Here is a 46,621-nt window from a genome sequence, read left to right on the forward strand (position 1 = left end):
ATTGTAGACTATATTGATTACTACAACAATAAACGAATTAAGGTAAAACTAAAAGGACTCAGTCCTGTGCAATACAGAACTAAATCCTTCGGATAAATTGATTGTCTAACTTTTTGGGGTCAGTACACCTTCAATTTTTTGCCATTGACCAACTGCCAGCCTTATCTGAAAAACGCATTACCAAGGAGCAAATAGAGCTTCTTTGGCAGGTTTATCAAGGTCAGAGGGAGCAATATCTTGACTAAGAAGATGATTATCGTATTTCTAAATTCATTTTTCTTAAGTAGCATGGTATAATAAAATGCAGGAAAATTTTGAATCATGAGGAAGACTAGATGAATTTATGGGATATTTTCTTTACGACCCAAGCAACAGAGCCACCCAAGTTTGATCTTTTTTGGTATATCAGTATATTTACACTCTTGGGTTTGACCTTTTATACAGCCTATCGCTATCGTGAAAAGAAGGCTTACCAACGATTTTTCCAAATCTTGCAGGCTGTTCAGTTGATCCTACTTTATGGTTGGTATGGGGTCAACCATATGCCACTGTCAGAAAGTTTACCTTTCTACCATTGCCGTATGGCTATGTTTGTGGTGCTCTTACTTCCTGGTCAGTCTAAATATAGGCAGTATTTTGCATTACTAGGAACATTTGGGACATTAGCTGCCTTTGTTTATCCAGTGCCAGATCCCTATCCTTTCCCACATATTGCCATTTTGTCCTTTATCTTTGGGCACTTAGCTCTCTTGGGGAACTCACTGGTTTATCTCTTGAGACAGTACGATGCGAGAATGCTAGATGTGAAAAGAATTTTTCTCATGACCTTTGCATTAAATGCCTTGATTTTTGTGGTCAATTTGGTAACAGGTGGAGATTACGGATTCTTGACCAAACCTCCATTGGTTGGAGATCACGGCTTAGTGGCTAATTATTTAATCGTTTCTCTGGCCTTGTCGGGAGCGATTACCTTGACAAAGAAAATTTTGGAACTATTTTTAGAACAAGAAGCAGAAAAAATGATTGCAAAGAAAGCTTAGAAATGAGCTTTCTTTTTTGTACAATAGACAGATTGTTGACAAAGTTTACAGTGAATGAATTTCTGAACAGAAAAACAAAAAAATTGGCTAGTAAATTTAGGAAAAAACTGAGCACGATGAGATTTTTTGTGTTATAATATTCTGTGAATAGCTATGCCCACGTTTAGCTATTGAATATTACGAAGTTAGAAACTTGGAAGATAGAGAGGATGCGATGTAATGGCTAGAGAAGGCTTTTTTACAGGTCTAGATATTGGAACAAGCTCTGTCAAGGTGCTTGTAGCCGAGCAGAGAAATGGTGAATTAAATGTAATTGGTGTGAGTAATGCCAAAAGTAAAGGTGTAAAGGATGGAATTATTGTTGATATTGATGCAGCAGCAACTGCTATCAAATCAGCAATTTCCCAAGCGGAAGAAAAAGCAGGCATTTCAATTAAATCAGTGAATGTTGGTTTACCAGCTAATCTCTTACAGGTAGAACCAACTCAAGGAATGATTCCAGTCACATCTGATACCAAGGAAATTATGGATCAAGATGTCGAAAATGTTGTCAAATCAGCTTTGACAAAGAGTATGACGCCTGATCGTGAGGTTATCACATTCATTCCTGAGGAATTTATTGTGGATGGTTTTCAAGGAATTCGTGACCCACGTGGCATGATGGGGGTTCGCCTTGAAATGCGTGGTTTACTTTATACAGGTCCTCGCACTATTTTACATAACCTACGTAAGACAGTTGAACGTGCAGGTGTTCAGGTTGAAAATATTATTATTTCACCACTAGCAATGGTTCAATCGATTTTGAATGAAGGTGAACGTGAATTTGGTGCTACAGTGATTGATATGGGAGCAGGACAGACAACTGTTGCTACAATCCGTAACCAAGAACTCCAGTTCACCAATATTCTCCAAGAAGGCGGAGATTACGTAACTAAGGATATCTCTAAAGTCTTGAAGACATCACAGAAACTAGCCGAAGGTTTGAAATTAAACTATGGAGAGGCTTATCCTCCTCTCGCAAGTAAAGAAACATTCCAAGTCGAAGTGATTGGGGAAGTAGAACCTGTTGAAGTAACAGAAAATTACTTGTCAGAGATTATTTCTGCACGAATTAAGCATATTTTTGAACAAATCAAACAAGACTTAGACAGAAGACATTTATTGGATCTTCCTGGTGGCATTGTTTTGATTGGTGGAACGGCTATTTTACCGGGTATTGTGGAGCTTGCTCAAGAAGTTTTTGGTGTTCGTGTGAAACTCTATGTTCCAAACCAAGTTGGAATTCGTAATCCTGCCTTTGCGCATGTGATTAGTCTATCAGAATTTGCGGGACAATTGACAGAAGTACATCTCTTGGCTCAACGAGCAGTCAAGGGTGATGAAGGATTATTCCAACAACCGCTCAGTTTCGGGGGAATGATTCAGAAAACAGCTCAGTTTGTTCAATCAACTACTGTTCAACCAGCTCCTACTCCAGAAGTAGAACCTGTAGCTCCTGCAGAACAAGTTGCAGAATTTCAACAGACTTCACAAAATAAACCGAAATTAGCAGATCGTTTCCGTGGCTTGATCGGAAGCATGTTTGACGAATAAAGAGGAAAAAATAAATTATGACATTTTCATTTGATACAGCTGCTGCCCAAGGTGCAGTGATTAAAGTAATTGGTGTCGGTGGAGGTGGTGGCAATGCCATCAACCGTATGGTCGACGAAGGTGTTACAGGCGTAGAATTTATCGCAGCAAATACAGATGTGCAAGCCTTGAGCAGTACAAAAGCTGAGACTGTTATTCAGTTAGGACCTAAATTGACTCGTGGTTTGGGTGCAGGAGGTCAACCTGAGGTTGGTCGTAAGGCTGCTGAAGAAAGCGAAGAAACACTGACGGAAGCTATCAGTGGCGCGGATATGGTCTTCATCACTGCTGGTATGGGAGGAGGCTCTGGAACTGGAGCTGCCCCTGTTATTGCTCGTATTGCAAAAGATTTGGGTGCTCTTACAGTTGGTGTTGTAACACGTCCGTTTGGTTTTGAAGGAAGCAAGCGTGGACAATTTGCTGTAGAAGGAATCAATCAACTTCGTGAGCATGTAGATACTCTATTGATTATCTCAAACAATAACTTGCTTGAAATTGTTGATAAGAAGACACCGCTTCTTGAAGCTCTTAGCGAAGCAGATAACGTTCTCCGTCAAGGTGTTCAAGGAATTACCGATTTGATTACCAATCCAGGATTGATTAACCTTGATTTTGCCGATGTGAAAACGGTAATGGCAAATAAAGGGAATGCTCTTATGGGTATTGGTATCGGTAGTGGAGAAGAACGTGTTGTTGAAGCAGCACGTAAGGCAATTTACTCTCCACTTCTTGAAACAACAATTGATGGAGCAGAAGATGTGATTGTCAACGTAACTGGTGGTCTTGACTTAACCTTGATTGAGGCAGAAGAGACTTCACAAATTGTGAACCAAGCAGCAGGACAAGGAGTAAACATCTGGCTCGGTACTTCAATTGATGAAAGTATGCGTGATGAGATTCGTGTAACAGTTGTTGCAACGGGTGTTCGTCAAGACCGCGTAGAAAAGGTTGTGACTCCACAAGCTAGACCGACTACTAACTACCGTGAAACAGTGAAACCATCTCATTCACATGGATTTGATCGTCATTTTGATATGGCAGAAACAGTTGAATTGCCAAAACAAAATCAACGTCGTTCGGATCAAACTCAAACATCTGCTTTTGGTGATTGGGATTTACGTCGTGAGACACTCGTTCGTCCGACGGATTCAGTAGTGTCGCCGGTAGAACGCTTTGAAATTCCAAATTCGCAAGATGAAGATGAGTTGGATACACCTCCATTTTTCAAAAATCGTTAAGTAAATGAATGTAAAAGAAAATACAGAACGTGTTTTTCTAGAAATTGCAGAAGCTAGTCTGAGTGCTCATCGCAAGAGTGGCTCAGTCTCTGTCATTGCAGTTACCAAGTATGTAGATGTACCGACAGCGGAAGCCTTGCTTCCGCTAGGGGTTCATCATATCGGTGAAAATCGTGTAGATAAGTTTCTAGAGAAATATCAAGCTTTAAAAGATCGAGATGTGACTTGGCATTTGATTGGTACCTTGCAAAGACGTAAGGTGAAAGATGTCATTCAATATGTTGATTATTTTCATGCCTTGGATTCAGTAAAGCTAGCAGAGGAAATTCAAAAAAGAAGTGACCGAGTCATCAAGTGTTTCCTGCAAGTAAATATTTCTAAAGAAGAAAGTAAACACGGCTTTTCGAGAGAAGAATTATTGGAAGTCTTGCCAGAGTTAGCCAAACTAGATAAGATTGAATATGTTGGTTTGATGACAATGGCGCCATTTGAGGCTAGCAGTGAACAGTTGAAAGAGATTTTCAAGGCGACTCAAGATTTACAAAGAGAAATCCAAGAAAAACAAATTCCAAATATGCCTATGACCGAGTTAAGTATGGGAATGAGTCGTGATTATAAAGAAGCGATTCAATTCGGTTCCACCTTTGTTCGCATAGGTACAGCATTTTTTAAGTAGGAGAGAACCATGTCTTTAAAAGATAGATTCGATAGATTTATAGATTATTTTACGGAGGATGAGGATTTAAGTCTCCCTAATGAAAAACGAGATGAGCCCATTTTAACTCCAGTAAATTCTACACAGGAAAAGGCTCTCTCAACGAATCCAACACCACGCACAAGCACAAGTAGTACAAAAGAAACTAATATTACTAGACTGCATGCACGTCAACAAGAGTTAGCCAAGCAAAATCAACATTCTACTGAAAAAGTAACAATCGATGTTCGTTACCCTAGAAAATATGAAGATGCGATAGAAATTGTTGATTTATTAGCAGGAAACGAAAGTATTTTGATTGATTTTCAATATATGACTGAGGTGCAAGCTCGTCGTTGTTTAGATTATCTGGATGGTGCTTGCCATGTTCTAGCTGGAAATTTGAAAAAGGTAGCATCTACCATGTACCTGTTGACACCAGTGAATGTTATTGTAAATGTTGAAGATATCCGTTTACCAGATGAAGATCAACAAGGTGAGTTTGATTTTGATATGAGACGAAATAGAGTACGATAATGATTTTTTTAATTCGTATGATTTATAATGCAGTGGATATTTACTCCCTGATTTTGGTAGCCTTTGCTGTCATGTCTTGGTTTCCAGGTGCCTACGAATCAAGTTTAGGTCGTTGGATTGTAGCATTGGTAAAACCAGTGCTTGCTCCTTTGCAACGTCTGCCTTTACAGATAGCAGGTCTAGATTTATCTGTTTGGGTTGCGATTGTTTTGGTTCGGTTTTTAGGGGAAAACTTAGTGCGTTTTCTGGCGATGATGGGATGAATAAAGGGATTTACCAGCATTTCTCTATAGAAGATCGCCCCTTTCTTGATAAGGGAATGGAATGGATAAAGAAGGTAGAAGATAGCTATGCTCCTTTTTTAACTCCTTTTATCAATCCTCATCAGGAGAAGCTATTAAAAATTTTAGCCAAAACCTATGATCTTGCTTGTAGCAGTAGTGGGGAATTCGTCTCAAGTGAGTATGTTCGAGTTTTATTATACCCAGATTATTTCCAGCCAGAGTTTTCAGATTTTGAAATGTCTCTCCAGGAAATTGTATATTCCAATAAATTTGAACACTTAACGCATGCTAAGATTTTAGGGACAGTCATCAATCAATTAGGGATTGAACGGAAACTTTTTGGAGATATCCTAGTAGATGAAGAACGGGCGCAGATTATGATTAATCAACAGTTTCTTCTTCTCTTTCAAGATGGATTAAAGAAAATTGGCCGTATACCCGTTTCGCTGGAGGAACGTCCTTTCACCGAGAAAATAGATAAGCTAGAACAGTATAGAGAGCTGGATTTATGCGTGTCTAGTTTTAGATTAGATGTTCTTTTATCAAATGTTTTAAAACTATCTAGAAATCAAGCAAACCAGTTGATTGACAAGAAACTTGTCCAAGTAAATTATCATATGGTAGACAAATCAGATTATACTGTTCAAGTTGGAGACTTGATTAGTGTGAGAAAATTTGGGCGTTTGAGGTTACTTCAAGATAAGGGACAAACTAAAAAAGAGAAGAAAAAAATAACAGTCCAGTTGTTATTAAGTAAGTGAGGAAAAATATGCCAATTACATCGTTAGAAATCAAAGATAAAACCTTTAGCACACGCTTTAGAGGTTTTGATCCAGAAGAAGTAGATGAATTTTTAGATATTGTAGTCCGTGATTATGAAGATTTAGTCCGCTCTAATCATGATAAGGATTTACATATTAAGAGTTTAGAAGATCGTTTGTCTTACTTTGATGAGATGAAAGATTCATTGAGCCAGTCTGTATTGATTGCTCAAGATACAGCTGAACGAGTAAAACAAGCTGCATCTGAACGTTCAAACAATATTATCCATCAAGCAGAGCAAGATGCACAACGTTTATTGGAAGAAGCTAAGTACAAGGCAAATGAAATTCTTCGTCACGCAACTGATAATGCTAAGAAAGTTGCTGTTGAAACAGAAGAATTGAAGAACAAGAGTCGTGTCTTCCACCAGCGTCTTAAATCTACAATTGAGAGTCAGTTGGCTATCGTTGAATCTTCAGATTGGGAAGATATTCTTCGTCCAACAGCTACTTATCTTCAAACCAGTGATGAAGCCTTTAAAGAAGTGGTTAGCGAAGTGCTTGGAGAACCGATTCCAGCTCCAATTGAGGAAGAACCAATTGATATGACACGTCAATTCTCTCAGGCAGAAATGGCAGAGTTACAAGCTCGTATTGAGGCAGCCAATAAAGAATTGGCTGAATTTGAAGCTCAGGCTAAACAGGAAGTGGAAAATCCAACTCCTGTAGTGAGTCCTCAAATTGAAGAAGAGCCTGCTCATCCAGTTGGTCCAATGTATGAAGAGCCAGAAGTAGTCCCAAGCCATTACTCAGGCCCAACACCAGCTACTGAAGCTGTAAGCTCAGAACCAGGATTTGAGGCACCGCAAGAATCTGTTACAATTTTATAAGAAACGATGTGAGAACAATATCTTATCCTTATATTTCCAGCGAGCAGGAGATGGTGTGAGTCCTGCATTCCCTAATGATAAGATTATCCTCTCAAAAACTCAAGTCTGAAGCTAGTAAGATTTGACGTTCCCCACGTTACGGGAAAAGAGGGAGAAAGACTAGATCTTTTTCCGAACAAAGGTGGTACCACGATTTTCGTCCTTTTTGGCAGTCGTGGTTTTTAATTTGTTATTATTTATAAAGGAGATACCATGAAACTTAAAGATACCCTTAACCTTGGGAAAACAGCTTTCCCAATGCGTGCAGGCCTTCCTACCAAAGAGCCAGTTTGGCAAAAGGAATGGGAAGATGCAAAACTTTACCAACGTCGTCAAGAATTGAACCAAGGAAAACCTCATTTCACCTTGCATGATGGCCCTCCATACGCGAACGGAAATATCCACGTTGGACATGCTATGAACAAGATTTCAAAAGATATCATTGTTCGCTCAAAATCTATGTCAGGTTTTTACGCACCATTTATCCCTGGTTGGGACACTCATGGTCTGCCAATCGAGCAAGTTTTGGCAAAACAAGGTGTTAAACGCAAAGAAATGGACTTGGTTGAGTACTTGAAACTTTGCCGTGAATACGCTCTTTCTCAAGTAGATAAACAACGTGAAGACTTTAAACGTTTGGGTGTTTCTGGTGACTGGGAAAATCCATATGTGACTTTGACTCCTGATTATGAAGCAGCGCAAATCCGTGTCTTCGGTGAGATGGCTAATAAAGGTTATATCTACCGTGGTGCAAAACCAGTTTACTGGTCTTGGTCATCTGAGTCAGCCCTTGCTGAAGCAGAGATTGAATACCATGACTTGGTTTCAACTTCTCTTTATTATGCAAATAAAGTAAAAGATGGCAAAGGTGTTCTAGATACAGATACTTACATCGCTGTCTGGACAACTACTCCATTTACCATTACAGCTTCTCGTGGTTTGACTGTTGGAGCGGATATTGATTACGTTTTGGTTCAACCTGCTGGTGAAACTCGTAAGTTTGTGGTTGCTGCAGAATTGTTAACTAGCTTGTCTGAGAAATTTGGCTGGGCTGATGTTCAAGTTTTGGCAACTTACCGTGGTCAAGAACTCAACCACATCGTAACAGAACACCCATGGGATACAGCTGTAGATGAATTGGTTATCCTTGGTGATCACGTTACCACTGACTCTGGTACTGGTATTGTCCATACAGCCCCTGGTTTTGGTGAAGACGACTACAATGTCGGTATTGCTAATGGTCTTGAAGTTGCGGTCACTGTTGATGAACGCGGTATCATGATGGCTAATGCTGGTGCTGAGTTTGAAGGTCAATTCTATGAAAAGGTAGTTCCAACTGTTATCGAGAAACTTGGTAACCTCCTTCTTGCCCAAGAAGAAATCTCTCACTCATATCCATTTGACTGGCGTACTAAGAAACCAATCATCTGGCGTGCAGTACCACAATGGTTTGCCTCAGTTTCTAAATTCCGCCAAGAAATCTTGGATGAAATTGAAAAGGTGAAATTCCACTCAGAATGGGGTAAAGTCCGTCTTTACAATATGATCCGTGACCGTGGCGACTGGGTTATCTCTCGTCAACGTGCTTGGGGTGTTCCGCTTCCTATCTTCTACGCTGAAGATGGTACAGCTATCATGACTGCTGAAACTATTGAACATGTAGCTCAACTCTTTGAAGTACATGGTTCAAGCATTTGGTGGGAACGCGATGCCAAGGACCTCTTGCCAGAAGGATATACTCACCCAGGTTCACCAAATGGTGAATTCAAGAAAGAAACAGATATCATGGACGTTTGGTTTGACTCAGGTTCATCATGGAATGGGGTTGTAGTAAACCGTCCAGAATTAACTTACCCAGCAGACCTTTATCTTGAAGGTTCTGACCAATACCGTGGTTGGTTCAACTCTTCACTTATCACATCTGTTGCCAACCATGGCGTAGCACCATACAAACAAATCTTGTCACAAGGTTTTGCCCTTGATGGTAAAGGTGAGAAGATGTCTAAATCTCTTGGAAATACCATTGCTCCAAGTGATGTTGAAAAACAATTTGGTGCTGAAATTTTGCGTCTCTGGGTAACAAGTGTAGACTCAAGCAACGACGTGCGTATTTCTATGGATATCTTGAGCCAAGTCTCTGAAACTTACCGTAAAATCCGTAACACCCTTCGTTTCTTGATTGCCAATACATCTGACTTTAACCCAGCTCAAGATACAGTAGTTTACGATGAGCTTCGCTCAGTTGATAAGTACATGACGATTCGCTTTAACCAGCTTGTGAAAACGATTCGTGATGCCTATGCTAACTTTGAATTCTTGACAATCTACAAGGCCTTGGTGAACTTTATCAACGTTGACTTGTCAGCCTTCTACCTTGATTTTGCTAAGGACGTTGTTTACATCGAAGGTGCCAAATCACTGGAACGCCGTCAAATGCAGACTGTCTTCTATGACATTCTTGTTAAAATCACCAAACTCTTGACACCAATCCTCCCTCACACTGCAGAGGAAATCTGGTCATACCTTGAGTTTGAAGCCGAAGACTTCGTTCAATTGTCAGAATTGCCAGAAGCAGAAACTTTTGCTAACCAAGAGGAAATCTTGGATACATGGGCTGCATTCATGGATTTCCGTGGACAAGCTCAAAAAGCCTTGGAAGAAGCTCGTAATGCCAAAGTTATCGGTAAATCACTCGAAGCACACTTGACAGTTTATCCGAACGAAGTTGTGAAAACTCTACTCGAAGCAGTAAACAGTAATGTAGCTCAACTTTTGATCGTGTCTGAATTGACTATCGCAGAAGGACCAGCTCCAGAAACTGCTGTTAGCTTCGAAGATGTAGCCTTCACAGTAGAACGCGCTGCAGGTGAAGTATGTGACCGTTGCCGTCGTATCGACCCAACAACAGCAGAACGCAGTTACCACGCAGTCATTTGTGACCACTGTGCAAGCATCGTAGAAGAAAATTTCGCGGACGCAGTCGCAGAAGGATTTGAAGCGAAATAAGGTTGAAAAATCTAGAGAAAACTCAATTTGAGAAGGAAAGACAACTAATTTTATAATCTATAAAACGCATTGTATCACGTTTTTGAATACCTGATATGATGCGTTTTTATCATGTTAGAAGTTTATTGTCGTTTTCTTGTTTCAATTAATACTTTTCGAAAATCTCTTCAAACTACGTCAATGTTGCCTCACTGTACTTCAGCACAGCTTGCGACTAGCTTCCTAGTTTGCTTTTTGATTTTCATTGAGTATAACTTTACATCGTTATCTATTGTTGAATTTCAAAAAGCTCATGATTCATCTGAAAAGTAGATTTCATGAGCTTTTATCTGTTGGCGTTCTAAATGGATTCATCAACCAAATGTTTAAGATTTGATAGGAGATGCTCCAAAGTTAGGACTGTTTTCTGATGGTGATCTAGTTGGTAGAGATTTTGAAAGTAGTCTTGAATATCGTTTTCAAAATTTTGAGGTAGATGAGAGCAATTGTTTTTTGCGAACTGGAGCATGCGTTTTTCTCCTGGATGGAGCTGCTCATTGAAGGCGAAGAGCAAATCAAAATAAGAGGCGAAAAACTCACTAGTGCGGTGATTGATGCTGAGTAAGTCTTGGCGTTTGAGAGCTTTTTTGATTTGTCTTGAAAAAGCTGGCATAGCTTGGTCGAGAAGCAGGAATTGCTTGTTGATGATATTCTTTTTCAGCTCAGCTGGATAAGGAAGATTGTACTTTTTCTGGAGGGCAGCATAGTGACCATCTTGATTGTAGATAATCTTACTATTGAGAAGATTGTACCACATACAAGTAGTGTAAGAATTCTGGGCTTGATGCTCTAAAACTACGGCTTGTAAATCTTTGTCAAATTCGTCTAAAGAGCGGTAAATCAGCTCGATTTCGATACCATTATTGAGAACACAATCATCTTCCAATTCCCAAAATTGATTACCGATTTCCATATAGGAGCAATGTTTACTGAGGATTTCTTTTCGTATGTCTGGCGAGAGAGGAGAACTGAGGTAGACATATACATCATAATCAGAGTCTTTGTCAAAATCTTGTCCAGCCCGTGAGCCTCCTAGAGCTAGAGCCTCTACTTGCTCTAGTTGAGCCAATTCTTTAAAGAGATGTTGTGGCATAATGTTAACCTTCTTTATTTTTTGACATCATTCTAACAAAAAGTAAGGAGACTAGCAAGAGTGAAATGGAAATTTCTTCTCATATATTTGCTGATCTTGTTCAAAGCAATCCAACTGCCAAACAGTCGGTTCCTTTTTGGTTTTGACTAGCTTTTTTGTGAAAAATTGTGTAAAATAGAATAGATAAACGAGGGGAAACCTCGGAAAATTTAAAGGAGAATCCATCTAATGGTAAAATTGGTTTTTGCTCGCCACGGTGAGTCTGAATGGAACAAAGCTAACCTTTTCACTGGTTGGGCTGATGTTGATTTGTCTGAAAAAGGTACACAACAAGCGATTGACGCTGGTAAATTGATCAAAGAAGCTGGTATCGAATTTGACCAAGCTTATACTTCAGTATTGAAACGTGCGATCAAAACAACTAACTTGGCTCTTGAAGCTTCTGACCAATTGTGGGTTCCAGTTGAAAAATCATGGCGCTTGAATGAACGTCACTACGGTGGTTTGACTGGTAAAAACAAAGCTGAAGCTGCTGAACAATTTGGTGATGAACAAGTTCACATCTGGCGTCGTTCATACGATGTATTGCCTCCAAACATGGACCGTGATGATGAGCACTCAGCTCACACTGACCGTCGTTACGCTTCACTTGACGACTCAGTCATTCCAGATGCTGAAAACTTGAAAGTAACTTTGGAACGTGCCCTTCCATTCTGGGAAGATAAAATCGCTCCAGCTCTTAAAGATGGTAAAAACGTATTTGTAGGAGCTCACGGTAACTCAATCCGTGCCCTTGTAAAACACATCAAAGGTTTGTCAGATGACGAAATCATGGATGTGGAAATCCCTAACTTCCCACCATTAGTATTCGAATTCGACGAAAAATTGAACGTAGTTTCTGAATACTACCTTGGAAAATAAAAAATTGTAAGTCTAGAATTGATTTCTAGGCTTTTTATGTTAGTATGGTAGTATGATAAGGAATAAAAAACAAGATTATGTACTGACCTACAAGCAACCAGCTTCAACTACTTACAAGGGTTGGGAAGAAGAGGCCTTACCGCTAGGCAATGGTTGTTTAGGAGCTAAAGTCTTTGGGCTTATAGGGGCTGAGCGGATTCAATTCAATGAAAAAAGTCTCTGGTCTGGTGGTCCACTTCCTGATAGTTCCGATTATCAGGGTGGAAATCTTCAGGATCAGTATGGTTTTTTAGCTGATATTCGGCAGGCTTTGGAAAAGAGAGATTACAATCGGGCTAAGGAACTGGCGGAGCAGCATCTAGTCGGGCCCCAAACGAGTCAATATGGGACCTATCTGTCCTTTGGGGATATTCACATTGAGTTCAGCCAGCAAGGTACGACTTTGTCTCAGGTGACGGACTATCAGAGACAGCTGAATATTAGTAAGGCACTTGCGATGACTTCTTATGCCTATAAGGGAACGCGATTTGAACGTGAAGCTTTTGCCAGTTTTCCAGATGATCTCTTGGTTCAGCGTTTTACTAAGGAAGGGGCGGAAACTCTAGATTTTACTATAGAACTGTCGCTAAGTCGTGATTTGGCTTCTGATGGAAAGTATGAGCAGGAAAAATCTGATTACAAGGAATGCAAGTTGGATGTCTTTGATTCTCATATCTTGATGAAGGGGAGGGTCAAGGACAATGACCTGCGGTTTGCTGGCTGTCTAGCTTGGGAAACGGATGGAGACATTAGAGTCTGGTCAGATAAGATTCAGATATCAGGAGCCAGTTATGCCAATCTCTTCTTGGCTGCTAAGACGGATTTTTCCCAAAATCCTGCTAGCAATTATCGCAAGAAAATAGATTTAGAGCAACAGGTAAAAGACTTGGTGAAGATAGCTAAAGAAAAGGGCTATACCCAATTGAAATCAAGGCATATTCAGGATTACCAAGCCTTATTCCAGCGTGTTCAATTGGATTTGGGAGCTGATTTTGAATCATCCCCTACAGATGATTTGCTAAAAAATTATAAGCCACAAGCGGGGCAGGCTTTGGAGGAATTGTTCTTCCAGTATGGGCGGTATTTATTGATTAGTTCTTCTAGAGACTGCCCAGATGCTCTACCAGCTAACCTACAGGGAGTCTGGAATGGGGTCGATAATCCTCCTTGGAATTCGGACTATCACCTGAATATCAACCTGCAGATGAATTATTGGCCAGCCTATGTTACCAATCTCCTAGAGACGGCTTTTCCAGTCATCAACTATATCGATGATTTGCGAGTCTATGGTCGTCTAGCGGCTGCAAGGTATGCAGGAATTGTCTCTCAGGAAGGGGAGGAGAATGGTTGGTTGGTTCATACTCAAGCGACTCCTTTTGGCTGGACGGCACCTGGTTGGGATTACTATTGGGGTTGGTCACCAGCTGCCAATGCGTGGATGATGCAAACTGTTTATGAAGCCTATTCATTTTACAGGGACCAAGACTATCTCAGGGAGAAAATTTATCCCATGTTGAAGGAAACGGTTCGTTTTTGGAATGATTTTTTACATGAGGATCAGCAGGCTCAACGTTGGGTATCTTCTCCGTCTTATTCCCCAGAACATGGACCGATTTCGATTGGCAATACCTATGACCAATCTCTGATTTGGCAGTTATTTCATGATTTTATACAGGCTGCTCAGGAATTGGGGCTGGATGGGGATTTGTTGACGGAAGTCAAAGAAAAATTTGACCTGCTTAATCCTCTACAAATCACTCAATCTGGTCGAATCAGAGAGTGGTATGAGGAGGAAGAACAGTATTTTCAAAATGAGAAGGTGGAGGCTCAACATCGGCATGCTTCTCATCTGGTGGGACTTTATCCTGGAAATCTCTTTAGTCATAAGGGACAAGACTATCTTGAAGCGGCGCGTGCTAGTCTCAATGATCGTGGAGACGGGGGCACAGGCTGGTCCAAGGCTAATAAGATCAATCTCTGGGCGCGTCTAGGAGATGGAAATCGAGCCCATAAATTATTAGCAGAGCAGTTAAAGACATCCACCTTGCCCAATCTTTGGTGCACCCATCCTCCTTTTCAGATAGATGGTAATTTTGGTGCTACTAGTGGTATGGCAGAAATGTTGCTCCAGTCTCATACAGCTTATCTAGTGCCCCTAGCTGCCCTACCCGATGCTTGGTCAACAGGTTCTATTTCAGGTTTAATGGCACGTGGACATTTTGAAGTTAGTATGCGGTGGGAGGATAAAAAACTCTTACAGATGACCATTTTATCAGGAAGTGGAGGAGATTTGCGAGTCTCTTATCCAGGTATTGAAAAAAGTGTGATTGAAGTGAATCAAGAAAAAGCAAAAGTGAAATGTATAGGGAAAGATTGTATTTCAGTGGCGACAGCAGAAGGCGATCTGGTTCAATTTTCTTTTTAAGAAGATGTCATACTCTTAGAAAATCAAATTCAAACCACGTCAGCGTCGCCTTACCGTATATATGTGACTGACTTTGTCAGTCTTATCTACAACCTCAAAGCGGTGCTTTGAGCAACCTGCGGCTAGCTTCCTAGTTTGCTCTTTAATTTTCATTGAGTATTAGAAGGCAGTAATTTGGAACTGCCTTTTTTGAAGGATTTGAAAATGTAAGCAGTTTCCAACTATTTGAAAAAGCGTTATAATGGTAGTAGGAAGTAATTTGTTTGAGAGAGGGTGGGGCTTATGGCTTATATTGAGATGAAACACTGTTACAAGCGTTATCAGGTTGGGGACACGGAGATTGTGGCCAATCGTGATGTGAATTTTGAGATTGAAAAGGGTGAATTGGTAATCATTCTAGGTGCATCTGGTGCAGGCAAGTCAACAGTTCTTAACCTTCTTGGAGGCATGGATACCAATGACGACGGGGAAATCTGGATTGATGGTGTCAATATTGTAGACTATAGTTCCTACCAGCGCACCAATTACCGCCGCAATGATGTCGGTTTTGTTTTTCAGTTTTATAATCTAGTTTCTAATTTAACTGCTAAGGAAAATGTAGAACTGGCATCAGAAATTGTGACAGATGCCTTGAATCCTGAACAGGTCTTGACAGATGTAGGTCTGGCTCATCGTCTCAATAACTTTCCAGCCCAGCTTTCTGGAGGGGAGCAACAGCGAGTCTCCATTGCACGCGCGGTAGCCAAAAATCCTAAAATTCTCCTTTGTGATGAACCGACAGGCGCCTTGGATTATCAGACGGGTAAGCAGGTTTTGAAAATTCTCCAAGATATGTCTCGTCAAAAGGGAGCGACGGTGATCATCGTGACTCATAATGGAGCTTTGGCGCCCATTGCTGATCGCGTGATTCATATGCACGATGCCAGTGTCAAGGATGTGGTGATCAACCCGCATCCTCAGGATATCGACAATTTGGAGTACTAGCATGATCAAACGAAAAACCTATTGGAAGGACTTGATTCAGTCCTTCACAGGCTCTAAGGGGCGTTTTTTATCCATTTTAACCTTGATGATGCTGGGTTCTTTAGCTCTAGTAGGCCTCAAAGTGACTAGCCCCAACATGGAGGCGACAGCTAATGCTTATTTAACAACTGCTCAAACTTTGGATTTGGCAGTCATGTCTAACTATGGTTTGGATCAAGCAGATCAAAAAGAATTAGAACAGATAGAGGGTGCAGAGGTTGAGTTTGGCTATTTGACAGATGTGACTATGGAAAATAGGCAGGATGCCATTCGGCTGTACTCCAAACCAGAGCGAATTTCAACCTTTCAGCTAAGAGAGGGACGACTTCCTCAGTCAGACAAGGAAATCGCTTTGGCCACTCATTTGCAGGGCCAATATCGTGTAGGACAGGAGATTAGTTTTAAAGAAAAAGAAGAGGGTCATTCCTCTTTAAAAGACCATAGGTATACCATTACTGGTTTTGTGGATTCAGCTGAAATCCTCTCCCAGCGAGATATGGGCTACGCAGGCAGTGGAAGTGGGACTCTGACAGCCTATGGGGTGATTTTACCTAGTCAGTTTGATCAGAAAGTCTACAATATAGCACGCTTAAAATATCAAGATTTGTCAGGTTTAAATGCTTTCTCAGCAGCTTATGAAGAAAAATCCAAACAGCATCAGGAAGATCTAGAACAAGCTTTGTCAGATAATGGTAAGGCACGTCTGCAACTCTTGAAAAAAGAAGGACAAGAGTCTCTAGACAAAAGTAAAGAGACCCTTGATAAGGCTGAGACTAATTTGCAGGAAGGCAAGCGTCGTTTAGCAACTGCTCAAGCTCGTTTACAAGCTCAGGAAAGTCAACTAGCCTTGCTTCCTCAAGCTCAGAGAGATCAAGCCAGTGCTCAACTTACCCAAGCCAAGCAGGAATTGAGCAAGGAAGAGGATAAACTAAAGCAGGCTGAACAAAATCTAGCTCAAGAAAAGGAAAAATTAGAAAAACATCAGCAAGTTTTGGATGATTTGGCTGAGCCTAAGTATCAAGTCTATAATCGTCAGACCATACCAGGTGGACAGGGCTATCTCATGTATAGCAATGCTTCATCCAGTATTCGAGCAGTGGGCAATATCTTTCCTGTGGTGCTTTATGCCGTAGCGGCCATGGTGACCTTTACAACCATGACTCGCTTTGTGGATGAAGAGCGAACACATGCAGGAATTTTTAAGGCCTTGGGCTATCGTAGCAAGGATATTATCGCCAAGTTTCTCCTCTACGGCCTAGTAGCTGGGACTGTCGGAACAGCTCTAGGTAGCATCCTTGGCCATTATTTACTAGCCAGTGTGATTTCAAGTGTCATTACAAAAGGCATGGTGGTAGGAGAAACCCAGATTCAGTTCTATTGGACCTATAGCTTACTGGCTCTTGTCTTGAGTTGGTTGGCGAGTGTGTTACCAGCCTATCTGGTGGCTCGTAGGGAACTTCATGACGAAGCAACCCAACTTTTACTGCCTAAACCACCTGTCAAAGGGGCCAAAATCTTACTGGAACGTATCGGCTTTATCTGGCACCGTCTCAGTTTTACTCATAAGATAACAGCTCGCAATATCTTTCGTTATAAGCAGCGGATGTTGATGACGATCTTTGGTGTGGCAGGTTCTGTAGCTCTGCTCTTTGCAGGTTTGGGAATCCAATCCTCTGTAGCAGGAGTTCCGTATAGACAGTTTCAATATATCCAACAGTATCAGATGATTGTTTCTGAAAATCCTAGTGCGACCAATCAGGATAAGGCAAATCTAGAAGAAGTGTTGAAAGGGCAGGACATCCAAGCCTACCAGAAAATTTATTCTAAGACGCTAGACAAGGATTTCAAAGGTAAGGCTGGTCTTCAGACCATTACCCTTATGATGACAGAGAAGGAAGATTTGACTCCCTTTATCCATCTTCAAAGCCATCAGCAGGAGCTGACATTAAAAGATGGCGTCGTTATCACAGCTAAACTTGCCCAGCTGGCAGGTGTCAAGGCTGGGCAGATTCTAGAAATTGAAGGTAAGGAGCTAAAGGTCGCTGCCATTTCTGAGAACTACGTTGGCCACTTTATTTATATGAGTCAAGCTAGCTATGAGCAACTTTATGAACAGCTACCCCAAGCCAACACTTATCTGGTCTCGTTAAGGGATACCAGTGCTACTAGTATCGAAAGACAAGCCGGCTTACTTATGAATCAATCTGCGTTGTCCAGCGTTGTCCAGAACGCTTCAGCCATTCGACTCTTTGACTCGGTCGCCAGTTCACTCAATCAGACCATGACCATCTTGGTCATCGTGTCGGTTCTATTGGCTATCGTTATCCTTTACAATCTAACAAATATAAATGTAGCTGAGAGAGTCCGTGAACTCTCCACTATCAAGGTTCTCGGTTTTCATAATAATGAAGTCACCCTCTACATTTACCGTGAGACGATTGTGCTGTCCCTTGTGGGAATCGTACTTGGTCTGGTATCTGGTTTCTATTTACACCAATTTTTGATTCAAATGATTTCGCCTGCGACTATTCTCTTTTATCCGCAGGTAGGTTGGGAAGTCTATGTAATCCCAGTGGCAGCAGTAAGCATCATTTTGACCTTGCTTGGTTTCTTCGTCAATCATCATCTGAGAAAGGTTGATATGCTTGAAGCCTTGAAATCTGTAGAGTAATACTCTTCGAAAATCTCTTCAAACTACGTTAGCCATATCTACAACCTCAAAACAGTATCTTGAGCAGCCTACGGCTAGTTTCCTAGTTTGCTCTTTGATTTTCATTGAGTATAAGGTAGTTGTTTTTATCTGATTGAAATTATATTTACTCGTAAATCATGACCATCCGTCAAACGGGTGGTTTGTCCCAGGGCTATAAGCCCAAATTACCAACCAGCGCCTACAGACGCTGGCTTTCACTTTGTTCAAGCCTCATTGCTCTTGACTCGTCACTTGCCTATTAAAGAGGCTTTAGTATTACTTACCACTATCCCTAAAGGAATCTTCACATAATTATAAGGCTGATAGTGAAATTAATACTATCAGCCTTACAGGTTATTTAACGTTTCAGAAAAACTATAATGTCAAGATTAACTAAACAGTATCTAATTCCTTCAAATAATTTTCTATCTTCATCAACATTAAAGGATTGTTATAAATCTTACATAACTCTCTTGCTTCTATATAATAATTTTTGACTTGTTCTTTGTCTAGAAATTTGGCTCCAGCATTTCCTGCAAGAATAAGTAGAGGAGCCAGTTGGTAGCTTGTCTGTCTTTGTTTACAGAGTTCAATCGTCTCAAGAGCTTCTTGGATGGCTTCGTTATATTTTTCCTTTGACACTAGGTAGTGAGCGTAGTTGTAACGAACTCTGATGTAGCCAAATAAAAACTCTTGATGCTCAAAATTTTTTGTCTGATATAACTCCATTAAATGAGAGTAGTTTGCCTCATATTCTTGTTCACGACCCACTAAGGAATGGAAATTAGATAGAGTATTCAATACCTTTAAATAAATCAGAGTATTTGAGGAGACTTTTAATAATATATTTTCCAATGAAGAAATAGCCTCACACTTACTGTCATATTGATAGAAGTCAATAATAGCTTTAATCCATTCAAGGTAAGTTCGGTCTTCTAGTGTTAGAAAAGTACTTCGTTCAATCTCTATTCTATAAATATATTCCAAATCGTCATAATTTCTGTCATCTAATAGTCGAGCAGATAATTGCTTGAAATTAGAGAGGTTAGATTTAATTTCAATTTGTTCATTAAAAAAATAATCTAATGGTACTTCAAGTCGTTGTGAGAGTTTGAACAAAAGGTCTGCGGAGGGAATGAAATGCCCTCTCTCAATTTTACTAATCTGGCTTTGTTCACAAATTCCTTCTGCAAGAGTTTGTTGGGAGAGTCTCAACTCTTTTCTTTTCAATCTGAATTTCTCTGCGAGTGTATTCATTAAAGATAATAAACCTTCCTATTTGCTTAATTTCATTATAAAATTTTTAGTTCAAAATAGCAAGTTAAAGAAATAAATAATTCTTTATGGTAATAACCTGAAAAAAAAGTCAAAAATTACATAAAAATGCTTGGCTAAATAAAATATATCTGTTAAAATAAGGATAACGAAAAAGAAAAGGGTTTCACGAATGAAAAAAATCGTGGAATTAAAAAATTAGTTACATTTGCATTACTAGGTGTTTTTATGTTTAGTAATACAATTCCTTACCAACAGTTTATTCAGAAGAATAAACAATTGGAGATTCGAGTGCAATCACAAAAGAAGTCCAATGGTCTTGATGTTGGGAAGGCTGATTGATTTCGTATTACTTTAAAATTCAACTATTTAGAGAAAGGTATTCTTATGAGAGCTTGTAACAATACCAGATAGATATCAGAATGGAGATGTTTGATAAAATGCTTTCATAGCTAACCAACTGTTGAAAATTATGAGTTACAAAATCTAAAGTATTTAAGATTGGTTTATAAAATTAGGTCCCTGTCTGTAGAAAGGAACATGCAGTTAGAAAGGAGGAAAAAATAGGATACTATAATTCAGACTGAAATTTCTAATTAAAATATGTAGTTGCATTTCGCTCATTTTCATAATATTTCATTCAGAGGAGTAATAATATGTTAAAAATTAGATTTGATGCGAGATGGTAAAGAATAATTGAAGAAGATTCTTTTATCAATAGTTTAGTAAGCTTGTTAGTTTATAGAGGTCAGGGGTATTTCTGCCCTCTGTTTTAGAATAAGGAATGCACTATGAAAAAATTATTTATACTCATATCCAACCTGCTTGCTAGTTTGTTCTTTGTTTGGGTATTTACCATTTGGACTGATACATATGTCTCCCATTATTACCCCAACGTTGTTGTACGTGATTCTTCCCCTGAAACAACTTTTCAGCATGTTGCTACACGCTTGGAAAAACTAGCAGAAGAAACGGATAGCTTTATTGCGATTCAACACCAAGATCCTAACTCAGAAGGTACTACAGTTTTTTCTTATACGACCTTTGGGAACGGAAAGTTGCCTGATGGGCTTCAGGAAAAAAAACTAGAAGATGCTCAAAGTAGTAGTGTTGAAACAAACTATTTTGTATTCGATGGACACCTAGATATTCACTTGCTAAAGGAGGAGCTAAGTCAACTTGGCTTGACTAACATGCACCTGACAATTCCATCTAAACTATCTACGTTAATGGCTATCTTTAGTAACGGATTTCAGTTAATCAGTCTATTGATTTTCATCTTAACCTTTGGAGCACTGACTTTAATTAGTCAAATTAGCCAATTACGGTCGTCGGGCATTCGCCTCATTTCAGGAGAGAAACGGTGGTCCATTTTCCTTAGACCAGTTGGTGAGGATTTGAAAGGGATAGCTGTTGGTTTCAGTTTAGCTGGCGTGCTCGCCATTCTTATGCAAAAAATTCTGTCGCTTCCAACGCAATCCCTAATGACCATAGAAGAAGGCTTGCTCAGTTATAATCTCATCTTGTTGTCGATCTCCCTGTTTTTCGCTCAACTCTTCGCAGTTGGGATAAAAAAGATACACCTGATGCAGATTATAAAAGGGCAAGTGCCTGTCAGAGGAATCATTAGTTTGATTTTAATCGGTCAACTATTAGCGATTATTATTGTAACGCTGGGAATAGGGAGTAGCTTAAAGTATTCCCAAGCCTGGCAACAGCATCGGATTGGACAAGAGGTTTGGAGTCAGGAAAGGCAACTGACTATCCTATCAATCAGCCGTGAAGGAACGAGTCCTGGTTTTGATGAACAAGCTCAAAGGAAATTCAGAACTTGGTATCAATTGATGGATCTGGCTGTTTCAGAACAAAAGGCTTTCTTATCTAGACACCAGTTAATTGACCGTACTTTGCAAAATGGCATGGCTTCCTCCAAAAACTTGGCAACCTCTACAGAATGGCACGATTACAGCCCGAATGGCAATGTCCTTATCGTCACACCGCAATACTTGGAGCGTCAAAACATTCCTGTAGATACAACTATTGAGCAAAAGATGAATCACCTTGATGTAGGGGAGTTTGTCTTATTGCTGCCTGAACACCTCCGTTCAGAGGAAGAACATTATAAATCTGTTTTTGAAGACGACTTAACCAGTCGCATGTCTAGTCAAGATGAACGACAGCAAATGACTGCTACGGTAGGTTATTTGGAATCAGGTCAGGATCGTTTTGTGTATAATACGACCCCTATTTCTTACCAGCAGTTTTTGAAAGATCCAATCATCATTGTTATAACACCCCAATCAACTGGTCCACAGTCCATTTTGTTTTGGGTAGACGCAGTACAGAACTACGTTCTCTTTAATCAATTGTCTGATGCCCAGGAGCTTATCCAGAGACAAGGCATTGAAAATTGGGTCTCAGAAATGCAAACAGGTTACCACAACTACATCACATTATCGGATAATATCCAGAGGGAACGTTGGGTAATGCTAGCAGGAGCTGTGCTTGGGATTGCAACTTCAATCTTGTTGTTTAACACTATGAATAGGCTCTACTTTGAAGAATTTAGACGTGCCATTTTTATCAAACGCATTGCAGGTCTCAGGTTCTTAGAAATCCATCGCACTTATCTCTTTGCTCAACTGGGTGTGTTTTTACTGGGATTTGTTGCGAGTTTATTTCTTATGGTAGAGATAGTAGTTGCTTTCTTAGTCTCGTTACTCTTTACTGGTCTATCTCTTTTACAGTTACATGTCCAAATGCAGAAAGAAAACAAGATGTCCATGCTTGTTTTGAAGGGAGGTTAATATGATTGAACTTAAACAGGTGAGTAAATCTTTTGGAGAACGAGAGTTATTTTCGAATCTTTCAATAACATTTGAGGCTGGAAAAGTCTATGCCTTAATTGGTTCAAGTGGTAGCGGAAAAACAACCTTGATGAACATGATTGGGAAATTAGAATCTTATGATGGCACGATTTTTTACCGAGGTAAAGACTTGGCCAAGTATAAATCGAGTGATTTTTTCCGTCACGAATTGGGCTACCTCTTCCAGAACTTTGGCTTAATTGAAAACCAAAGTATTGAAGAAAACCTTAAGCTAGGTCTCATTGGTCAAAAGTTGAGTCGGTCGGAACAGCGGTTGAGGCAGAAGCAGGCTTTAGAACAGGTCGGCCTGGCTTATCTTGACCTAGATAAGCGCATCTTTGAGTTATCGGGCGGAGAATCGCAACGGGTTGCCTTGGCAAAAGTTATCTTAAAGAATCCACCCCTTATTCTGGCAGATGAGCCAACAGCTTCAATAGACCCAGCAACCTCTCAGTTGATTATGGAGATTTTGCTATCTCTTCGAGATGATAATAGGCTAATCATTATCGCAACACATAATCCGGCAATTTGGGAGATGGCTGATGAAGTGTTCACGATGGATCGTCTGAAATAAAAATCCTTGTTTTTAATTGCACGATTAGTTACTGAAATATTATCATGAATCAATAATTGGAGTTAATTTAGAATTGTACTTTATTAATATTGAGGTAACTTTTTCTTGATAAAGGAAGAAATAGTGGAGAGGAAGTTAGATTGAAAAAATTCGACAATTATATTATTGAGAAGCCTTGCGATTCTAATTCAGATAAACTGCAAAAAATCTCAATAATTGAAAGTTTGGTAGATGATGTTTTGCAATTTTCTCTCAGAATCAATAATAGTGTAGGAGAGATTTTCCTCCTACAACCGTTTCAAAAGAAATATTTACCCATTGGAAGAAGATGTTGCAGTGGATAATGTGTTACTCACTGAAAAATATAATTTTCAACTAAAAGATTTTGAAGGATTCATTTCAAAATAAACAATAATTAAAGAATAAGAAAAATCCTCCGTTTCAAAGAGTAGGGAACTCTTTGTGACAGAGGATTTTTTCTATAGGGCTTTAGCAGCTGCAATTGCGGCTTCGAAGTTTGGTTCAGAGTTGATATTATCCACGTATTCAACGTAGCGAATCGTATTGTCAGTGTCGAGGATAAAGACTGCGCGTGCCAATAGGTGCCACTCATTGATTAAGAGAGCATAATCACGTCCAAAGGAATGGTCGAAATAGTCTGAGAGCATGATGGCATTTTCAATACCTTCAGCACCACACCAACGTTTTTGGGCAAATGGTAGGTCCATAGAAACAGTCAAGACGACCGTGTTGTCCAGTCCAGCCAGTTCTTCATTAAAGCGACGCGTTTGAGTTGAGCAGATACCTGTATCGATAGAAGGCACGACACTCAAGACTTTTTTCTTACCATCAAAATCAGCCAGAGATTTTTTAGAAAGGTCTGTTGCAGTGAGAGAAAAATCAAGCGCCTTGTCGCCGACTTGTAGTTGTTTACCTGTAAAGCTCACAGGATTTCCGAGAAAAGTTACCATAAGATACTCCAATCTTTTTTCTTCCATTGTAGCTGAAACGGTCAGAATTTTCCAATGATTTGACTGGAAATGTAGGCATAGAAAAAACGCCAGCTCATGTGAGAATGACGTTTTTCAGAGTCTTATACTCAATGAAAATCAAAGAGCAAACTAAGAAGCTAGCCACAGGTTGCTCAAAACACTGTTTTGAGGTTGCAGATGGAAGCTGACGTAGTTTGAAGAGATTTTCGAAGAGTATTATTTTGCCAATCCTTCAGCAATCTTGTCAAGGTTGTATTTCATCATGTTGTAGTAGCTGTCGCCTTCTTTACCTTGTTCTGCGATAGAGTCAGTAAAGATTTGTGCGTAGATTGGGATATTTGTATCTTGTGAGACAGTCTTCATTGGACGGTCATCTACACTTGATTCTACAAAGAGTGATGGAACTTTTGTTTGGCGAAGTTTTTCAACCAAGGTCTTGATTTGTTCAGGTGTTCCTTCTTCTTCAGTATTGATTTCCCAGATGTAGGCACTTGGGACACCATAGGCTTTAGAGAAGTATTTGAATGCTCCTTCGCTGGTTACAATGAGTTTCTTTTCAGCAGGGATGTTATTAAATTTATCCTTACTTTCTTTATCAAGTTTGTCTAACTTATCAGTATATTCTTTGAGATTTTTTTCATAGAATTCCTTGTTGTTAGGATCTTTAGCGCTCAATTGTTTGGCGATATTTTTAGCAAAGATAATTCCATTTTCAAGGTTAAGCCAAGCGTGTGGGTCTTCTTTACCTTTTTCATTTTTTCCTTCAAGGTAGATAACATCAACGCCTTCGCTGACTGCAAAGTAGTCTTTGTTTTCAGTTTTCTTAGCATTTTCTACCAATTTGCTAAACCAAGCATTGCCACCTGTTTCAAGGTTGATACCGTTATAGAAAATGAGGTCAGCCTCAGAAGTTTTCTTAACATCTTCAGGGAGTGGTTCGTATTCGTGTGGGTCTTGTCCAATCGGAACGATACTGTGAAGATCAATCTTGTCACCAGCAATATTTTTAGTAATATCAGCGATGATTGAGTTTGTAGCAACAACTTTTAGTTTTTGACCAGAAGCTGCATCTTTTTTTCCGCTAGCACATGCTACAAGAGCAATAACGGAAAGAAAGAGAACGAGTAATGTACCTAATTTTTTCATTAGATCCTCCAATTTATTGGGGTTTTGCCCCTTATTTTAACAAATGTTTATTTTTCAGTTTCAAATATCGTTGTTTAGGAGAGATAAAGAAACTGATTAAGAAGAAGCTAGCAGCTGTAAGTACGATGCTAGAACCAGCTGCTAAGTTTAAACTATAGCCAATAAAGAGTCCCAAAACTGAAGCTGTAGCTCCAAAGGTTGAGGAAAGGAAAATCATACTTTTCAGGCTATTAGCATACAGATAAGCAGTTGCAGCTGGGGTAATCAGCATGGCTACAATCAGGATAGTTCCAACACTTTGCATGGCTGTCACAGACACGAGAGTCAGGAGTATCATGAGGAGGTAGTGATAGAAATTGACAGGCATTCCCATGGCTTTAGCCAGAAGTTCATCAAAGGAAGTTATCAAGAGTTGCTTGAAGAAAATCCAGATTAACAAGAGAATGACCGCCCCTACGCCCATAGTGATAAACATATCCGTATCTTGGACGGCTAGAATATTACCAAAAAGGATATGGAAAAGGTCAGTTGAACTTTTAGCGACACTAATCAAGATGATACCGAGGGCTAAGAAAGAAGAAAAGGTAATGCCGATGGCGGTATCGCTTTTGATAATCGAGTTCCCCTTGATGTAGGTAATGATGATAGCAGCTAGCAATCCAAAGACAATGGCTCCGATAAAGAAGTCAACGCCTAAGATGAAGGAGAGGGCTACACCTGGTAAGACAGCATGTGAAATAGCATCTCCCATGAGTGACATCCCACGTAGAATGATGAAACATCCCACAGCTCCAGCTACGACCCCGACGACAATAGCTGTTATCAAGGCATTTTGTAGGAAATGGAATTTTTGCAATCCATCGATAAATTCTGCAATCATAGGTCACCTCCATTGAAAAAGAGTCGATTACCGTAAGCTTCTTTGAGATTGGCTTCGGTAAAGGTTTCTTTGGTTGGACCAAAGGCAATCACTTCTCGATTGACAAGTAAGACTTGATCGAAGTAGTGGGAAACCTTGCTGAGGTCGTGGTGAACGATGAGAACCGTCTTACCAGCTTTTTTCAAATCTCTCAGCGTATTCATGATGATTTCCTCACTGACAGAGTCAATCCCAACAAAGGGTTCATCCAAGAGGATATAATCGGCTTCCTGCACCAAACATCTGGCAATCAAGACCCGCTGGAATTGACCTCCAGACAGTTGACTGATTTGACGTTCAGCGTAGTCAGCTAGGCCGACGATTTCAAGGGCTTCCTCTACTTTTTTCCAATGTTTAACATTTAAACTGCGAAAGAGAGGAATAGAGGGAAAGAGTCCTAGTGAGACACATTCCTTGACCTTGATGGGAAAGTTGTAGTCGATATTGATTTTTTGTTCGACATAGGCAATTCGGTGTAAGGATTTTTTAACTTCCTTGTCATCGAGAAATGCCTGACCTTGATGAGGGATAATTCCCAGCATACCTTTTAATAATGTTGATTTTCCAGCACCGTTTGGACCAATGATTCCGGTAATTGTTGGTCCTTGGAGCACTAGTGAAATATCCTTAAGTGCCAACGTTTCTTTGTAGGAGACACTGAGGTTTTCGATACGTATCATAAACTTATATTCCTCCTGACTCTTAATATACCTTAAAAAAAAAATTAAGTCAAGTTAATTTTTCAAAAAATTAAAATATTAACTGAAAAACAATAGGAAACATCCGTTTATTTTTAATTGCATTCCCAGGTAATTTTTGTTAAGCTAAAAACAAATAAACAAATACAAATGAAAGCGAGAACAAGATGACACGTTATCAAGACGATTTTTATGATGCAATCAATGGAGAATGGCAGAAGACAGCTGAAATTCCAGCAGATAAGTCTCAAACGGGAGGTTTTGTTGATTTAGACCAGGAAATTGAAGACCTGATGCTGGCGACAACAGACAAGTGGTTGGCAGGTCAAGAGGTGCCTGAGGATGCTATCTTGGCAAACTTTGTCAAATACCACCGCCTAGTTCGTGATTTTGACAAGAGAGAAGCTGACGGTATCACACCTGTCTTACCACTTCTTAAAGAATTCCAAGAATTGGAGACTTTTGCGGATTTTACAGCTAAACTAGCAGAGTTTGAGCTTGCTGGCAAACCAAACTTTCTTCCTTTTGGTGTATCGCCAGACTTTATGGATGCTAGAATCAATGTTCTATGGGCTAGCGCTCCAAGCACAATCTTGCCAGATACGACCTACTATGCAGAAGACCATCCTCAGCGCGAAGAACTCTTGACTCTTTGGAAAGAAACCAGCGTAAATCTTCTCAAGGCTTATGATTTCTCTAATGAAGAAATTGAAGACTTGCTAGAGAAAAGACTAGAATTGGATTGCCGAATTGCGGCAGTGGTGCTCTCTAATGAAGAAAGTTCAGAATATGCCAAACTCTACCATCCATATTCTTATGAAGATTTCAAAAAATTCGCTCCTGCCCTACCTTTGGATGACTTCTTCCAAGCCGTTCTTGGACAAGTACCAGACAAGGTTATCGTAGACGAGGAACGTTTCTGGCAAGCAGCAGACCAATTCTATAGTGAAGAGGCCTGGCCTCTCCTCAAGGCAACCTTAATTTTAAGTGTTGTTAATCTCTCAACCAGCTATTTAACAGAAGAAATCCGTGTTTTGTCAGGTGCCTACAGTCGTGCGCTTTCTGGAGTTCCAGAAGCCAAAGACAAGGTCAAGGCAGCCTACCAGCTAGCACAAGGTCCTTTCAAACAAGCCTTGGGTCTCTGGTATGCCCATGAAAAATTCTCTCCAGAGGCCAAGGCAGACGTGGAGAAAAAAGTGGCAACTATGATTGATGTCTATAAGGAACGCTTGTCTAAAAATGACTGGCTGACTCCTGAAACTCGTGACAAGGCCATTGTCAAACTCAATGTCATCAAGCCTTATATCGGTTACCCAGAAGAATTGCCAGAACGTTATAAGGACAAAGTAGTAAATGAGACTGCTAGTCTTTTTGACAATGCTCTAGCCTTTGCGCGTGTGGAAATCAAGCATAGTTGGAGCAAGTGGAACCAACCTGTAGACTATAAAGAATGGGGCATGCCTGCTCATATGGTCAATGCCTACTACAATCCACAGAAGAACCTGATTGTCTTCCCGGCGGCTATTTTACAGGCACCTTTCTATGACTTGCATCAGTCATCTTCTGCTAATTACGGTGGTATTGGTGCAGTTATTGCCCATGAAATTTCCCACGCCTTTGATACCAACGGAGCTTCCTTTGATGAAAATGGTAGTCTCAAAGATTGGTGGACAGAGAGCGACTATGCTGCCTTCAAGGAGAAAACACAAAAAGTTATTGACCAGTTTGATGGACAAGATTCTTATGGAGCAACCATCAACGGTAAATTGACTGTATCAGAAAATGTGGCTGACTTGGGAGGAATCGCTGCAGCGCTTGAAGCAGCTAAGAGAGAACCAGACTTTTCAGCAGAAGAATTCTTCTACAATTTCGGTCGCATCTGGCGCATGAAAGGTCGTCCAGAATTTATGAAACTTTTGGCTAGCGTCGATGTGCACGCACCAGCCAAACTCCGTGTCAATGTGCAAGTACCAAACTTCGATGATTTCTTTACAACCTATGATGTTAAAGAGGGAGACGGTATGTGGCGTTCACCAGAAGAGCGCGTGATTATTTGGTAAGGCAAAAAATCTAGTCATCAGAAAAAGGCATCCAATCAGGTGTGAAAGCCTTGATAGGATGCCTTTTATAATGGAAAGAATTGCTGTATAGTTTACTTATACTCTTTGAAAATCTCTTCAACCACGTCAGCTTTATCTGCAATCTCAAAGCGGTTCTTTGAGTAACCTGCGGCTAGTTTCCTAGTTTGCTCTTTGTTTTTCATTGAGTATTAAATTGCGAAATTGATTGTCATCATTTTATTAGAAAAAGGGATTGAAGGTCTTTTCGTGAGCAATAGTAGTAGCAGGACCATGCCCTGGATAGACATCGTAGTTTGGTAGGGTGAAAAGTTGGGTTTGGATACTATGGAGAAGTTGCTCCATACTACCAGTTGGAAGGTCGGTCCGCCCGATAGTTTCACGGAACAAAGCATCTCCTGTCAAGACTAGGTGAGCATCAGGAAAGACGATAGAAACACCACCGATAGAGTGACCTGGTGTTGGCAAGACGGTGAAACGAAATTCCTCTAATTGATATTCCTCATGAAAGACAAAGGTGTGTTCAGCTGGTTTTGCAACCACATCTGCCATATCATCGTGACGAGGAAGCCCAGAGAGATTATCGACAGGAGTGTAGAGCCAGCTAGCTTCGCTCTCTGCGATATAGACAGGAGGATTGCCAAAAGTTTCGCGAACTAGGTCCAGACTCATGATATGGTCATAATGGGCGTGGGTCAATAGAATGGCACAGATCGGTTTGTTGATCTTCTCGATTGTATGACGAATGGCTTCCCAATGGCTACCAGGATCGACAACGATGAGGTGCTTTTCACCTTCTAGGTAATAGGTGTTTTCATAGGCAACGGGATTCACAGTTTTATGGATTTTCATATTGGCTCCAATCTCAAAGAATGTACTAAATTAAGTATAGCACAGTTGGGGAGAATAAGCATAAAAAGGAAATAATTCTAGAAAGAAGAATACAGTTTGGATAAGAAAAATAAGCCCCGAATGAGTTCGAGGCTTAAATTGCTTTAATTTCCTGCGTAATATTTTTGAATTCCCTTGACAATCCCTTCAACCAGTTTATCTTGGTATTCACTACTACGGATTTTTTTGTTTTCTTCTGGATTATCCATATATCCCATCTCTAGCAAAACAGCTGGTTTAGCTGTTTCACGTAGAACAGCAAAGGTTGCTTGCAAAAGTCCGGCATCCCTAGCTCCAGTCTCGGCTAGAAGTGAAGAATGGATATCAGCTGCGAGACGATTACTTTCACTTATCCGATCAGGATTATTATGCCAATCCTTATTAATCTTGCTAGGGAAGCCAGGTTCTTCCTTGTAAGAATAGGTTTGTATACCTAGATTAACGGTTGTATCATTTCCTTTTGCATTGAAATGAAGGCTGATGAAAAAGTCAGCATTAGTCTTGTTTACCATACGAGAACGTTCGGTAATAAAATCAACATCTACATCGCTATCTCGAGAGGTAAGAACGGTGTAGCCTAGACCTTCTAATCGTTTACGTAATTTACGGTAAACTTGTAGGTTCAATTCTTTCTCAGCTATGCCATAATAATAAGCACCTCGATCCTTACCACCGTGTCCTGGATCTAGAAAAATAGTTTTAGAGTAATGTCCTTTTTGAAAACCTTGTGCTAATTCACGAACCCATTTTCCATTTCCTTGGAAGAGCTGGTTTTTGCCATCCACTGCATAGGTTCCTGTGACATATACACCATCGTCCTTAAGATAGTACCAAGCTTGATAGTCTGGGTCATAAATCCATTCCTTGTGGGCCATGTAGCCACCAGATTTGAGGTAGTAGGAACCAATCCATTGTTTTTGGGCGTAGCGTCCGCCAGATTTGAGGTAAAACCAACTAGAGTAGCTTTGGTCGTAGACCCATTCCTTATCTGCCATGGCACCGCTGGATTTGAGGTAGTAATCGCCCTTCCAGACATTGGCCAACATTCTACCGTAGCCATCAAAAGCATACCACTTGCCATTGATTTGGCTCCATTGGTTGGATAAATATTTACCTGAACCATTGATATAGTACCAATTATTTCCCATTTGGTACCAGCTGTTTTCAAGCAAGTATCCATGACTATCAAAGAAATAACCATCATAGAGGGTATCTGTAAATTTGACCCCAGTTTGACTATAAAACGTCCACTTGTTCCCCTCTTTTACCCAGCCAGTTTGTATAGGTTGATTAGGTTTAGTTTCCCTGGAAAGAGAAGGTTTGCTTTCTTGCTCACTTGAACTAGCTATACTTGACGAATTTTCTGTACTAGCTTGAGAACTACTAGTAGAATTGCTAGTGGAAATATTAGTTGAACTACTGGTCGAACTAGTGATAGGATTAGTAGTGAAATGACTCGTATCGTCAGCCAAAACGACTTGGCTGGATAAGCCAAGAACAGTCAAAGCTAAAAGTGTCAGTCTTTTGTATGAATTCATGTTATTTGCCTTTCTAGAGAGATGAAAATTTAGTAATTATCGTAAAAAATTGTTCATATTACTATTATACACTAAAAAAGTTAGAAAATTACTAAAATATCAAATCTTTTCTTATTGAAAAAGAAGAAAGTATTTTCATTTCACTAACTTTTAACGCAGTCAATATCAAAACAAAGTTAGATGAAGAGCTAGATAAATTTGTTGTTTTAGTGTGAATCTTATGTTATCCTTCTTCCCAACAACTGAATAAGCTTTAGAATCCTCTTTTCTAGTTTTCATATTATTAAAAAAGTGATAAAATGGTAGGAAGAATTGGAGAGTAGAGATGCCAAAAGAAGTGAATTTAACAGGCGAAGAAGTTGTCGCTTTAACCAAAGAATATTTAACGGAAGAGGATGTTGCTTTTGTACATAAAGCCTTGGTCTATGCGGTGGATTGCCACAGTGGTCAATACCGCAAATCAGGCGAGCCTTATATCATTCACCCTATCCAAGTGGCAGGTATTTTAGCCAAACTCAAGCTGGATGCTGTAACGGTAGCTTGTGGTTTCTTGCATGATGTGGTGGAAGATACTGATGCGACCTTGGACGATTTGGAAAGAGAGTTTGGTCCTGATGTGCGGGTAATCGTCGATGGGGTTACCAAGCTTGGTAAGGTCGAGTACAAATCGATCGAGGAGCAATTAGCGGAAAATCATCGCAAGATGCTCATGGCCATGTCTGAGGACATCCGTGTTATCTTGGTCAAACTGTCAGATCGCTTGCACAATATGCGGACGCTTAAACACCTCCGAAAAGACAAGCAGGAGCGCATTTCCAAAGAAACTATGGAAATCTATGCCCCGCTTGCCCATCGTTTGGGGATTTCCAGTGTCAAATGGGAATTGGAAGACTTATCTTTCCGTTATCTCAATCCAACGGAGTTTTACAAGATTACCCATATGATGAAGGAAAAGCGCAGAGAGCGTGAAGCATTGGTGGATGAGGTAGTCACAAAATTAGAAAACTATACGACAGATCGTCATCTAAATGGGAAGATTTACGGTCGTCCCAAGCATATTTACTCTATTTTCCGCAAAATGCAGGATAAGAGAAAACGGTTTGAGGAAATCTATGACCTGATTGCCATTCGTTGTATTTTGGATACCCAAAGTGATGTCTATGCCATGCTTGGTTATGTTCATGAGCTTTGGAAACCCATGCCTGGTCGCTTTAAAGACTACATCGCTAATCGCAAGGCCAATGGTTACCAGTCTATCCATACGACTGTCTATGGGCCAAAAGGGCCGATTGAATTCCAGATTCGGACCAAGGCCATGCATGAGGTGGCTGAGTACGGGGTTGCGGCTCACTGGGCTTATAAGAAAGGCATTAAGGGGCAGGTTAACAGCAAGGAATCAGCTATTGGGATGAACTGGATCAAGGAGATGATGGAGCTCCAAGACCAGGCTGATGATGCCAAGGAATTTGTCGATTCAGTTAAGGAAAACTATCTGGCTGAGGAGATTTATGTCTTTACCCCAGATGGAGCTGTCCGCTCTCTTCCAAAAGATTCAGGACCGATTGACTTTGCCTACGAAATCCATACAAAAGTCGGGGAAAAAGCAACTGGTGCCAAGGTCAATGGTCGTATGGTTCCCCTGACAACCAAGCTCAAGACAGGGGATCAGGTTGAAATTGTCACCAACCCCAACTCCTTTGGGCCAAGCCGTGATTGGCTTAACATGGTCAAGACCAGCAAGGCGCGTAACAAGATTCGTCAGTTCTTTAAAAATCAAGATAAGGAATTGTCTGTCAACAAGGGTCGTGAAATGTTGATGGCTCAGTTCCAAGAAAATGGCTATGTGGCCAATAAATTCATGGACAAGCGCCACATGGATCAAGTTCTACAAAAGACTAGCTACAAGACAGAGGAATCTCTCTTTGCGGCAATTGGTTTTGGGGAAATAGGTGCAATTACTGTCTTTAACCGTTTGACTGAAAAGGAACGCCGTGAAGAAGAACGTGCTAAGGCCAAGGCTGAAGCAGAAGAACTTGTCAAAGGTGGAGAAGTCAAGGTTGAAAATAAAGAAACCCTCAAGGTTAAGCATGAGGGTGGTGTGGTCATTGAAGGTGCCTCAGGTCTCCTAGTGCGGATTGCCAAATGCTGTAATCCAGTTCCTGGTGATGATATTGTCGGCTATATCACCAAAGGGCGTGGTGTGGCTATTCACCGTGTGGACTGTATGAACCTGCGCGCCCAAGAAAACTACGAGCAACGTCTCCTTGATGTGGAATGGGAAGACCAGTACTCAAACTCAAATAAGGAGTATATGGCCCATATCGATATCTATGGTCTCAACCGTACAGGACTATTGAACGATGTACTGCAAGTTCTTTCAAACACAACCAAAAATATCTCAACAGTCAACGCACAACCAACCAAGGATATGAAATTTGCTAATATCCATGTGTCCTTCGGCATTGCCAACCTCTCTACACTGACTACGGTCGTGGACAAGATTAAGAGTGTGCCAGAAGTTTACTCTGTCAAACGGACCAATGGCTAATGGTCTGAGTTCTTACTAGAAAGGCGATTATGAAAATCATTATCCAACGGGTTAAAAAAGCCCAAGTCAGTATTCAAGGTCAGGTTCAGGGGAAAATTCAGCAAGGGCTCTTATTGCTGGTTGGTGTTGGACCAGAGGACCAAGAGGAAGATTTGGACTATGCCGTGAGAAAGCTTGTCAATATGCGGATTTTTTCAGACGCAGAAGGCAAGATGAATCTGTCTGTTAAAGATATCGAGGGACAAATCCTTTCTATTTCTCAGTTTACCCTTTTTGCGGATACTAAGAAAGGCAATCGTCCAGCTTTTACAGGCGCAGCCAAGCCTGATATGGCATCAGATTTCTATGATGCTTTCAATCAAAAATTAGCGCAAGAAGTGCCTGTTCAGACAGGCGTCTTTGGAGCGGATATGCAGGTTGAGCTGGTCAATGACGGACCAGTTACCATTATCCTTGATACCAAAAATAGATAAGAAAGACCAAGCCCAGCTGGCTTGGTTTTTCTCATCTATCATAAAATACTCCAAAATGAAATCGGTTCTTGATAGGTTTTGGGGAAATCTTGTTTCAGGCTTTGGCTTATGCGATAGGAAGAAATGAGGTGTCCTAGGATTAGGAGAGTTCCCTGAAGGAAAAGTGGGACACCATTTAAACATATCAAGGAGAGAATCATCAGGCAATCCCATAGGAGGATTTGTAGGGCAAAACGCCAGAATATAGGTCTAATCTGGGAATAGAGTTGACTAAAGTGGTCACAAAGTTGGTTGGAAAGATAGGTCAATAGTACAGGATGAAAGAAAATGAGCCAACCACTGTATATCAAAATCCAGTCCCAAGTAAGCCCTTCTTTAAATGTCAAAAATGCCAGCATGATTCCATCGATGACAAGGAGTTGAATGGTTTTGATGTAGATGATTTTTTTCATGCTAAAACCTCCTTTTCCTTAGAGGCACTCCCATAAAGAGATGTGTTTGTCGTAAAAATCTGGATAGTTGTCTCTTAGATAGTTAGTCGTCATATAATAAAAAGTAGAATGGAAAGAAGTGACGATTGGCATAAGAGATGAAAAACGATGAGAACTAACGAAGGCTAAAAGGACAAAAAATAGAAAATCAATGGAGAGAACTCCTAAATAGTAGAAGCGAATCTTTTTATTGATTTGAGGATAAATCTCAGCGAATTGATGTTTGAGTCGGAAAACCAAGCGAAATAGCAGGAGTCCCTGAGCAAGGAGGAAAATAAAACCAGAGAGCAGGAGCCACTCCAAGGATGTCTCGGGTCTCGTGCTAAAAAATGCAAATAGTAGCAAATCCATGACTGCAATTGCTGTAAAATGGAGTCTAAAGAGATTTTTCATAGGATGACCTCCCTCTTTTATCTAACTTTATTCTACACCAAACCAATGGGAGTTACAAGTAAAATGATAAAAAATTTTAGTAAGGAGATTCTGTTAGACTTCTTTATTTGATTTCCCTCTTATTGTTCCACTTCTTCATCGTTCCAGACAAATAAAGCTCCAATTGCATTGAGGATATAAAAGATATATTTACCGATATTGGCGAAGTTTCCTTGAATAGCAGCTTTTGTAAGCTGCACAAAATTGTAAATCAACCAAAATCCCCACTGAGTTGTCAGTTTCAATGCGTTTAAAGCATTGGCAATGAGGGACAGTGCAAAGGCAATCGTTGTCACGTAGGCAAGGAGATTCATCTTACCCCCATATCCGATATAGTTGGTCACAAAGGCAAAGAGGAAGGCAATGATGGAAATGATGATGGCCGCCAATTTTAGTTGTTTTTGGCTCATTTGGTTGGGTCTGCCTTCTTGCGAAGCTTCCCATTTCTTTATGGCAAAGGTATAGATAAGGAAGGTGACAGGATAGGTAATGATGGCCGCCTTATTTCCAAGGATATAATCAATAGCACCGGACAAAATGGTATTAACAATACCAAAGTAATTTCCCCATTTGCTTAATTTTCCTGTAAAACGAGTGGACAGCATGGAAATCCCAACGTTGGTTACGGAAATCAATCCAAAAGGAACAAGAGCTGTCCATGGTCCCCAGTCTACAAATTTGTCGAGTCGTGAGTTGAGGTAACCAGATGCAATCGCAATTCCAACGACCAAAGCAACCCCGAAGAGGTCAAACCATTTGGATGTCGCAAAAATTTTTAGTGATTTTTTCATATATTAAAATGTCTTTCTTTTTTTACAAATATTCTACAACTAAATGAAAGTAAAATCAAATGATAGAAATAAAACCCTGAAAATCAAACTTTCAGGGTTGGTAGGGGACTTGAGAAATTAGTTGATTTTCTCGACATAGAGTTGTTTTGCAATGTCCATATTTACTTGTAAATCCTCGTCTTTACTAAGGATAGTGAAGGTGTTGCTGAAGCCATCAAACTGCTTGACTTGGAGTGAATCACCGATGTGAAGTGAGTGCTTGTCCAGATAATGGAGAATGTCAAAGCTATCGTGCACCCGAGTCAAACGGTAAGATCCAGCTTCTTTGATATCAGCTAGTGGTAGGTTATTGATTTCAACCAGGAGTTCTCCCTTGGCCGGAATGGTGCCTCCATGGGGACAGGTCTTGGGGAATCCTAGTAGTTTATCCAGTCTTTCCACGAAGAGGTCAGAGACAGTATGTTCCAAGACCTCAGCTTCCTCGTGAATCTGATCACTCGTATAGTCTAAATGATGGACTAGAAAAACTTCAATCAAGCGGTGTTTGCGGTAGAGTTCTGAGACCAGTTTAAGCCCTAGGTCCGTCAGTAGATAGCCACATTCCTTGTCCTTAAGGATGAGGTTTTCGCTCTTCATCCGTTTAATCATTTCAGTTACGGCTGGGGGAGAAACTTGCATGCGGGCTGCAATTTCTTTGTTGGTGATTTTATGCAGGTCTATGCCAATTTCATAAATACATTTTAGATAATCTTCTTTATTCGGGGTCATTCGCTTCCTCTTGTCTAATATCTTTATCTAGTATATCAAAAAAAGCTAGATTTCTCTAGCTGTGACTTTTTATGTTATACTTATTGCAAGAGAAAAAACGAGGAGATAGATATGACAAAAATAGCTCTTCTTTCAGATATTCATGGAAATACCACCGCCTTGGAGGCTGTTTTGGCAGATGCTCGGCAGCTAGGAGTGGATGAATACTGGCTTCTGGGAGATATTCTCATGCCAGGGACAGGTCGTAGAAGGATTTTGGACTTGTTGGATCAACTACCGATTACGGCTAGAGTTTTGGGAAACTGGGAAGACAGTCTGTGGTATGGTACTCGTAAGGAACTGGATAATACTCGTCCCAGTCAACGTTATCTCTTACGCCAGTGCCAGTATGTTTTAGAGGAAATTTCCCTAGAAGAAATTGAACTGCTCCACAATCAACCACTCCAGATCCATCGTCAGTTTGGGGATTTGACGGTGGGAATTAGTCATCATTTGCCTGATAAGAACTGGGGGCGAGAGTTGATTCATACTGGAGCGCAAGAGGATTTTGACCGCTTGGTGACCAATCCTCCTTGTGATATTGCTGTTTATGGTCATATTCACCAGCAGTTGCTTCGTTACGGGACTGGTGGACAATTGATTGTCAATCCAGGTTCGATTGGGCAACCTTTCTTTCTAGATGCCCAGTTGCGGAAGGACCTACGGGCCCAGTATATGATTTTGGAGTTTGATGATAAGGGCTTGGTAGATATGGACTTCCGACGGGTGGACTACGATGTGGCAGCCGAATTGCAGCTAGCTAAAGATCTCAAACTTCCCTATTTTGAGGTTTATTATGAAAGTCTGGTCAATGGTATCCACCATACTCATAATCAGGAATTTCTGAGAGAATTGGCTCAGAAAGAGGGTTATGATAGGGAATTAGATGCCTGGTTGAAAAGTGGTAACGATTGACATTACAACAAAAAAGGGTATAATAATAGAAAAAGAAGAGTAGAGGCAGGGTAGCCTCGTAAAAAGGAGAAGAGTATGCAAATTCCAAGTAGATTTACCATTGCGACTCATATGCTGATAATCATTGCCCTCAAGGGGAAGGAAAGCAAGGTGACCAGTGATTTTCTGGCTGCTAGTGTCGGGGTTAACCCTGTCATTATCAGAAAAACCTTGTCCCAGTTGAAGAAGGCAGAGCTGATTTCAGTAGCGCGTGGAACAGGAGGAACAGAGATTGTCAAGGACCTAAAGGACATTAGTCTCTTCGATGTTTATCAGGCGGTTGAGTGTCTTGGTAAGACAGGTCAACTCTTTAGTTTCCATGACAATCCAAATCCAAATTGCCCAGTCGGAGCTCATATTCATGAGGTTTTGGATCAAAAACTAGAGAGAATCCAGCTGGCTATGGAGGCAGAGCTTGGTCAGACCAGTTTAGAACAAGTCGTGGCTGATGCAGAGAGTCAGATGAAGGAGTGAGAGGGATAGATGCCCTCTTTTTCTCTTTGGATAATTATGATAAAATCTACTTATAAAAGGAGGAACTGATGTATCTTTTTACAGGAATTATTGTAGCCGCATTTGTCTTTTCATTTTGGAAAGATAACAGAAGTCTTTGGAATCCAGCCTTATTTTTATTGTCTCTCATCTCAATCTATTTATCGGTGGCCCATTTTTTTTATCAGAATGGATATGAAAAGGTTCACTTATTCTTTTTGGTATTTACCTTTGTCTTCCTTCCTTTTTTGCTTTTTCTAAGTGGGCTCTGTTTAATCTATAATGGAGTCATCCTACTGAAACGAGAAGGACGTTCAAAAGCTAATTATCTTTCTATGTTACTTGGTTTTGTTATCCTGATATTTTTTGGAATCATGTCATTTAGATTGTGGGATAGGAATGAGCTATTTTCTACAAATCACTTTCTGAATCTCCTATTTCTATTTACGACTTATTCTTATTTCCTTTTCGGTTTTGCTTTTGCAGGATTTATGCTTTATTCTATCCTGTACTTGTTTATTCCTAAAAAGAAAAGCTATGATTTTATCATTATTCATGGAGCTGGCTTGTTAGACGGAGAAAGAGTGACACCCTTACTCAAGCGTCGGATTGATAAGGCAATCGAGGCATTCAGAGCTTCTCCTAATCCAAATGTTAAACTGATTGCAAGTGGTGGTCAAGGGGGAGATGAGAAGATTTCTGAAGCGCAGGCTATTTGCAATTATATCTTAGAAGAGACAGATGTCAGTATGGAATCCATTCTTCTTGAAGACAAGTCCAGAACGACCTATGAGAATTTATTGTTTTCAAAAGAAGTGGGAGAACAATTTGTTGAAAATCCTTGTTTCCTCTTTGTAACAAATGATTATCATGTCTTTAGAACAAGTACCTATGCTCGTAAGTTAAAAATGAAGGGAGATGGCCTCGGATGTAGGACGGCAGGCTACTACATACCATCTGCTTTTATTCGGGAGTACGTAGCTCTCTGTGTCAAAATGAAATGGCTTTTCCTCGCCTTTTATGTCCTGCTATCAGCCCTCATTTTGATAGCCTATAAAGGGATTATTTGGTAGTCAGATTCTATTTAAAAAGACTTAGAATGCACATGAAAGTATGTATTCTAGGTCTTTTGTTTTGTATATATTTAATTTTCAAAAGTATTATCTATTTTTCCAGGCTTGGTAACGGGTATCAATCAATAACTGGGTAAGGCGTCCCATGGTTTCTCTTTCTTTTGGAGTGAGGGATTGCGCTTGGACGAAGAGATGATGAATGTGTTCAAGTGCCTTGAAGGAAGATAGGTCATTGATAGAAGTAATACCAGAATCAAGAATGGTGCCAAAGAAGAGGTCGAAGTAGAGCTGGAGTTCCTCGTCAGGGACTGTGGCCACCCACTCCTTGAAGGTTGTGTCGACTTGTTGGCTATCACTGTTGGTCTTATCCAGTTGAACGAACTGCTTGTCCTCAATCTGCCAACTAAAGGTATCATGCTGGGCGATACCACCCAAGGCAGTACTGTGCACGATGATTTGGTGATTAGGGATTTCCAACATCATACCGATGATGGAACCTTGTGGAATGAAGACCTTGGTTCTATCTATTATCCTTTGATAGCCCTCGGTTTGTGTCAGTTCTTTGTGGAGACCAGGTGCATCAAAGGTATAAACTGCTGTGATCTGATTTTGCAAGTTTTTCTCAATTTGACTAGCAGCATAGATGGCTAGATTTCCTCCCTTGGAATGCCCAGCCAGAATGACCTTCTGCTTAGGATGGTGGGCAAAAAAGTTCTTTAAATAGCGAAGGGCGTGCTTTTGAGCAGGAATTTCCTTCATATAGGTCAGATGGAAATCTTCCTTCCAGCCAATGATACTGTCATCAGTCCCACGAAAGACAATCAGATAGGTGTCGAGAGTGAGGCGGTAGGTCATAGCTGCAAATTGCTTTTGCTGCTCAGGGTCGATGTCGTTGATAAAATGGGAGAGTTTGCAATTTTTGAAGCGTTTGTGTTGAGCTAATTCATCCAATAATTGGAGACGATTTTTGCTGGTCAACATGTTGGACTCCCTTGGAACCTGAGGAGCCAGGTCTAAAAGTCGCTGAGGACTTGCGGAGACTAGATTATCAAAGGTGAGGTAGGTAGCTTCTGTTAAGGCTAGAATGTCTAATTCATTTAAAGGAAAGTCGTAAAAGGAATCGTATGCGACATCTTTCATATAATCAAAAATATTGGCCATAAGAGCTCCTTTCTTTTTATTTATCTTATCACAATCACATAGAATTTACTAGTTGGTTTGTACGAGCTCTCTACATACCGACCTATAATGGTATGATTCAGACACATAGAAGACAGTTTGCTTTTATTTCAAACCTCTAAACATACTTGTTTGTATCTGTTTGTCGTCAATCCCATTCTCTTTTAAGAAATTCTTCATCTCATTTATATCATCAGGTTGGCCGGTTAAGAGATAAATAGCTTGGTTACCGTATTCCACAACCGCATTTTTTAAAAATGTTTGGCTTTGAGAAAAGGTTTCGCTAGTTTTATAAGTTAGATTCGGATTATTCTTACTAAGCTCTCTTAACTCATTATCAAAAATGTTTACTCCTTTGTCTAAATGATTAAGAATGATGGAGCGCTTACCAGCCCACTCTTTCACAACTGGACGTAGAGTAGAAATACCGACATCAGAGGCAAAACAAACCAGTGCTTGGTCATTGTCTTTAACAGATAAAGATGACTCCAGCCAACTCATCTCAATTTTACTACTAGCTGATAAATGTGTTAAGGTTTCCTTAAACACGCTACCACTATTATGGGTTACAATAAGAATTTCGTCCTCATCAGGAGTGGAAGCAAGAGTTAGCCATCGACTAGTCTGTTCCTCCTTTACTGGACTTTTGTCTGGACCAAACGAGCTGTCAGAAAGCTTAAACTGAGCATAGGAGCCAGCTTTCCATATTTGATTTTTTGGTTTTGTGATGTGAACTAAATACAAATCTCCGCTGGGATTTTCAATGGATTTTATCGATAAAGTTTGACTTCGTCCAAGATAGGTAATGATTCCCCAAGATATAAAGCCGAGCACTCCAAGTGTAGTTAGAATAATTATGAACATTTTTTTCCCTCGTTTCATTTTTAACTCCTATAGTGTAGTAATTTTCTATGAATGAATAATATTTTTTTTCATTCAATAATTTCCAAAAAATAAAGAAAAGATTTCTTTATTTCAGTATTCCTTTAATGAAGTTGGTTGCTAGTATTTCTACAGTTTTGCTAATATCTGGAAAATCATTTTCTGTGATATGCATATCCATGTAGTAAAATAGGTTGTAAACTTGTAAAATATTTTGAATTTTTTCTGGAGAATGACCTTCAGTCTGCAAACGATGAGTAAAGGTTTTCACGAGAAATTGATGAAATGGATTCGTGACTTTCCCTTCTTCTGAGGAATAGTAGCTATGTAACTCATCTGCGATGGCAGGATTGTACCATTCTGCAAGGATTTTATTGGAAGAAACGAGTGCTCTGGATTGAGCAAAGAGTTGACTAATAAGATCAATCATATCAATTTCCCAATCCAGTTCTTCGATCATAGTTTGGCGAACACGGTTGTTTTCATCAATGTAAATATCTAAAAAAATAGCCTCTTTACTTTCGTAATAGTTATAAAAAGATCCGACTGCCATATGAGCTTGTCTAGCAATTTCTGAAATTCCTGTCGCCTTGTATCCTTTTTTTGAAAAAACTTCATAAGCTGCGGATTTCAAAGCCTGTTTTTTGTCCAATTTGATTCACCTCTTTTATGAATGAATATTAAAACTTGTTCATTCATATCTTAACAAATCTTTTTCAGATTGTCAATCTGAAAGCTAGAACTTTTTACGGATACCACTCGATAAGGAGCTTTTCAATGTTAGAAGAGATAGAGTGTCGTTTTAACTACACTCAAGGTTTGGAAGAATAGATATAAATTTTGGTTAAGGGGATGTATAAAAGAACTGAAATGAAGGTTGAAAAAATTAAAAATAAAAGGGTAGGGCTGGCACTATGTCTGAAAATAAGGTATGATATCAATGGGGTTATTCACTATCTGTCTTTGAGCTGTTGTGACAAGGAAATGTCAAAAAAGTATTAGATACTAAGCCCTCTATTTATACTAAAGGATTTAAGACTCCTAAAATTAGCAAAGGAGAATCAGATGCACAAGATTTTACTAGTAGAAGATGATCAGGTTATTCGTCAACAGGTCGGGAAAATGCTCTCTGAATGGGGATTTGAAGTGGTTCTGGTAGAAGACTTTATGGAAGTTTTGAGTCTTTTTGTCCAATCGGAACCTCATCTGGTCCTTATGGATATTGGCTTGCCCTTATTTAATGGCTATCACTGGTGTCAGGAGATTCGCAAGATTTCCAAGGTACCCATCATGTTTCTGTCTTCGAGAGACCAGGCTATGGATATTGTCATGGCAATCAATATGGGGGCGGATGACTTTGTGACCAAGCCTTTTGACCAGCAGGTTCTTCTAGCCAAGGTTCAGGGCTTGTTGCGTCGTTCCTATGAGTTTGGGCGTGACGAAAGTTTACTGGAATATGCTGGTGTTATCCTCAATACCAAATCAATGGATTTACATTATCAAGGGCAAGTCTTGAATTTGACCAAGAATGAGTTTCAGATTTTACACGTTTTATTTGAACACGCAGGCAATATCGTAGCGCGTGACGACCTCATGCGGGAACTTTGGAACAGTGACTTTTTCATTGATGATAATACCCTCTCTGTTAATGTGGCTCGTTTGCGTAAAAAATTGGAAGAGCAGGGCTTGGTAGGATTTATTGAGACCAAGAAAGGAATAGGGTACGGATTGAAGCATGCTTGATTGGAAACAATTTTTTCTAGCCTATCTGCGCTCCCGTAGTCGTTTGTTTGTCTATCTGCTTTCTTTGGCATTTCTGGTTTTGCTCTTTCAGTTTTTATTCGCCAGTTTGGGAATTTACTTTCTCTACTTTTTCCTGCTGTGTTGCTTTGTAACAATCTTATTTTTCACTTGGGACATATTGGTAGAAATGAAGGTCTATCGTCAGGAAATTCTCTATGGGGAGAGGGAAGCTCAGTCTCCTTTGGAAATAGCTTTAGCAGAAAAATTAGAAGCGCGTGAGATGGAATTCTATCAGCAGAGGTCAGATTCAGAAAGAAAACTGACGGATTTGCTGGATTACTATACCTTGTGGGTGCACCAGATTAAGACCCCCATTGCAGCCAGTCAACTCTTAGTTGCAGAAGTGGTTGATCGCCAACTGAAGCAGCAATTAGAACAGGAAATTTTCAAGATTGACTCCTATACCAATCTAGTTTTACAGTACCTGCGTTTAGAAAGTTTCCATGATGATTTGGTCTTAAAGCAGGTTCAAATTGAGGACTTGGTCAAGGAAATAATTCGTAAATATGCTCTTTTCTTTATTCAAAAAGGCTTAAATGTCAATCTACATGACCTTGATAAAGAAATCGTGACGGATAAGAAGTGGCTACTAGTGGTCATTGAACAAATTATCTCAAATAGTCTCAAGTACACCAAGGAAGGTGGTCTGGAGATTTATATGGAGGGCCAGGAACTCTGTATCAAGGATACAGGAATCGGGATAAAAAACAGTGATGTCCTCCGAGTATTTGAACGTGGATTTTCGGGGTATAATGGACGCCTAACTCAGCAGTCATCTGGACTTGGACTTTACCTATCTAAGAAAATTTCTGAAGAACTGGGGCACCAGATTCGTATCGAGTCTGAGGTTGGAAAAGGAACGACAGTACGGATTCAGTTTGCTCAAGTGAACCTAGTCCTTGAGTGAGAAGAGACAATGAGTTTTTACCCAATCTCTTTTTGCTATATTTCAGGATATTTGAAGACTGTTTTTTACAAAACCAATAATAGAATTTTTAATACGGAATATAGTATAAATACTGGTTCAAAGTGAAGTTTTGTATGCTTTATACTTTTGTTGAGCATAAAATCTATAAACTAAGGGTGAATTACAAAAATTAATTTGAGATGAAGTGAATTGTAGACTTGGGAAATGTCTCCTATTCGATTTCAGAATGAATCGTTGATACAGGATTAAAAGAACTGCAGCTTTCTTTTTATTTTGAATGAGATAGGTGTATATAGATTTGTATAACTGGTGTAGAACTGTTTCCAAGAATTTATTGAATGTATCGAATACACACATTCTATTAATTTTGAACCAGTTTTTAATTTCTAAATGTTATAATAGTTTTATCAAGTAAAAGGAGACTGCCATGATTGGAGACAATATAAAATTCTTACGAAAATCACATAATCTGATATAACCAGAATTTTCACGGATTTTGGGTGTGTCACGAAATAGCCTAAATCGTTAGAAAAAGCTTACTTTCAATAGAAGTATTGGAAATATTCATTTTACATCTATCAAAGAAACATGGGATAGACCTATATTTTACAAAATAGCAAATTATATTTTGAATGATAGTAAAAACGGCAGTACTTGTGTGATTTACAATTATTGCACTCAATGTCCGAGTATCGCACTATTTGAAATAGGGAATAGTAGAGATTGTTCTGCGATATGTAAAAAAACGCATTAGCAAGGAGTATCGTATATGCTACCATATCTTAAAACTATTAGATGGTATCTCTTCTTTAATTTTCTTTTTGGTGTAGTATCGAATATCTGCACAGCTTTGTTACCGTATTTCACGCAGGCATTAATCAAAGGGGATTATCAAGTAGCTCTATATGGTTACTCTATGTCAGTGGCTGGCTATTTGAGTTGTAACTATATCCAAATGATACTTGATTGGAAGCAGGGGATTATCTTTTCGACTACTTTGAAAAATGAGTGGTTTCGTTCACTTCTGGGACTCAGTCACCACGATTTCAAGCAGAAAACAGTAGCAGAGTATATTTCCTATCAATCTAATGACCTAGATTCGTTGGAAAAGGATTACCTTCCTCCATTGATGAGTTTTATCAAACAAATTTTACGTATCATCATTTACGCTTTCATTATTAGCAGAACAATTAATCCTATTGTATCATTGATTTTAATCTTTTCTACTGGAATTAGTATTCAAATTCCTAAAATCGTTGGGAAGTTGACCGCTAATCGCAGACAGGTTTACTTGAAAAAACAAGGAGATTACTATCGAACTTTGGAGGATTTGCTCATGGGACATCATTTGGTAAATAAACTAACTATGTCGCATTTTTTGAATCAACAAAAGAGTTCTCTAAAGAATTTGCAGGATAAGTATTTTAAGTATGGTTTGACAAAAATTACTGGCATCTTATTGACAGGTGTTTCTTTTGAATTCATTAGTCTTGTTCTGTTTATTTATTTAGCCTACTCTCTATCTCACCAGCAACTCGGTATTCCTGAGGTGGTGGCGAGTTTCGGATATATTAATGCTTTTTCTGAACCAATACAGGAAATCCTTTATGATTTACAAATGTTAGAGTCCGTAAAGCCTGTAATCAAGAGTTTTCAAAACATTGTTGGGAGACCCGTTTCAGTTCAAGCACCTCAACATTCTTTTGATACGATTATTTTGAAAAATATTTCCAAACAACTGGGAGAATCAAAATTGATAATTACTTCCGCTACGATTCAAAAAGGGGATAAAATTGCGCTTATTGGTAAGAATGGGTCTGGAAAAAGTAGTCTTCTCAACATTTTAAATGGAACAGATGAAGATTTTGAAGGACAAATTGTGCTAGATGGGCTTGTTTTGGACCATCTTTGGGGAAGATTCGGTATGATTCTGCAACAAGAACATACATTTATTTCAAGTTATGAAAATAATGTAACGCTATTCAATAGTTTCAATGAAAAATTCAGAGAAGAAGATTTTGAAAAAATTCCACCACAATCCCTGTCAGGTGGTCAGCAACAACGAATGTATTTAAATCGTGAGAAAAATCGTAAAAATCCATTGCTTATCCTAGACGAACCTTTCTCTGCCTTGGATACTAATCAGTTTAAAATGGAATTGGAAAGAGTTCTGGAACTACCAAGTGCCGTCATTGTTACTTTACATCGCCAAAACGAATTATTAAGTAAGTTTGACCAAGTTTGGGAAATTAAGAATGGAGAACTTGTAATTTTGAAATAGCTAAATTATAAAGAATAAAACGCATAGTATTGTACTGACCCCAAAAAGTTAGACAATCAATTTATCCGAAGGATTTAGTTCTGTATTGCACAGGACTGAGTCCTTTTAGTTTTACCTTAATTCGTTTATTGTTGTAGTAATCAATATAGTCTACAA

Annotated in this window: 41 protein-coding genes and 3 pseudogenes; 28 read left to right on the forward strand and 16 right to left on the reverse strand. The window is 39.7% G+C overall.

The annotated features are described in order from the left end of the window. From FJR77_RS08835 to ileS, 11 genes and pseudogenes are all read left to right on the forward strand, one after another. Nucleotides 1–96 (forward strand): IS3 family transposase (locus FJR77_RS08835; protein WP_133162783.1); only part of this gene is annotated, 96 nt, incomplete at its 5' end. 32 nt (nucleotides 97–128) lie between these two features. Then, a pseudogene (locus tag FJR77_RS08840) lies at nucleotides 129–245 on the forward strand (NUDIX hydrolase); the annotation flags it as partial. A 90-nt stretch (nucleotides 246–335) separates the two neighbouring features. Further along, the gene (locus FJR77_RS08845) at nucleotides 336–1,040 is read left to right on the forward strand and encodes a YwaF family protein (protein WP_140834562.1); all 705 of its coding nucleotides are present in this window, start codon (nucleotides 336–338) and stop codon (nucleotides 1,038–1,040) included. Nucleotides 1,041–1,259: 219 nt separating this feature from the next. Further along, a complete protein-coding gene (gene ftsA, locus FJR77_RS08850) occupies nucleotides 1,260–2,633 on the forward strand; it encodes a cell division protein FtsA (protein WP_049535035.1) in 1,374 nt (457 codons plus the stop codon). A gap of 17 nt (nucleotides 2,634–2,650) precedes the next feature. Then, nucleotides 2,651–3,910 (forward strand): cell division protein FtsZ, encoded by a 1,260-nt coding sequence (ftsZ, locus tag FJR77_RS08855; RefSeq protein ID WP_140860122.1) that lies wholly within the window; start codon nucleotides 2,651–2,653, stop codon nucleotides 3,908–3,910. Between the two features lie 4 nt (nucleotides 3,911–3,914). After that, nucleotides 3,915–4,586, forward strand: a complete 672-nt coding sequence (locus tag FJR77_RS08860; protein ID WP_140834559.1) for a YggS family pyridoxal phosphate-dependent enzyme — start codon at nucleotides 3,915–3,917, stop codon at nucleotides 4,584–4,586. Between the two features lie 9 nt (nucleotides 4,587–4,595). Next, the gene (locus FJR77_RS08865; RefSeq protein WP_000053378.1) at nucleotides 4,596–5,141 is read left to right on the forward strand and encodes a cell division protein SepF; all 546 of its coding nucleotides are present in this window, start codon (nucleotides 4,596–4,598) and stop codon (nucleotides 5,139–5,141) included. Beyond that, nucleotides 5,141–5,404 carry a YggT family protein gene (locus FJR77_RS08870; RefSeq protein ID WP_140834558.1) on the forward strand — a complete coding sequence of 88 codons (264 nt, stop codon included), beginning with the start codon at nucleotides 5,141–5,143 and terminating at the stop codon, nucleotides 5,402–5,404. The genes FJR77_RS08865 and FJR77_RS08870 overlap by 1 nt, the downstream gene beginning before the upstream one ends. Then, a complete protein-coding gene (locus FJR77_RS08875; protein ID WP_140834556.1) occupies nucleotides 5,401–6,186 on the forward strand; it encodes a YlmH family RNA-binding protein in 786 nt (261 codons plus the stop codon). Before FJR77_RS08870 ends, FJR77_RS08875 begins: the two co-directional genes overlap by 4 nt. 8 nt (nucleotides 6,187–6,194) lie before the next feature. Continuing rightward, nucleotides 6,195–7,076: a DivIVA domain-containing protein gene (locus tag FJR77_RS08880; RefSeq protein ID WP_001123206.1), complete on the forward strand. Its 882-nt coding sequence runs from the start codon at nucleotides 6,195–6,197 to the stop codon at nucleotides 7,074–7,076. A 252-nt stretch (nucleotides 7,077–7,328) separates the two neighbouring features. After that, a complete protein-coding gene (gene ileS / locus FJR77_RS08890; protein ID WP_140834555.1) occupies nucleotides 7,329–10,121 on the forward strand; it encodes an isoleucine--tRNA ligase in 2,793 nt (930 codons plus the stop codon). 340 nt (nucleotides 10,122–10,461) lie between these two features. On the opposite strand, the gene FJR77_RS08895 is transcribed toward ileS, so the two are convergent. Then, complete coding sequence (locus FJR77_RS08895; protein ID WP_140834554.1) at nucleotides 10,462–11,253, reverse strand: nucleotidyltransferase domain-containing protein; 792 nt, start codon at nucleotides 11,251–11,253, stop codon at nucleotides 10,462–10,464. A gap of 228 nt (nucleotides 11,254–11,481) precedes the next feature. Between FJR77_RS08895 and FJR77_RS08900 the strand changes: the two genes are divergently transcribed. From FJR77_RS08900 to FJR77_RS08915, 4 genes are all read left to right on the forward strand, one after another. Beyond that, the gene (locus FJR77_RS08900; protein ID WP_000240129.1) at nucleotides 11,482–12,174 is read left to right on the forward strand and encodes a phosphoglycerate mutase; all 693 of its coding nucleotides are present in this window, start codon (nucleotides 11,482–11,484) and stop codon (nucleotides 12,172–12,174) included. Between the two features lie 52 nt (nucleotides 12,175–12,226). After that, a complete protein-coding gene (locus FJR77_RS08905; protein WP_140834553.1) occupies nucleotides 12,227–14,638 on the forward strand; it encodes a glycoside hydrolase family 95 protein in 2,412 nt (803 codons plus the stop codon). Nucleotides 14,639–14,920: 282 nt separating this feature from the next. Further along, entirely contained in the window at nucleotides 14,921–15,622 is a 702-nt protein-coding gene (locus tag FJR77_RS08910; protein ID WP_140834551.1) for an ABC transporter ATP-binding protein, read from the forward strand. A 1-nt stretch (nucleotide 15,623) separates the two neighbouring features. After that, complete coding sequence (locus tag FJR77_RS08915) at nucleotides 15,624–18,332, forward strand: ABC transporter permease (RefSeq protein ID WP_140834550.1); 2,709 nt, start codon at nucleotides 15,624–15,626, stop codon at nucleotides 18,330–18,332. 414 nt (nucleotides 18,333–18,746) lie between these two features. Here FJR77_RS08915 and FJR77_RS08920 read toward each other — a convergent pair whose 3' ends face one another. Next, nucleotides 18,747–19,610 (reverse strand): helix-turn-helix domain-containing protein, encoded by an 864-nt coding sequence (locus FJR77_RS08920; RefSeq protein ID WP_061759300.1) that lies wholly within the window; start codon nucleotides 19,608–19,610, stop codon nucleotides 18,747–18,749. A 195-nt stretch (nucleotides 19,611–19,805) separates the two neighbouring features. On the opposite strand from FJR77_RS08920, the pseudogene FJR77_RS10425 reads away from it, so the two are divergent. From FJR77_RS10425 to FJR77_RS08935, 4 genes and pseudogenes are all read left to right on the forward strand, one after another. Then, nucleotides 19,806–19,970: pseudogene (locus FJR77_RS10425) on the forward strand (PhrA family quorum-sensing system peptide); the annotation flags it as partial. A gap of 449 nt (nucleotides 19,971–20,419) precedes the next feature. Beyond that, nucleotides 20,420–22,435, forward strand: a complete 2,016-nt coding sequence (locus tag FJR77_RS08925; RefSeq protein ID WP_061759302.1) for a DUF1430 domain-containing protein — start codon at nucleotides 20,420–20,422, stop codon at nucleotides 22,433–22,435. Nucleotide 22,436: 1 nt separating this feature from the next. Then, entirely contained in the window at nucleotides 22,437–23,069 is a 633-nt protein-coding gene (locus FJR77_RS08930; RefSeq protein ID WP_061759304.1) for an ABC transporter ATP-binding protein, read from the forward strand. Nucleotides 23,070–23,209: 140 nt separating this feature from the next. Continuing rightward, nucleotides 23,210–23,368 (forward strand): annotated as a pseudogene (locus FJR77_RS08935) (competence protein ComA); the annotation flags it as partial. Between the two features lie 180 nt (nucleotides 23,369–23,548). Here FJR77_RS08935 and tpx read toward each other — a convergent pair. The 4 genes from tpx to FJR77_RS08955 all read right to left on the reverse strand — a co-directional run bounded on the left by tpx (nucleotide 23,549) and on the right by FJR77_RS08955 (nucleotide 26,806). Further along, entirely contained in the window at nucleotides 23,549–24,040 is a 492-nt protein-coding gene (tpx, locus tag FJR77_RS08940; RefSeq protein WP_049535060.1) for a thiol peroxidase, read from the reverse strand. 237 nt (nucleotides 24,041–24,277) lie between these two features. Next, complete coding sequence (psaA, locus tag FJR77_RS08945) at nucleotides 24,278–25,207, reverse strand: metal ABC transporter substrate-binding lipoprotein/adhesin PsaA (protein ID WP_000733069.1); 930 nt, start codon at nucleotides 25,205–25,207, stop codon at nucleotides 24,278–24,280. A 31-nt stretch (nucleotides 25,208–25,238) separates the two neighbouring features. After that, nucleotides 25,239–26,087 carry a metal ABC transporter permease gene (locus FJR77_RS08950; protein WP_000559791.1) on the reverse strand — a complete coding sequence of 283 codons (849 nt, stop codon included), beginning with the start codon at nucleotides 26,085–26,087 and terminating at the stop codon, nucleotides 25,239–25,241. Continuing rightward, nucleotides 26,084–26,806 carry a metal ABC transporter ATP-binding protein gene (locus FJR77_RS08955; RefSeq protein WP_049540018.1) on the reverse strand — a complete coding sequence of 241 codons (723 nt, stop codon included), beginning with the start codon at nucleotides 26,804–26,806 and terminating at the stop codon, nucleotides 26,084–26,086. Before FJR77_RS08955 ends, FJR77_RS08950 begins: the two co-directional genes overlap by 4 nt. A gap of 185 nt (nucleotides 26,807–26,991) precedes the next feature. Here FJR77_RS08955 and pepO point away from each other — a divergent pair, with 185 nt between their 5' ends. After that, nucleotides 26,992–28,884 carry an endopeptidase PepO gene (gene pepO / locus FJR77_RS08960; RefSeq protein WP_140834546.1) on the forward strand — a complete coding sequence of 631 codons (1,893 nt, stop codon included), beginning with the start codon at nucleotides 26,992–26,994 and terminating at the stop codon, nucleotides 28,882–28,884. Between the two features lie 240 nt (nucleotides 28,885–29,124). On the opposite strand, the gene FJR77_RS08970 is transcribed toward pepO, so the two are convergent. Both FJR77_RS08970 and FJR77_RS08975 read right to left on the reverse strand, forming a co-directional pair. Then, nucleotides 29,125–29,754, reverse strand: a complete 630-nt coding sequence (locus tag FJR77_RS08970; RefSeq protein WP_125451381.1) for an MBL fold metallo-hydrolase — start codon at nucleotides 29,752–29,754, stop codon at nucleotides 29,125–29,127. A 143-nt stretch (nucleotides 29,755–29,897) separates the two neighbouring features. After that, nucleotides 29,898–31,331, reverse strand: coding sequence for an N-acetylmuramoyl-L-alanine amidase (locus FJR77_RS08975; RefSeq protein WP_140834544.1), 1,434 nt, complete (start codon nucleotides 31,329–31,331; stop codon nucleotides 29,898–29,900). 325 nt (nucleotides 31,332–31,656) lie between these two features. Here FJR77_RS08975 and FJR77_RS08980 point away from each other — a divergent pair, with 325 nt between their 5' ends. Both FJR77_RS08980 and dtd read left to right on the forward strand, forming a co-directional pair. After that, on the forward strand, nucleotides 31,657–33,879 hold the full coding sequence (locus FJR77_RS08980) for a RelA/SpoT family protein (RefSeq protein WP_140860124.1): 2,223 nt from the start codon (nucleotides 31,657–31,659) through the stop codon (nucleotides 33,877–33,879). Between the two features lie 29 nt (nucleotides 33,880–33,908). Next, nucleotides 33,909–34,352 carry a D-aminoacyl-tRNA deacylase gene (gene dtd / locus FJR77_RS08985; protein WP_140834542.1) on the forward strand — a complete coding sequence of 148 codons (444 nt, stop codon included), beginning with the start codon at nucleotides 33,909–33,911 and terminating at the stop codon, nucleotides 34,350–34,352. Nucleotides 34,353–34,390: 38 nt separating this feature from the next. Here dtd and FJR77_RS08990 read toward each other — a convergent pair whose 3' ends face one another. The 4 genes from FJR77_RS08990 to FJR77_RS09010 all read right to left on the reverse strand — a co-directional run bounded on the left by FJR77_RS08990 (nucleotide 34,391) and on the right by FJR77_RS09010 (nucleotide 36,834). After that, nucleotides 34,391–34,804 (reverse strand): hypothetical protein, encoded by a 414-nt coding sequence (locus tag FJR77_RS08990; RefSeq protein ID WP_140834541.1) that lies wholly within the window; start codon nucleotides 34,802–34,804, stop codon nucleotides 34,391–34,393. A gap of 18 nt (nucleotides 34,805–34,822) precedes the next feature. After that, nucleotides 34,823–35,236 carry a hypothetical protein gene (locus FJR77_RS08995; protein ID WP_140834540.1) on the reverse strand — a complete coding sequence of 138 codons (414 nt, stop codon included), beginning with the start codon at nucleotides 35,234–35,236 and terminating at the stop codon, nucleotides 34,823–34,825. A 119-nt stretch (nucleotides 35,237–35,355) separates the two neighbouring features. Further along, on the reverse strand, nucleotides 35,356–36,066 hold the full coding sequence (locus FJR77_RS09000) for a nicotinamide mononucleotide transporter (protein ID WP_181146633.1): 711 nt from the start codon (nucleotides 36,064–36,066) through the stop codon (nucleotides 35,356–35,358). Between the two features lie 117 nt (nucleotides 36,067–36,183). Then, nucleotides 36,184–36,834 carry a metal-dependent transcriptional regulator gene (locus FJR77_RS09010; protein WP_140834539.1) on the reverse strand — a complete coding sequence of 217 codons (651 nt, stop codon included), beginning with the start codon at nucleotides 36,832–36,834 and terminating at the stop codon, nucleotides 36,184–36,186. 111 nt (nucleotides 36,835–36,945) lie between these two features. On the opposite strand from FJR77_RS09010, the gene FJR77_RS09015 reads away from it, so the two are divergent. The 3 genes from FJR77_RS09015 to FJR77_RS09025 all read left to right on the forward strand — a co-directional run bounded on the left by FJR77_RS09015 (nucleotide 36,946) and on the right by FJR77_RS09025 (nucleotide 39,392). Further along, nucleotides 36,946–37,788 (forward strand): metallophosphoesterase family protein, encoded by an 843-nt coding sequence (locus FJR77_RS09015; protein WP_181146632.1) that lies wholly within the window; start codon nucleotides 36,946–36,948, stop codon nucleotides 37,786–37,788. Nucleotides 37,789–37,863: 75 nt separating this feature from the next. Further along, nucleotides 37,864–38,301 carry an Rrf2 family transcriptional regulator gene (locus tag FJR77_RS09020; RefSeq protein WP_140834537.1) on the forward strand — a complete coding sequence of 146 codons (438 nt, stop codon included), beginning with the start codon at nucleotides 37,864–37,866 and terminating at the stop codon, nucleotides 38,299–38,301. Between the two features lie 68 nt (nucleotides 38,302–38,369). Next, a complete protein-coding gene (locus tag FJR77_RS09025; protein WP_140834536.1) occupies nucleotides 38,370–39,392 on the forward strand; it encodes a YdcF family protein in 1,023 nt (340 codons plus the stop codon). An 87-nt stretch (nucleotides 39,393–39,479) separates the two neighbouring features. Here the strand turns inward: FJR77_RS09025 and FJR77_RS09030 are convergent, their stop codons facing one another. From FJR77_RS09030 to FJR77_RS09040, 3 genes are all read right to left on the reverse strand, one after another. Beyond that, nucleotides 39,480–40,553 (reverse strand): DUF2974 domain-containing protein, encoded by a 1,074-nt coding sequence (locus FJR77_RS09030; protein ID WP_140834534.1) that lies wholly within the window; start codon nucleotides 40,551–40,553, stop codon nucleotides 39,480–39,482. A gap of 123 nt (nucleotides 40,554–40,676) precedes the next feature. Beyond that, the gene (locus FJR77_RS09035; protein WP_140834533.1) at nucleotides 40,677–41,453 is read right to left on the reverse strand and encodes a ferredoxin reductase domain-containing protein; all 777 of its coding nucleotides are present in this window, start codon (nucleotides 41,451–41,453) and stop codon (nucleotides 40,677–40,679) included. A gap of 88 nt (nucleotides 41,454–41,541) precedes the next feature. Next, a complete protein-coding gene (locus FJR77_RS09040; RefSeq protein WP_100207726.1) occupies nucleotides 41,542–42,111 on the reverse strand; it encodes a TetR/AcrR family transcriptional regulator in 570 nt (189 codons plus the stop codon). 407 nt (nucleotides 42,112–42,518) lie between these two features. Between FJR77_RS09040 and FJR77_RS09045 the strand changes: the two genes are divergently transcribed. The 3 genes from FJR77_RS09045 to FJR77_RS09055 all read left to right on the forward strand — a co-directional run bounded on the left by FJR77_RS09045 (nucleotide 42,519) and on the right by FJR77_RS09055 (nucleotide 46,465). Then, nucleotides 42,519–43,196 (forward strand): response regulator transcription factor, encoded by a 678-nt coding sequence (locus tag FJR77_RS09045; protein WP_000548989.1) that lies wholly within the window; start codon nucleotides 42,519–42,521, stop codon nucleotides 43,194–43,196. After that, nucleotides 43,189–44,163, forward strand: a complete 975-nt coding sequence (locus tag FJR77_RS09050) for a HAMP domain-containing histidine kinase (RefSeq protein ID WP_140834531.1) — start codon at nucleotides 43,189–43,191, stop codon at nucleotides 44,161–44,163. Before FJR77_RS09045 ends, FJR77_RS09050 begins: the two co-directional genes overlap by 8 nt. Nucleotides 44,164–44,953: 790 nt before the next feature. Continuing rightward, entirely contained in the window at nucleotides 44,954–46,465 is a 1,512-nt protein-coding gene (locus tag FJR77_RS09055) for an ATP-binding cassette domain-containing protein (RefSeq protein ID WP_070478505.1), read from the forward strand. Nucleotides 46,466–46,526: 61 nt separating this feature from the next. Here FJR77_RS09055 and FJR77_RS09060 read toward each other — a convergent pair. After that, nucleotides 46,527–46,621, reverse strand: a 95-nt coding sequence (locus FJR77_RS09060; RefSeq protein WP_140834408.1) for an IS3 family transposase, incomplete at its 5' end; no start/stop codon positions are given.

It is taken from the genome of Streptococcus shenyangsis (assembly GCF_006385785.1).
In the GTDB taxonomy this organism is placed as follows: Bacteria; Bacillota; Bacilli; order Lactobacillales; family Streptococcaceae; genus Streptococcus; species Streptococcus shenyangsis.

Excerpts from the sequence above, each read along its gene's own strand:
- FJR77_RS08880 (WP_001123206.1), top strand. The coding sequence starts at position 6,195 with ATGCCAATTACATCGTTAGAAATCAAAGATAAAACCTTTAGCACACGC.
- tpx (WP_049535060.1), bottom strand. The coding sequence starts at position 24,040 with ATGGTAACTTTTCTCGGAAATCCTGTGAGCTTTACAGGTAAACAACTA.
- FJR77_RS08920 (WP_061759300.1), bottom strand. The coding sequence starts at position 19,610 with ATGAATACACTCGCAGAGAAATTCAGATTGAAAAGAAAAGAGTTGAGA.
- ftsZ (WP_140860122.1), top strand. The coding sequence starts at position 2,651 with ATGACATTTTCATTTGATACAGCTGCTGCCCAAGGTGCAGTGATTAAA.
- FJR77_RS08975 (WP_140834544.1), bottom strand. The coding sequence starts at position 31,331 with ATGAATTCATACAAAAGACTGACACTTTTAGCTTTGACTGTTCTTGGC.
- FJR77_RS09050 (WP_140834531.1), top strand. The coding sequence starts at position 43,189 with ATGCTTGATTGGAAACAATTTTTTCTAGCCTATCTGCGCTCCCGTAGT.
- FJR77_RS08870 (WP_140834558.1), top strand. The coding sequence starts at position 5,141 with ATGATTTTTTTAATTCGTATGATTTATAATGCAGTGGATATTTACTCC.
- FJR77_RS09030 (WP_140834534.1), bottom strand. The coding sequence starts at position 40,553 with ATGGCCAATATTTTTGATTATATGAAAGATGTCGCATACGATTCCTTT.
- FJR77_RS08980 (WP_140860124.1), top strand. The coding sequence starts at position 31,657 with ATGCCAAAAGAAGTGAATTTAACAGGCGAAGAAGTTGTCGCTTTAACC.
- FJR77_RS08915 (WP_140834550.1), top strand. The coding sequence starts at position 15,624 with ATGATCAAACGAAAAACCTATTGGAAGGACTTGATTCAGTCCTTCACA.
- FJR77_RS08845 (WP_140834562.1), top strand. The coding sequence starts at position 336 with ATGAATTTATGGGATATTTTCTTTACGACCCAAGCAACAGAGCCACCC.
- FJR77_RS08995 (WP_140834540.1), bottom strand. The coding sequence starts at position 35,236 with ATGAAAAATCTCTTTAGACTCCATTTTACAGCAATTGCAGTCATGGAT.
- FJR77_RS08955 (WP_049540018.1), bottom strand. The coding sequence starts at position 26,806 with ATGATACGTATCGAAAACCTCAGTGTCTCCTACAAAGAAACGTTGGCA.
- FJR77_RS09055 (WP_070478505.1), top strand. The coding sequence starts at position 44,954 with ATGCTACCATATCTTAAAACTATTAGATGGTATCTCTTCTTTAATTTT.
- FJR77_RS08875 (WP_140834556.1), top strand. The coding sequence starts at position 5,401 with ATGAATAAAGGGATTTACCAGCATTTCTCTATAGAAGATCGCCCCTTT.
- FJR77_RS09025 (WP_140834536.1), top strand. The coding sequence starts at position 38,370 with ATGTATCTTTTTACAGGAATTATTGTAGCCGCATTTGTCTTTTCATTT.
- FJR77_RS08900 (WP_000240129.1), top strand. The coding sequence starts at position 11,482 with ATGGTAAAATTGGTTTTTGCTCGCCACGGTGAGTCTGAATGGAACAAA.
- ileS (WP_140834555.1), top strand. The coding sequence starts at position 7,329 with ATGAAACTTAAAGATACCCTTAACCTTGGGAAAACAGCTTTCCCAATG.
- ftsA (WP_049535035.1), top strand. The coding sequence starts at position 1,260 with ATGGCTAGAGAAGGCTTTTTTACAGGTCTAGATATTGGAACAAGCTCT.
- FJR77_RS08990 (WP_140834541.1), bottom strand. The coding sequence starts at position 34,804 with ATGAAAAAAATCATCTACATCAAAACCATTCAACTCCTTGTCATCGAT.
- FJR77_RS09020 (WP_140834537.1), top strand. The coding sequence starts at position 37,864 with ATGCAAATTCCAAGTAGATTTACCATTGCGACTCATATGCTGATAATC.
- FJR77_RS08860 (WP_140834559.1), top strand. The coding sequence starts at position 3,915 with ATGAATGTAAAAGAAAATACAGAACGTGTTTTTCTAGAAATTGCAGAA.
- FJR77_RS09035 (WP_140834533.1), bottom strand. The coding sequence starts at position 41,453 with ATGAAACGAGGGAAAAAAATGTTCATAATTATTCTAACTACACTTGGA.
- FJR77_RS09010 (WP_140834539.1), bottom strand. The coding sequence starts at position 36,834 with ATGACCCCGAATAAAGAAGATTATCTAAAATGTATTTATGAAATTGGC.
- FJR77_RS08910 (WP_140834551.1), top strand. The coding sequence starts at position 14,921 with ATGGCTTATATTGAGATGAAACACTGTTACAAGCGTTATCAGGTTGGG.
- pepO (WP_140834546.1), top strand. The coding sequence starts at position 26,992 with ATGACACGTTATCAAGACGATTTTTATGATGCAATCAATGGAGAATGG.
- FJR77_RS08930 (WP_061759304.1), top strand. The coding sequence starts at position 22,437 with ATGATTGAACTTAAACAGGTGAGTAAATCTTTTGGAGAACGAGAGTTA.
- FJR77_RS09045 (WP_000548989.1), top strand. The coding sequence starts at position 42,519 with ATGCACAAGATTTTACTAGTAGAAGATGATCAGGTTATTCGTCAACAG.
- FJR77_RS08895 (WP_140834554.1), bottom strand. The coding sequence starts at position 11,253 with ATGCCACAACATCTCTTTAAAGAATTGGCTCAACTAGAGCAAGTAGAG.
- FJR77_RS08925 (WP_061759302.1), top strand. The coding sequence starts at position 20,420 with ATGAAAAAATTATTTATACTCATATCCAACCTGCTTGCTAGTTTGTTC.
- FJR77_RS09000 (WP_181146633.1), bottom strand. The coding sequence starts at position 36,066 with ATGAAAAAATCACTAAAAATTTTTGCGACATCCAAATGGTTTGACCTC.
- FJR77_RS09015 (WP_181146632.1), top strand. The coding sequence starts at position 36,946 with ATGACAAAAATAGCTCTTCTTTCAGATATTCATGGAAATACCACCGCC.
- FJR77_RS08865 (WP_000053378.1), top strand. The coding sequence starts at position 4,596 with ATGTCTTTAAAAGATAGATTCGATAGATTTATAGATTATTTTACGGAG.
- psaA (WP_000733069.1), bottom strand. The coding sequence starts at position 25,207 with ATGAAAAAATTAGGTACATTACTCGTTCTCTTTCTTTCCGTTATTGCT.
- dtd (WP_140834542.1), top strand. The coding sequence starts at position 33,909 with ATGAAAATCATTATCCAACGGGTTAAAAAAGCCCAAGTCAGTATTCAA.
- FJR77_RS08905 (WP_140834553.1), top strand. The coding sequence starts at position 12,227 with ATGATAAGGAATAAAAAACAAGATTATGTACTGACCTACAAGCAACCA.
- FJR77_RS08950 (WP_000559791.1), bottom strand. The coding sequence starts at position 26,087 with ATGATTGCAGAATTTATCGATGGATTGCAAAAATTCCATTTCCTACAA.
- FJR77_RS08970 (WP_125451381.1), bottom strand. The coding sequence starts at position 29,754 with ATGAAAATCCATAAAACTGTGAATCCCGTTGCCTATGAAAACACCTAT.